Origin of the sequence: Dyella sp. C11, assembly GCF_003121485.1 — a bacterium.
Classification (GTDB): domain Bacteria; phylum Pseudomonadota; class Gammaproteobacteria; order Xanthomonadales; family Rhodanobacteraceae; genus Dyella.
Genome location: NZ_QAVX01000019.1, coordinates 1 through 54,873, shown reverse-complemented (window position 1 = coordinate 54,873; position 54,873 = coordinate 1). Strand labels below are relative to the sequence as shown.

At 64.3% G+C, this 54,873-nt stretch carries 58 protein-coding genes (1 of these 58 only partly in view); 27 read left to right on the top strand and 31 right to left on the bottom strand.

Features of this window, described 5'->3' with window-relative positions; genetic code table 11:
* Positions 1-226 carry the 5' portion of a DUF899 family protein gene (locus tag DK366_RS16480; protein WP_109126657.1) on the bottom strand. The gene continues 485 nt to the left of window position 1, outside the view, so 226 of the gene's 711 nt are visible here — the first part of the coding sequence; it begins with the start codon at positions 224-226; its stop codon lies beyond the left edge, outside the window.
* Positions 227-453: 227 nt separating this feature from the next.
* On the opposite strand from DK366_RS16480, the gene DK366_RS16475 reads away from it, so the two are divergent.
* Positions 454-906 carry a GyrI-like domain-containing protein gene (locus tag DK366_RS16475; protein ID WP_109126656.1) on the top strand — a complete coding sequence of 151 codons (453 nt, stop codon included), beginning with the start codon at positions 454-456 and terminating at the stop codon, positions 904-906.
* 1 nt (position 907) lies between these two features.
* Here DK366_RS16475 and DK366_RS16470 read toward each other — a convergent pair whose 3' ends face one another.
* The gene (locus DK366_RS16470) at positions 908-1,528 is read right to left on the bottom strand and encodes a hypothetical protein (protein WP_109126655.1); all 621 of its coding nucleotides are present in this window, start codon (positions 1,526-1,528) and stop codon (positions 908-910) included.
* Positions 1,529-1,711: 183 nt separating this feature from the next.
* Here DK366_RS16470 and DK366_RS16465 point away from each other — a divergent pair, with 183 nt between their 5' ends.
* Both DK366_RS16465 and DK366_RS16460 read left to right on the top strand, forming a co-directional pair.
* Positions 1,712-3,160 carry an alkaline phosphatase family protein gene (locus tag DK366_RS16465; RefSeq protein ID WP_109126654.1) on the top strand — a complete coding sequence of 483 codons (1,449 nt, stop codon included), beginning with the start codon at positions 1,712-1,714 and terminating at the stop codon, positions 3,158-3,160.
* 145 nt (positions 3,161-3,305) lie between these two features.
* Entirely contained in the window at positions 3,306-5,615 is a 2,310-nt protein-coding gene (locus DK366_RS16460) for a transferrin receptor-like dimerization domain-containing protein (RefSeq protein ID WP_109126653.1), read from the top strand.
* A 21-nt stretch (positions 5,616-5,636) separates the two neighbouring features.
* On the opposite strand, the gene DK366_RS16455 is transcribed toward DK366_RS16460, so the two are convergent.
* Together DK366_RS16455 and DK366_RS16450 are read right to left on the bottom strand one after the other, a co-directional pair.
* Positions 5,637-5,936, bottom strand: coding sequence for a GIY-YIG nuclease family protein (locus tag DK366_RS16455; protein WP_109126695.1), 300 nt, complete (start codon positions 5,934-5,936; stop codon positions 5,637-5,639).
* Positions 5,937-6,025: 89 nt separating this feature from the next.
* Positions 6,026-6,478, bottom strand: a complete 453-nt coding sequence (locus tag DK366_RS16450) for a hypothetical protein (RefSeq protein WP_109126694.1) — start codon at positions 6,476-6,478, stop codon at positions 6,026-6,028.
* 111 nt (positions 6,479-6,589) lie between these two features.
* Between DK366_RS16450 and DK366_RS16445 the strand changes: the two genes are divergently transcribed.
* Complete coding sequence (locus DK366_RS16445; RefSeq protein ID WP_157956594.1) at positions 6,590-7,240, top strand: 2'-5' RNA ligase family protein; 651 nt, start codon at positions 6,590-6,592, stop codon at positions 7,238-7,240.
* Between the two features lie 61 nt (positions 7,241-7,301).
* On the opposite strand, the gene DK366_RS16440 is transcribed toward DK366_RS16445, so the two are convergent.
* From DK366_RS16440 to DK366_RS16430, 3 genes are all read right to left on the bottom strand, one after another.
* Entirely contained in the window at positions 7,302-7,841 is a 540-nt protein-coding gene (locus tag DK366_RS16440; RefSeq protein WP_109126651.1) for a Spy/CpxP family protein refolding chaperone, read from the bottom strand.
* Between the two features lie 36 nt (positions 7,842-7,877).
* A complete protein-coding gene (locus tag DK366_RS16435) occupies positions 7,878-8,213 on the bottom strand; it encodes a hypothetical protein (protein WP_109126650.1) in 336 nt (111 codons plus the stop codon).
* 197 nt (positions 8,214-8,410) lie between these two features.
* Positions 8,411-8,812 carry a biopolymer transporter ExbD gene (locus tag DK366_RS16430; protein WP_109126649.1) on the bottom strand — a complete coding sequence of 134 codons (402 nt, stop codon included), beginning with the start codon at positions 8,810-8,812 and terminating at the stop codon, positions 8,411-8,413.
* Positions 8,813-9,022: 210 nt separating this feature from the next.
* Here DK366_RS16430 and DK366_RS16425 point away from each other — a divergent pair, with 210 nt between their 5' ends.
* From DK366_RS16425 to DK366_RS16415, 3 genes are all read left to right on the top strand, one after another.
* Positions 9,023-10,420, top strand: coding sequence for a M20/M25/M40 family metallo-hydrolase (locus DK366_RS16425; protein WP_109126648.1), 1,398 nt, complete (start codon positions 9,023-9,025; stop codon positions 10,418-10,420).
* A 91-nt stretch (positions 10,421-10,511) separates the two neighbouring features.
* The gene (locus DK366_RS16420; RefSeq protein ID WP_109126647.1) at positions 10,512-11,270 is read left to right on the top strand and encodes a class I SAM-dependent methyltransferase; all 759 of its coding nucleotides are present in this window, start codon (positions 10,512-10,514) and stop codon (positions 11,268-11,270) included.
* Between the two features lie 21 nt (positions 11,271-11,291).
* Positions 11,292-11,501, top strand: coding sequence for an oxidoreductase-like domain-containing protein (locus DK366_RS16415; protein ID WP_232821085.1), 210 nt, complete (start codon positions 11,292-11,294; stop codon positions 11,499-11,501).
* Between the two features lie 424 nt (positions 11,502-11,925).
* Here DK366_RS16415 and DK366_RS16410 read toward each other — a convergent pair whose 3' ends face one another.
* Complete coding sequence (locus DK366_RS16410; RefSeq protein WP_109126645.1) at positions 11,926-13,008, bottom strand: linear amide C-N hydrolase; 1,083 nt, start codon at positions 13,006-13,008, stop codon at positions 11,926-11,928.
* A 286-nt stretch (positions 13,009-13,294) separates the two neighbouring features.
* Between DK366_RS16410 and DK366_RS16405 the strand changes: the two genes are divergently transcribed.
* The 4 genes from DK366_RS16405 to DK366_RS16390 all read left to right on the top strand — a co-directional run bounded on the left by DK366_RS16405 (position 13,295) and on the right by DK366_RS16390 (position 17,006).
* Positions 13,295-14,023: a creatininase family protein gene (locus tag DK366_RS16405; protein WP_232821084.1), complete on the top strand. Its 729-nt coding sequence runs from the start codon at positions 13,295-13,297 to the stop codon at positions 14,021-14,023.
* Between the two features lie 33 nt (positions 14,024-14,056).
* Entirely contained in the window at positions 14,057-15,232 is a 1,176-nt protein-coding gene (locus DK366_RS16400; protein ID WP_109126643.1) for a hypothetical protein, read from the top strand.
* 2 nt (positions 15,233-15,234) lie between these two features.
* Positions 15,235-15,609: a nuclear transport factor 2 family protein gene (locus tag DK366_RS16395; RefSeq protein ID WP_109126642.1), complete on the top strand. Its 375-nt coding sequence runs from the start codon at positions 15,235-15,237 to the stop codon at positions 15,607-15,609.
* A gap of 398 nt (positions 15,610-16,007) precedes the next feature.
* On the top strand, positions 16,008-17,006 hold the full coding sequence (locus tag DK366_RS16390) for an LLM class flavin-dependent oxidoreductase (protein ID WP_109126641.1): 999 nt from the start codon (positions 16,008-16,010) through the stop codon (positions 17,004-17,006).
* A 12-nt stretch (positions 17,007-17,018) separates the two neighbouring features.
* On the opposite strand, the gene DK366_RS16385 is transcribed toward DK366_RS16390, so the two are convergent.
* From DK366_RS16385 to DK366_RS16345, 9 genes are all read right to left on the bottom strand, one after another.
* Positions 17,019-18,050, bottom strand: coding sequence for an HDOD domain-containing protein (locus DK366_RS16385; protein WP_109126640.1), 1,032 nt, complete (start codon positions 18,048-18,050; stop codon positions 17,019-17,021).
* 407 nt (positions 18,051-18,457) lie between these two features.
* Entirely contained in the window at positions 18,458-19,696 is a 1,239-nt protein-coding gene (locus tag DK366_RS16380) for a TIGR03862 family flavoprotein (RefSeq protein ID WP_109126639.1), read from the bottom strand.
* A 122-nt stretch (positions 19,697-19,818) separates the two neighbouring features.
* Positions 19,819-20,574: a slipin family protein gene (locus tag DK366_RS16375; RefSeq protein WP_109126638.1), complete on the bottom strand. Its 756-nt coding sequence runs from the start codon at positions 20,572-20,574 to the stop codon at positions 19,819-19,821.
* A gap of 21 nt (positions 20,575-20,595) precedes the next feature.
* Positions 20,596-21,957 carry a nodulation protein NfeD gene (locus DK366_RS16370; protein WP_343125629.1) on the bottom strand — a complete coding sequence of 454 codons (1,362 nt, stop codon included), beginning with the start codon at positions 21,955-21,957 and terminating at the stop codon, positions 20,596-20,598.
* A 93-nt stretch (positions 21,958-22,050) separates the two neighbouring features.
* Complete coding sequence (locus tag DK366_RS16365) at positions 22,051-22,560, bottom strand: hypothetical protein (protein ID WP_109126692.1); 510 nt, start codon at positions 22,558-22,560, stop codon at positions 22,051-22,053.
* 75 nt (positions 22,561-22,635) lie between these two features.
* Positions 22,636-22,905, bottom strand: coding sequence for a cell division topological specificity factor MinE (gene minE / locus DK366_RS16360; RefSeq protein ID WP_109126637.1), 270 nt, complete (start codon positions 22,903-22,905; stop codon positions 22,636-22,638).
* A gap of 5 nt (positions 22,906-22,910) precedes the next feature.
* Positions 22,911-23,726, bottom strand: a complete 816-nt coding sequence (gene minD / locus DK366_RS16355; RefSeq protein ID WP_109126636.1) for a septum site-determining protein MinD — start codon at positions 23,724-23,726, stop codon at positions 22,911-22,913.
* 42 nt (positions 23,727-23,768) lie between these two features.
* Complete coding sequence (minC, locus tag DK366_RS16350; RefSeq protein ID WP_109126635.1) at positions 23,769-24,548, bottom strand: septum site-determining protein MinC; 780 nt, start codon at positions 24,546-24,548, stop codon at positions 23,769-23,771.
* Entirely contained in the window at positions 24,545-25,165 is a 621-nt protein-coding gene (locus DK366_RS16345) for a GNAT family N-acetyltransferase (RefSeq protein ID WP_109126634.1), read from the bottom strand. The genes minC and DK366_RS16345 overlap by 4 nt, the downstream gene beginning before the upstream one ends.
* A 210-nt stretch (positions 25,166-25,375) precedes the next feature.
* On the opposite strand from DK366_RS16345, the gene DK366_RS16340 reads away from it, so the two are divergent.
* The 7 genes from DK366_RS16340 (at position 25,376) to DK366_RS16310 (ending at position 33,896) form a co-directional block, all read left to right on the top strand.
* Positions 25,376-26,605: a sensor histidine kinase gene (locus DK366_RS16340; protein WP_109126633.1), complete on the top strand. Its 1,230-nt coding sequence runs from the start codon at positions 25,376-25,378 to the stop codon at positions 26,603-26,605.
* 370 nt (positions 26,606-26,975) lie between these two features.
* The gene (locus DK366_RS16335) at positions 26,976-27,617 is read left to right on the top strand and encodes a response regulator transcription factor (protein WP_019464490.1); all 642 of its coding nucleotides are present in this window, start codon (positions 26,976-26,978) and stop codon (positions 27,615-27,617) included.
* Positions 27,618-27,842: 225 nt separating this feature from the next.
* Entirely contained in the window at positions 27,843-29,189 is a 1,347-nt protein-coding gene (locus tag DK366_RS16330) for a polyketide cyclase (protein ID WP_109126632.1), read from the top strand.
* Positions 29,190-29,359: 170 nt separating this feature from the next.
* Complete coding sequence (locus tag DK366_RS16325; protein WP_109126631.1) at positions 29,360-30,292, top strand: ABC transporter ATP-binding protein; 933 nt, start codon at positions 29,360-29,362, stop codon at positions 30,290-30,292.
* Positions 30,289-31,023, top strand: coding sequence for an ABC transporter permease subunit (locus tag DK366_RS16320; RefSeq protein ID WP_109126630.1), 735 nt, complete (start codon positions 30,289-30,291; stop codon positions 31,021-31,023). The genes DK366_RS16325 and DK366_RS16320 overlap by 4 nt, the downstream gene beginning before the upstream one ends.
* Positions 31,020-32,921, top strand: a complete 1,902-nt coding sequence (locus DK366_RS16315) for a Gldg family protein (protein WP_109126629.1) — start codon at positions 31,020-31,022, stop codon at positions 32,919-32,921. Before DK366_RS16320 ends, DK366_RS16315 begins: the two co-directional genes overlap by 4 nt.
* 90 nt (positions 32,922-33,011) lie before the next feature.
* A complete protein-coding gene (locus DK366_RS16310) occupies positions 33,012-33,896 on the top strand; it encodes a cytochrome c oxidase assembly protein (protein ID WP_109126628.1) in 885 nt (294 codons plus the stop codon).
* A gap of 12 nt (positions 33,897-33,908) precedes the next feature.
* On the opposite strand, the gene DK366_RS16305 is transcribed toward DK366_RS16310, so the two are convergent.
* Both DK366_RS16305 and DK366_RS16300 read right to left on the bottom strand, forming a co-directional pair.
* Positions 33,909-34,367, bottom strand: a complete 459-nt coding sequence (locus tag DK366_RS16305) for a copper chaperone PCu(A)C (protein ID WP_232821083.1) — start codon at positions 34,365-34,367, stop codon at positions 33,909-33,911.
* A complete protein-coding gene (locus DK366_RS16300; protein WP_198651604.1) occupies positions 34,364-35,002 on the bottom strand; it encodes an SCO family protein in 639 nt (212 codons plus the stop codon). Before DK366_RS16300 ends, DK366_RS16305 begins: the two co-directional genes overlap by 4 nt.
* Before the next feature lie 60 nt (positions 35,003-35,062).
* On the opposite strand from DK366_RS16300, the gene DK366_RS16295 reads away from it, so the two are divergent.
* Positions 35,063-35,446 (top strand): DUF423 domain-containing protein, encoded by a 384-nt coding sequence (locus DK366_RS16295; protein WP_109126626.1) that lies wholly within the window; start codon positions 35,063-35,065, stop codon positions 35,444-35,446.
* Positions 35,447-35,454: 8 nt separating this feature from the next.
* On the opposite strand, the gene DK366_RS16290 is transcribed toward DK366_RS16295, so the two are convergent.
* The 5 genes from DK366_RS16290 to DK366_RS16270 form a co-directional block, all read right to left on the bottom strand.
* Positions 35,455-35,919, bottom strand: a complete 465-nt coding sequence (locus DK366_RS16290; RefSeq protein WP_109126625.1) for a DUF1203 domain-containing protein — start codon at positions 35,917-35,919, stop codon at positions 35,455-35,457.
* A 91-nt stretch (positions 35,920-36,010) separates the two neighbouring features.
* Positions 36,011-36,214 (bottom strand): hypothetical protein, encoded by a 204-nt coding sequence (locus DK366_RS16285; protein ID WP_109126624.1) that lies wholly within the window; start codon positions 36,212-36,214, stop codon positions 36,011-36,013.
* A 100-nt stretch (positions 36,215-36,314) separates the two neighbouring features.
* The gene (locus tag DK366_RS16280) at positions 36,315-36,506 is read right to left on the bottom strand and encodes an Arc family DNA binding domain-containing protein (protein WP_109126623.1); all 192 of its coding nucleotides are present in this window, start codon (positions 36,504-36,506) and stop codon (positions 36,315-36,317) included.
* The gene (locus tag DK366_RS16275; RefSeq protein ID WP_109126622.1) at positions 36,496-37,371 is read right to left on the bottom strand and encodes an SPFH domain-containing protein; all 876 of its coding nucleotides are present in this window, start codon (positions 37,369-37,371) and stop codon (positions 36,496-36,498) included. Before DK366_RS16275 ends, DK366_RS16280 begins: the two co-directional genes overlap by 11 nt.
* Positions 37,372-37,435: 64 nt before the next feature.
* On the bottom strand, positions 37,436-38,935 hold the full coding sequence (locus DK366_RS16270) for a transglutaminase-like domain-containing protein (protein ID WP_157956593.1): 1,500 nt from the start codon (positions 38,933-38,935) through the stop codon (positions 37,436-37,438).
* A gap of 413 nt (positions 38,936-39,348) precedes the next feature.
* Here DK366_RS16270 and purT point away from each other — a divergent pair, with 413 nt between their 5' ends.
* From purT to adhP, 3 genes are all read left to right on the top strand, one after another.
* Positions 39,349-40,530: a formate-dependent phosphoribosylglycinamide formyltransferase gene (purT, locus tag DK366_RS16265; protein WP_109126620.1), complete on the top strand. Its 1,182-nt coding sequence runs from the start codon at positions 39,349-39,351 to the stop codon at positions 40,528-40,530.
* A gap of 153 nt (positions 40,531-40,683) precedes the next feature.
* The gene (locus DK366_RS16260) at positions 40,684-42,204 is read left to right on the top strand and encodes an FMN-binding glutamate synthase family protein (protein ID WP_109126619.1); all 1,521 of its coding nucleotides are present in this window, start codon (positions 40,684-40,686) and stop codon (positions 42,202-42,204) included.
* Between the two features lie 133 nt (positions 42,205-42,337).
* Positions 42,338-43,375 (top strand): alcohol dehydrogenase AdhP, encoded by a 1,038-nt coding sequence (gene adhP, locus DK366_RS16255; protein ID WP_109126618.1) that lies wholly within the window; start codon positions 42,338-42,340, stop codon positions 43,373-43,375.
* 13 nt (positions 43,376-43,388) lie between these two features.
* On the opposite strand, the gene DK366_RS16250 is transcribed toward adhP, so the two are convergent.
* The 4 genes from DK366_RS16250 to DK366_RS16235 form a co-directional block, all read right to left on the bottom strand.
* Positions 43,389-44,099 carry an arginyltransferase gene (locus tag DK366_RS16250; RefSeq protein ID WP_109126617.1) on the bottom strand — a complete coding sequence of 237 codons (711 nt, stop codon included), beginning with the start codon at positions 44,097-44,099 and terminating at the stop codon, positions 43,389-43,391.
* Between the two features lie 77 nt (positions 44,100-44,176).
* A complete protein-coding gene (locus DK366_RS16245) occupies positions 44,177-44,569 on the bottom strand; it encodes a DUF2007 domain-containing protein (protein WP_109126616.1) in 393 nt (130 codons plus the stop codon).
* 76 nt (positions 44,570-44,645) lie between these two features.
* Positions 44,646-45,509 (bottom strand): acyl-CoA thioesterase II, encoded by an 864-nt coding sequence (tesB, locus tag DK366_RS16240; RefSeq protein WP_109126615.1) that lies wholly within the window; start codon positions 45,507-45,509, stop codon positions 44,646-44,648.
* A 93-nt stretch (positions 45,510-45,602) separates the two neighbouring features.
* Complete coding sequence (locus DK366_RS16235) at positions 45,603-46,169, bottom strand: N-acetylmuramoyl-L-alanine amidase (RefSeq protein WP_109126614.1); 567 nt, start codon at positions 46,167-46,169, stop codon at positions 45,603-45,605.
* A 78-nt stretch (positions 46,170-46,247) separates the two neighbouring features.
* On the opposite strand from DK366_RS16235, the gene DK366_RS16230 reads away from it, so the two are divergent.
* From DK366_RS16230 to egtD, 5 genes are all read left to right on the top strand, one after another.
* Positions 46,248-46,769: an alpha/beta fold hydrolase gene (locus tag DK366_RS16230; RefSeq protein WP_109126613.1), complete on the top strand. Its 522-nt coding sequence runs from the start codon at positions 46,248-46,250 to the stop codon at positions 46,767-46,769.
* Positions 46,766-48,973, top strand: a complete 2,208-nt coding sequence (rlmKL, locus tag DK366_RS16225; RefSeq protein ID WP_109126612.1) for a bifunctional 23S rRNA (guanine(2069)-N(7))-methyltransferase RlmK/23S rRNA (guanine(2445)-N(2))-methyltransferase RlmL — start codon at positions 46,766-46,768, stop codon at positions 48,971-48,973. The genes DK366_RS16230 and rlmKL overlap by 4 nt, the downstream gene beginning before the upstream one ends.
* A 124-nt stretch (positions 48,974-49,097) precedes the next feature.
* Complete coding sequence (locus DK366_RS16220) at positions 49,098-49,439, top strand: hypothetical protein (protein ID WP_109126611.1); 342 nt, start codon at positions 49,098-49,100, stop codon at positions 49,437-49,439.
* 237 nt (positions 49,440-49,676) lie between these two features.
* Positions 49,677-50,930 carry an ergothioneine biosynthesis protein EgtB gene (gene egtB / locus DK366_RS16215; RefSeq protein ID WP_109126610.1) on the top strand — a complete coding sequence of 418 codons (1,254 nt, stop codon included), beginning with the start codon at positions 49,677-49,679 and terminating at the stop codon, positions 50,928-50,930.
* Positions 50,927-51,913 (top strand): L-histidine N(alpha)-methyltransferase, encoded by a 987-nt coding sequence (egtD, locus tag DK366_RS16210; RefSeq protein ID WP_109126609.1) that lies wholly within the window; start codon positions 50,927-50,929, stop codon positions 51,911-51,913. Before egtB ends, egtD begins: the two co-directional genes overlap by 4 nt.
* Positions 51,914-51,961: 48 nt before the next feature.
* Here the strand turns inward: egtD and DK366_RS16205 are convergent, their stop codons facing one another.
* The 3 genes from DK366_RS16205 to DK366_RS16195 are packed head-to-tail and all read right to left on the bottom strand — an operon-like array spanning position 51,962 to position 54,518.
* On the bottom strand, positions 51,962-53,116 hold the full coding sequence (locus tag DK366_RS16205) for a calcium:proton antiporter (RefSeq protein WP_109126608.1): 1,155 nt from the start codon (positions 53,114-53,116) through the stop codon (positions 51,962-51,964).
* 12 nt (positions 53,117-53,128) lie between these two features.
* Positions 53,129-53,551 (bottom strand): VOC family protein, encoded by a 423-nt coding sequence (locus DK366_RS16200; RefSeq protein ID WP_109126607.1) that lies wholly within the window; start codon positions 53,549-53,551, stop codon positions 53,129-53,131.
* A 49-nt stretch (positions 53,552-53,600) separates the two neighbouring features.
* On the bottom strand, positions 53,601-54,518 hold the full coding sequence (locus DK366_RS16195; RefSeq protein ID WP_109126606.1) for a LysR family transcriptional regulator: 918 nt from the start codon (positions 54,516-54,518) through the stop codon (positions 53,601-53,603).
* Positions 54,519-54,873: the final 355 nt, after the last annotated feature.

Here is a 54,873-nt window from a genome sequence, read left to right as displayed (position 1 = left end):
CGACCGCGCCGTGTTCGCCCTCGAAACGATAGTCGCCTTGCACTTCGGGCCCGGCGGGCAGGGCGCGGCGCTGTTCGGCCACGCGTTCGATATGCCGGCGCAGCTCGATTTCCTCGGCGAGCAGGGCGTTGCGGGCGCGCCGGTAGTCGTCGCTTTCCCGCGCGAATGTGACGCCGTTGCGCCTGACCAGTTCGGGCGCGGGAACGAGGGGAGGAGCCTGGCTCATGTCGGATGACCTCGGACGCTGTGGACGGGGACGCAACGCATGTTCGGCCGGACCGGGCGAATGCCGCGTCTATCTCAGCGACGAACGGGCGAGCGGGTTATCGACATCCCGCCCTGGCGCGAGACAGGATCCCCGGCGTGTTGCAAGTGGCCACTTTCACCCTGTTGTCACATCCGCCCATTGACGTAGGCTAGGGCCAGCCAAGCCAATGCGAGGACGTCGTCGTCATGGATCATCGGATCGTGTCGTTGCCTGCCTTTACGGTGGTCGGGATGGAGCACATCGCACGCACCCCGAACGACATCGGGCCGCTGTGGCGACGGTTCCTGCCCCGCGAACACGAGATTGGCCACCGCACCGAAACGGGCGTCTCCTACGGCGTATGTACGCCACAGCCAGACGGCATGCTGCGTTATGTGGCCGGCGTGGCGGTGGCGCACGATGCGGCCGTGCCCGAGGGCATGGTGAAGTTCCAGGTGCCCGCCCAGAAATATGGCGTGTTCACCCACCGCGACGTGGTCGCCCGCGTGGGTGAAACCTTCCGCACCATCCACACGCGCCTGCTGCCCAAGCTGGGGCTGCGTGCACAGGCGGGAGTGGAGTTCGAGCGTTACGACGAACGCTTCATCGGGCCAGACGATCCGACCTCGGAAACGGACATCTATATCCCGGTGGAATGAATCAGGCGGCCAGCTGGGCGCGCGGGAACGAGGCGAATGCCTGGTTGAGCGTGGCGCACATCTGCGAGGCCAGTTCGCCGTAGCTGCGCTCGCGCGGTACGCGGACGCGCTTGGGTGCTTCTTCCAGCAGATCGACGAAGCCGTGGGTGGTCGCATCCGCCGCATGGGCGAAGAGACAGGCGCGCGGCGAGTCGAGGAAGACGCGCATTTCCACGCGCACGTTCACCTCCGGCGCCGCGCCGTAGGCAGGCTGGATGAAGATGGACAGCGAGCGGTGGCCACGGCGGCGCAGCAGACGCAGGCAATCCTCCAGTTCGATGACCAGTTCGTGACCCTCCGGCAGGGTCAGGTCTCGCCACAGCACTGCTTCGATCTCGCCCACTGCCTTGCGCACTTCGTTCTCGATGCGCCCCAGGAAGCCCACGCGCAGTTCGTGTCGCGTGTAGTGGTTGGGCATGGTGGACACCTGCACGTCGCCCTTGCGCACCAGGGTGGAGTGGTTGATGCGCGTGAAGCTCAGGCCCGCCGCCTCGTAGCTTTGCGTGGCGTTAGCCCCGCTGATGCCGGCGAAAGCCGCCCAGGCGGCCTTGAGGTAAGCGATGTTCGGCGACGTTTGCAGCATGGTGTCCCGCCATGAAGGGGTGTGACGAAGGGTTTATCGGCGCTGGCCCGGGAAACTTCAGTCCGCCGTGGCCCGATGGCCGGGATGTGCGCCAGGTCACGCGGTCGACACGTGGCGATGATGGAATGCAGACATCCCACGCGGCGAAATGGCCGCATCCCTCGCGATGCCCAAGGCGGCGCCATGCCCACTTCGAAAGCGAACCGGTTGTCGGCGATCAATCACATCGTGGTGCTGATGCTGGAGAACCGTTCCTTCGACCACATGCTGGGTTTTCTCTACGCAGACACCGGCAACGTATCGCCCACAGGGCAGGCGTTCGAAGGGTTGACCGGCAAGGAGAGCAACCCCGGCGCCAACGGCGGCGCGGCCGTGACGGTGTTTGCCATCGAGCCGGGCACCACCAGCACTTATTTCATGCCCGGCGCCGATCCCGGCGAAGGCTACAGCGCCACGAATGCCCAACTGTTCGGCAGCACCACGGCGCCGGTGCCGCCGGTGGCCACCAATGCCGGCTTCGTCAGCGACTTCGACTACACGCTGGGATGGGAGACCAAGGAAAAACGTTCCGTCCTGGCCGGTACCACCGCCTCGGACATCATGGGCGTGCACACGCCTCAGACCTTGCCGGTGCTGTCGGCGCTCGCTCGCGGTTTTGCGGTGTGCGATCACTGGTTCGGATCGGTGCCCACCGAAACATTGCCCAATCGCGCGTTCACGCACGCAGCGACATCGCAAGGTCACATGGACGATGCGACCAAGTCGTTCACCGCGCCGACCATCTATGCGTCGCTCACCCAGAAAAAGGTGTCGTGGGCCGTCTACGGCTACAACGCTGATCCGCTGACGCGCATGACCTATTCGGATCTGGTAAGTGCGCCCGATGCCAACTTCGGACAGTTTGCAGACTTCCAGAAGGCTGCGGCGAACGGCACGCTCGCGGCGTACACGTTTCTGGAACCCAGCTGGGGTTCCAGCGGCAACAGCCAGCACCCGAACTACGATGTGTCGCTGGGCGAACAGCTGATCCATGATGTCTACACTGCCTTGCGCAGCAGCCCGCTGTGGAACGAAACGCTGCTGGTCGTGACCTACGACGAACACGGCGGCTGCTACGACCACGTGGCGCCGCCGACCAATGCGGTGCCGCCTGATACCACCGCCGGCGAGTACGGTTTCGACTTCAAGCGTTTCGGACCGCGTGTGCCCACGTTGCTGATCTCTCCGTTGATTGCGGCCGGCACGGTGTTTCGGGTGGCCGATGGCGGCATGCCGTTCGATCACACATCGATACTCAGCACCGTGGAAAAACGCTGGGACGTGCCGGCGCTCACCGCACGCGATGCCGCGGCCGTCGATGTCGGCGACGTGCTGACGCTGGCCACGCCGCGCACGGATGATCCGTTGGCGGGCGTGATTGCGCCGACCAGCAAGGGCAGGAATCCGGCGGCTGGCGAACCGTCACATCTGCAACTGGTTTACGCCGAGCTGGTATCGCGGCTGCCCGTGCCCGACGCGCAGGGCGGCACGTACCACGTCATGCCGTCCTTCCAGAGCGAAACGGACGTCCAGGACTACATCGATCAGCGACTGGCGGCCTGGAAGGCATCGCGGGCCACGTCCGCACCCTGAAGGCGGCCATGTGCCGCAAGCATGACCTTTGTCCTACGCGACAGCAGCAGGGCAGGCGGTATAAGTGTCACGACAGCATTGAAAAAGCCGACGCGAAGGGAGCGCGCGCCGGCATCCATTCGCTAACGCTGGGGAGAGACAAAGCATGACTCGTTTGACGATACGGCCGCTGCTGGCAGCGTGCCTGCTGGCCGGCATGGGCAGCGCACTGGCTGCGGATGAAACCACGCACGGCGACCAGGGCATGCGTGGCTTCACTGCCGACGGTGCTGCCGCACAGCAGAGCCTTGAGCAGCGTTTCGATGCCTTGCTCGATCCGGCTGACCAACGCGAATGGCTCAAGCAGATGTCGTCGGCGCCGAACCAAGTGGGCTCGCCGCATGACAAGGCCAACGCCGAGTTCATGCTGGCGAAGTTCAAGGAGTGGGGCTGGGACGCGCACATCGAAACCTTCAACGTGCTCTATCCCACGCCGAAGAAAGTGGCGCTGGAGCTGAAGGGCCCGCACCCGTACACCGCCAGGCTGCATGAGCCGGCCGTGCCGGGCGATGCCACTTCCAGCATCAAGGAGGGCGTGCTGCCTCCGTACAACGTCTACGGCGGCGATGGCGACGTAAGCGCGCCGCTGGTGTACGTGAACTACGGCATGCCGGACGACTACAAGGACCTCGCGCGTCGCGGCATCGACGTGCGCGGCAAGATCGTGATCACGCGCTACGGCGGCGGCTGGCGCGGCCTCAAGCCCAAGCTCGCGCAGCAGCACGGCGCGGTGGGTTGCCTGATCTATTCCGATCCGCGCGATGACGGCTACGCGGAAGGCGAAACCTATCCGCAGGGCGGCTGGCGCCCGGAAGACGGCGTGCAGCGCGGCTCCGTCGCCGACATGCAGCAGTACCCTGGTGATCCGCTCACACCCGGTTACGGTTCCACGGCCGATGCCAAGCGCCTGGACCTGAAGGACGCCAAGACCATCCTGAAGATCCCGGTACTGCCCATTTCCTACGCGGACGCCACGCCGCTGCTGAAATCGCTCACCGGACCGGTGGCACCAGGCAACTGGCGAGGCGGGCTGCCGATCACGTATCACATCGGCCCCAGCTCGGCGCCCGTGCACCTGACCGTGCTGTCCGACTGGACCCAGAAGCCGGTGTACGACGTCATCGCCACCATCAAGGGCTCCACCGAGCCGGATCGCTGGATCGTGCGGGGCAATCACCACGATGGCTGGGTGTTCGGCGCGTGGGACCCGCTTGCCGGCAATGTCGCGTTGCTCGCGGAAGCGAAAGCCATCGGCGCTCTCTACAAGCAGGGCTGGAAGCCGCAACGCACACTGGTTTACGCCAGCTGGGACGGCGAAGAGCCCGGCCTGCTCGGCTCCACCGAATGGGCCGAAACGCATGCGGACGAGTTGAAGCAGAAAGCGGTGCTTTACCTCAACTCCGATACCAACGGACGCGGCTTCCTCGAAGCCGGCGGCAGTCACTCGTATCAGCATCTGGTGAACCAGGTGGCGGGCGGCGTGACCGATCCGGAAACCAAGGGCAGCGTGCTGGAGCGCATGCGTGCGCACGTGATGGTGAGCGGCAGCGCGAAGGACGCCAAGGCCGAAGCCAAGGAATTCGCCAAGCTGGCATCGGCGGGCGGCGATGTGCCGATTACCGCGCTCGGCTCCGGTTCCGACTACAGCGCCTTCCTCGAACATCTGGGCGTTGCGTCGCTGGACATCGGCTTCAGCGGCGAGGACGACAACCCCGGTGTCTATCACTCCGCGTACGACTCGTTCGATCACTACGTGCGCTTCGGTGATCCGGACTTCCAGTACGGCGTTGCCTTGTCCAAGGTGGCGGGACACATCGTGCTGCGCACCGCTGATGCGAGCGTGCTGCCCGTGCGCTTCGGCGATTTCAGCGACACGCTGGATCGCTATGTCGACCAGCTACACAAGCTGGTGGAGGACACGCGCAAGGACACCGAGCAGCAACACCAGCTGCTCGACAAGCACGCCTACGCGCTGGTCTCCGACCCCACGCGCCCGGTGTTGCCGCCGGAACGCGATTCGGACGTGCCGGACATCAAGCTGGCACCGCTCGATGATGCTGCCAAAAAGCTGAAGAAAAGTGCGCAGGCGTTCGAGGCGGCCTACAGCCAGCGCGCCGCTGCCGGGTTCAACTTGTCTGCCACGCAACAGCAGCAGGTGAACGCGTTGATGGGGCAGATGGAGCAGTCGCTGACGAATGCCTCCGGCTTGCCGGGACGCCCCTGGTTCCAGCACATGATCTACGCCCCCGGCATGCTCACTGGCTACGGCGTGAAGACCGTGCCGGGCGTGCGCGAGGCCATCGAGGGACGGCGCTGGGACGAGGCCAACCAATTTGCCGAAGTAACCGCGAAGACGCTCGATGGCTATCGCGAGCAGCTGGACAAGATCACGGCGATGCTGAAGAAACCGTCCTGATCGAAAGCCGCAGGAACGCCGTCATGCCGGGGAGGCTGGCATGACGGCGTTTTCGTTGGTGGTATCGGCCGTCAGGTACGCCATCTTCCGATGCTTGGGCAGCTGCTTGATTTCCCATTCCGCCCGTGACGCCGCCGCGCGATTCTCATAGGCGCGTGAACCGAGCAACCGAAGCGGCGGATGCGACCGCGTGTAACGTGCGCCCTTGCCGCTGGCATGGGCCTGATAACGCGATGCAAGATCGTTGGTGATGCCGGCGTAATACGAGCCGTCACGGCATTCGATCAAATAGAGGCACCAGCCGGGTCGGTTGGCAGCCATGTCGGGGTTGTCGTCCATCATTCAGGCAGGCGTTGCGGCGTTGCCAGTGTGCCTCAAGCGACTGCGCAACTGTAGGATCGCAGCAGGACTCAGGCGAGCCTGTTGCGCGTGAACAGCGCGATGATCCAGCCGAACAGCAGCATGGCTGCCAGGTTGGCGATGAAACTGAAGGTGCTGAAGTGCGGCATCCGGTGATGGGCGGACAGCGGCACCACCACGTAGTTCATCACCGCGAAGATCACCACGCCGTATGCGACACCCCACACCGGCCACTGTCTTGTCGCCGCCACGCGGCGGCCCACGACAAGCACGAAGATCGCGGCGATGATCAGGGACATGGCCCATTGCAGTCCCAGGCCGAGCGCGGCCTCGTTCATGCCACCCGTCAAGGCCGCTTTACCCAGCAATCCGCCGGCGATGTACCTGAGGATGATGAGCGGGTTGTAGCCGCTGATGAGGGATGCGGCGCCAACGTCCAGCGTGCCGGCGACAAGGCCGCCCCAGAGAATGGCAGCGAGTACGGGATGACGCGAACGGGCCACGGCGTTCTCCTGGTATCTGGCGCATGCCACTTTAGTGGCGGGCAGCATGGCAGGCGACATGACTTTCCGCAGGGGCGGCACCGGGCTTCGTGCAGCCGCTACCATCGGCAGATGCTTTTTTCCGATGCCATGGCGGGCCCCGCCGAAACCCTGGTGGCCGAGCTGCGCGACTACCCCGAGTGGCGCAAGGGGCGTGCGCGTTACGGCGTGTGGGTGGCGCCCATCGACGATCCCGCCTTGCTCGACTATGTCGACACCGCCCGCCGACAATTGGCCGATCTGATCCATCCCAGTCCACGACGACAGCCGCATCTGACGGTATTCGTTTGCGGATTCCACGGCGCAGGGAATCGCAACGATGACTTTTCGCCGCAGCAGCTGGAGCATCAGTTGGCAACGCTGTTACGACATTCGAGTACTGCCTGCGATCTACCGTTGGCCGGTCTCGACAGCTTTGCGAGCGCCGCATTCATTCCCGTGGGTGATCCGCAAGGGCGACTGGCGGGGTGGCGTCAGACGCTTGGCGAGACGAGCAGGGAAGTACGACAAGGGCCTTACGTGCCGCACATCACGCTCGGGTTGTATCGGGTGCGCGTGAGTGCCGAGGTGGTGCGGGAGCGCCTTGCCGGTGTTCCACCTTCCACGCTCACGCTGCGGGTAAGCGAGCTGCACTACGTGACCTACGACGCCAGCGATCAGCTTGGGGCGCTCGACACCTTGCATTGCGTGCGGTTGAGCGGCGACATGCACGTCCGGGAATAAAAAAAGCGGCACGACTTGCGTCGTGCCGCGTTCGGTTCAAGCACTTTCGCTCAATGCACGCTCAATGCGTCGCCGACGATACGGCGGTCGACGAACTCTTGCCCTTGCGCGGCGCGCCCGGCGCCTTGCCGCGATACATCGCGTCGGCAATCTGCTTCTGGTCCGGCGACAACACGTCATACAGATCACTGAAGGACGATGACAGCTTCTTCATGTTGTCCGCGTGCGTTTCCGTGAGGTCGGCGTACGACTTCATCGCATCGGGCGCGCTCATGGTCGGCAGCTTCTGCGCGCGTTCGCGGAAGGCCTCATCGGCCTTGCGGGCGTTGTCGCGCATGGTCTGCGCAAACGCATCCCATTGCTTGGACTGCTGATCGGTGATCTTCAGCTGCGCGTGCAGGTCGGCGATGCGTTGCTCCACCGCATCCGCATGCTTCTGACCATGATCCTGCGCCGACTTCGGCGTGGTGGTGGGTGGCTTTTGTGCCGCTGCGGCAGGCGGCGCGGTTTCGGGCGTTCCCTGCTGCGCCATGGCCGGGCCGGCTGCCAGCGCGAACGCGATCAACGCCGGCAACGTGAGACTACGAAGCGTGGTTTTCATCGTCGGTATTCCCTTGGCAGAAAGTGGCGGCAGCGATCAGTAGCCGTTGTTGTAGTAAACGACGCCCGGCGGAGGCGGGGGCGGCGGCGACGTGTAGACCACCGTCGGCGGCGGCTGCGGTTGGCTGCTGGAAATGGCGACGCCTGCGGCAACGCCCAGCAATGCACCGGCCACGATGGCACCGCCATCGTCATGGTGATAGTGGTCGTCGTGGTGGTAGTCGTAGTGGTTGTAATGCGGCGGCGGGGGCGGGTGGCCGTGCGGATCATGGTGGTACTGAGCCAACGCCTGCATGGGCAGCGCCATCCACGCCACGGCAAACGCGGCGGCAGCGAGCTGGTGGCGTAGAGCGATGCGCGAATCGTGTTTCATCGACGTTCCTCCTGCAGTGCGGTGGGTCGCACGGGAGAAAGCGTAGGTCTGGCTATGTGCACGCCAGCACAATAATGCGCCGCATTTTCATGCGCCTTTCGGAACGGTTTGCCTATGTGGGGAACATGTGATGGCGACGTTTCCGCGATCTCCACGAAGGCGCCTGGGCACCTTCGTGGAGATGCACGGGCATGACGTCAACGTGACGCCATGAAGTCGATGTGCTGCAGCCCTTGTTCCTTCGCTTCGGCAATCACGCCCGCCACAGTCTGGTACGAAACGCCATCGGCAGGGTCGATCACCAGGTGCACCGGCTTGCCCTGGTGCCCCGCGATGGCGAGTTGGCTCGACAGCATGGCGGCATCGAGTGGCACATCGTTCCATACCATGGTCCCGTCGGGGCGAATGGACAATTGCACCGTGTCCGCCGGTGTCATGTGATTCGTGATACCGGGTTGCGGAAGGTCGAGCTTCAGTTTGTGGGTGAGCACCGGCGAGGTGATCATGGTGATCACGAGCAGCACCAGCAGGACGTCCACCAGCGGCGTCACGTTGATCTGGGCGAGGGGAGCTGCGGAAACACGTGCAGAGAAAGCCATGTTCTTCCTCCTTGCGGCGTGGTGTTGCTTCGATGTGGGCGCCGGGCCTGGGGATGCTTCCGGCGATGCCAGCTTGCTCCCGCAAGCGGCCATCGCGCAATCCTGCGCCGTGAGGCGGAATCGGCTGGATGTCGGCCGCAAGTCACGCTGTCCGGCGGACGGCCGAAAGGACATACTCACGGCACCTTTTCCGTTGTCGGTGACCTGTCCATGCTGAAGCCCTTGCTTGCCTCCCTGCTGACCTGCTCGGTCGCGCTTCCCGCCATGGCGGCCACGCCCGATGCCAACCAGGTCCAGGCACGGGACATCTTCAGCCACCTCATCGCGTTCAAGACGGAGATCGGGCAAGGGCAGGTACCAGTGATGGCGAACTACCTTGCCGACCAGTTCCGCGCGGCAGGCTTCCCGGATGCGGACATCCATATCATCCCGCATGGCGAAACCGCTGCCATGGTGGTGCGCTATCGCGGCAATGGCACGGGCGGCAAACCCATTGCGCTGATGGCGCACATGGACGTGGTCACGGCCAAGCCGGAAGACTGGCAGCGCGACCCGTTCAAGCTCATCGAGGAAGACGGCTACTTCTACGGACGCGGCACGGAAGACATCAAGAGCGGCGTCACCGTGCTTGCCGCCAACTTCATCCAGTTGAAGAAGGCCGGCTTCGTGCCTACGCGCGACCTCATCATCGTTTACACGGGCGACGAGGAAACCTCGCAGGACACCATGGACGACCTGGTGAAGAACCACCGCGATCTGGTCGATGCCGAGTTTGCGTTGAACACGGACGCCGGTGGCGGCGTGCTCGGCGAGGACGGCAAGCCGCTGGTGTTCGGGCTGCAGACGGCGGAAAAGGCCTATGCGGATTTCGAGTTGACGACACGCAACCCGGGCGGCCACAGCTCGGAGCCACGACAGGACAACGCCATCTATGAGCTGGCGGATGCGCTGAAGAAAGTCCAGGCGTACCAGTTTCCGGTGATGTGGAACGACACCACGCTGGCCCAGTTCAAGGCCGAAGGCGCCACGCGCGAGGGCAAGGTGGGGCAGGCCATGCGTGACTTTGCCAACAATCCGCACGATGCAGCCGCCATTGGCGTGCTTTCCACGGAATACGCCGAAGTGGGCAAGACGCGCACCACCTGCGTGGCCACCATGCTGCACGGTGGTCATGCCGACAATGCGCTTCCCCAGTCCGCCACCGCCAATATCAATTGCCGCATTTTCCCTGGCGTCGCGATCGACACCGTGCGCAAGACGTTGCAGGACGTCGTTGGCTCGAAGGTGGATGTAACCCTGGTGGGCAAGGCCATCGCCAGCGATCCGTCGCCGCTGCGCCCCGACGTGGTGGCCGCGGTCACCAAGGCCGTTCACGCTATTCGTCCGGGCGTGAACGTTACGCCGGAGCAGGAGTCGGGCGCGACGGATGGCATCTATTTCCGCGCTGCCGGCATTCCCACCTATGGCGTCAACGGCATGTTCATGAAGGACAGCGATTCGTTCGCCCATGGCCTCAACGAACGCGTGCCGGTGAAGGGCTTCTATGACGACGTCACCTATTGGCACGTGCTGCTGACCACGCTGGCCGGCCCGGGTAAAAGCAAATAACGCGACGGGGGACCGTGCCGAAACGCATGGCTGCGGTTTATTCTGTGGGGGCGCAGAATTGGCGCCCCACACCCATCACACGGAGTACGTCATGCGTCCGACCGTTCTTGCAGTGCTGGTAGCCCTTGCTTTCCCTGTCACCGCTGCACTGGCGGCTTCGACAGAAGTTCCTTCCTACGTCACCGCCGCCGTCAACGATCCCGCCCGCAAGGACGACACGGCGAACGACGATCGCCGCAAGATTGCCGACCTCATGACGTTCGCGCAGGTGAAACCGGGCCAGTCCGTGGTGGACCTGATCCCGGGCAGCGGTTATTTCACCCGCGTGTTCAGTGTCATCGTGGGCCCCAAGGGCAAGGTATTCGCCGTGTGGCCGAACGAATACGGCAAGGAAGCGCAGTCGGACGTGCAGGCGACGAAGGCGCTGGTGGCCAATCCGCATTACGCCAATGTCGGCGTATTGATCGAGCCGGCCAATGAGTTCAAGACGCCGGAAAAGGTGGACCTGGTCTTCACCTCGCAGAACTATCACGACTATCCGGACAAGTTCATGGGTGGCGTGGACCCGGTGACGTTCGACAAGCAGGTGTTCGATTCGCTCAAGCCCGGCGGCCTGTTCGTGGTGGTCGATCACGTGGCCGAAGCGGGCTCGGGCATGCGCGATACCGACACGTTGCATCGCATCGATCCGGCCATCGTGAAGAAGCAGGTGGAGTCGGTCGGTTTTGTGTTCGACGGGGAAAGCGATGTGCTGCGCAATCCGAAAGACCCCCACAACATCAAGGTATTCGACAAGTCGATCCGTGGTCACACCGACCAGTTCGTCTATCGATTCCGCAAGCCCGGTTGATTTCCCAGTGGTGCACTCCGTTTGACCGACTCAACGCAAAACACCGTGGAGGGCGCACCCGCGCCCTCCAACGATCCACCACCCACGCCACCGCAGCGCCCTGACGACGAAGACTGCTGCGGCCAGGGCTGTGTGCCCTGCATCTTCGATTTCTACGATGAAGCGATGGGCAAGTATCGCGAAGAGCTGGCGGCGTGGAAGGCGCGCCACCCTGAGGCGTCAGCCAGCTAGCATCCCGGCGACTTTCGCCGCAGGAAAGTTGCTTCACCACGACTAAATCCTTTGTAGGAGCGCACTTGTGCGCGACCGCAGCATGCAGGGGCGCGTCGGCTTTGGGATATGCAAAAGCGCGCACCACCATTTGACTGAAGCAGCGACACGGCGTTGCTGTCGCGCACAAGTGCGCTCCTACAAGGAGCACGCTACCGCTCGGTTTACGACGCCGGCGCAGGCATGAATTTGAATGAAGGCGTTCCGAGGCGTCATCCAGCTAATAGCGCGTCATTTTCCTTGTGGGAGCGCACCCTGTGCGCGACTGCGAAAGGCCACGTGAAGAACGGTGGCAAACACCTTCCACTGCGTATGGCGTGATAGGTGCCAGTCGCGCACAGGGTGCGCTCCCACAAAGTGCATCGGCATTCGTAAGGGTTTTGTTTTACGGCGCTGGCGCCGGCATGAACTTGAATGACGGCGTTTCCACGAATTGTCCCGATACTTCACCCGAATACACACGGCCGCCCGCCATGGTGAGTTTTTTCACCGGGGCGCCAGGTTTCAGGTCGAGCTTGTGCAGGTCTACCCAGAACGTGTTTGGCGTGGTGGCCGAATCGAAGTAATAGGTGAGGTTCTTCTGGTCCGCCACGGTGTGCCAGATCGTTGACGACAGGTTGGGTTGATCCGGCGTGGAAATGCCTACCGGCACGCTTACCGCGCGCTGCACGCTCAACACTTCGGCCACGGCCTGGAATTGATAGTCCTGGTTGGGCACGCCCTTGATGTAGTTCGGATCGGGTTTCTTGGGCACGGCGTCGAGCAGGAACGACGCGCGCGCGAAGCGATCCGCCGCACGGTTGGTGCCGGGCAGGAATTTCAATCCGCCGATGCTTTCCCAGTATTCGTACAGCGCAAGCTGCTTGTCGTAGATGGGCGAGTTCGTCATCACCTTGTACTGGCGACCGTGATGGATCACGAGCTTGCCATCGATGTATTCGAAGATCGCCGAGTCGCCTGTGGCGTCGGATATCGACATGTGGATGGTGAGCGGTTTTCCGTTGGGTAGCGGTGGAGCGATGATCTGGAATGGCTCCTTCGCCAATGCTCTCACCGCTTCATCCACGTTCGGGAAGTTGTCGAGGATGTACTGGCCCCACAGACTGATCGCCATGTGCGGGCGCTTGGGATTGGGCTTGCCGAAGTCGGTCTCGGCCAGGTAAAGCGCATTCATCACCAGGCCTTTCTCGTTGATGCCATCGACGCTGCCGATGTCATAGCCGGCGATGATCACGCTGCCGTAGCGCGACGTCCATTTCGGTGAATTGGGCCCTGCATTGCCGTCGTGATGGATGCCGGCGGGGAAGATCCACATGTTCGAACCCATGTCTTCCGACCAATCCATGTTGCGGCCGGTGATGACGGTGTTGTCCTCGCCGACATAGAGCGTGCGCGTGCACGCGTAGGAGGAGAGCGTGGCAACGGAGGAGGAAAGGGCGACACCGAGGGCAAAGAGATGGCGACGCATGGCGGGCTCTCTGGCATCAGCAGGGCAATTCCCCTGGCGCGGAACAAACCACGGGGCGGATGAAAAGCCTGTATAGCCCTTGAAACCCAGCGGCGACGCGCCCTCCGGACGATGGAAAGTGACTGTGGCACGCCATGGCGTGAAGGGTGCGCTCCCCCCATCGTGGCTTTACACTTGGCGCCTGGTTTTTCAGGACGATCCAATGCCTTACCCGTCGTTGCGTGCCCTTGTTTGCGGGCTGTTGCTACTGAGCGCTTCAGGCGCCTTCGCCCAGACACCCCGCACGGTGCAACTTCAGGACCTCACGTGGACCGAGATCCGCGATCAGGTCCAGGCCGGCAAGACCACCATCATCATTCCCATCGGCGGCACGGAACAAAGTGGTCCGGGCATTGCCGTGGGCAAGCACAACGCACGTGCGGCGTTTCTTTCGCAGAAGATCGCCGAACGCCTGGGCAATGCACTGGTTGCGCCGGTGGTGGCCTACGTGCCGGAAGGCAACACGGCGCCGCCCAGTTCGCACATGCGCTTTCCCGGCACCATCACCATTTCCGATGCGGCCTTCGAGGCCATGCTGGAATCGGCCGCGCAGAGCTTTGCCGTGCACGGCTTTCGCAATGTGGTCTTTCTTGGCGATCACGGCGGCTATCTGAAAGACCTGGACCGCGTCGCCGCGAAATTGAACAAGGCTTGGGGCGGCAAGGCCCGCGCCATCGTGCCGCCGGAGTACTACGCCACCTCGTCCGAAGGCTTCGACCAGATCCTTCGCCAGCACGGCATCAAGGACGACGAGATCGGCACGCATGCCGGGCTCGCCGATACCTCGCTGCAGCTCGCCGTCGACCCGCAGATGGTGCGCCTGGATCGCCTGCAGCACGGCCCCAGGCTGGGCGCGGCCGACGGCGTGTATGGCGGTGATCCGAAACGTTCCTCGGCTGATCTCGGTCAGCTGGGCGTGGATGCTATTGTGTTAAATACCGTCAATGCCTTGCGTCGCGACACGCAGGCGCACTGACTTTCCCCGAATCACTCAAACAAGTTGTGACCCATGGCCATCGCTAAATCCCTGCGTTCCTCCCGCCTGTTCCGTCTCGCACCGCTCGCGTTCGCCGCAGCGTGCCTGGGCGGCACTGCACTGGCGGCTTCGTCCGTGACCACCGTGCCTGGCATGCCGCCGGTGATCAATCCGGCCAACATGTACACCGAGTCGGGCGCCGGCCACCTGAGTCCGGCAGTGAAGAACGACCTCGAGCGCATCTATGTGCCGAACCTGCGTTCCAACGACGTCTACGTGATCGACCCGACCACCTACAAGGTTGTGGACAAGTTCAAGGTGGGCGAGGGTCCGCAGCACGTCGTGCCGTCGTGGGACATGCGCACGCTGTGGGCGACCAACAACGCCGAGCGCAAGAAGACCGGCAGCCTGACCCCGATCGATCCGCGCACGGGCAAGCCCGGCACGGCCATTCCGGTGGATGATCCGTACAACATGTACTTCACGCCGGACGGCAAGGAAGCCATCGTGGTGGCCGAGGCGTTTGCGCGCCTGGACTTCCGCGATGCGCACACCATGGCCGAGCACTCCAGCATCAGCGCGCCGGAGTGCAAGGGCATCAACCACGCCGAGTTCTCCATCGACGGCAAGTTCGCCATCTTCACCTGTGAATTCACCGGCAAGCTGGTGAAGATCGACATGGTCAACCGCAAGGTGATGGGCTACCTGGACCTGTCCAAGAAGGGCATGCCGCAGGACATCCGTTCCTCTCCGGATGGCAAGACCTTCTACGTGGCCGACATGATGGCCGACGGCGTGTACCTGATCGACAGCGAGAACTTCAAGCAGATCGGTTTCATCAAGACGGGCGTGGGCACGCATGGCCTGTACCCCAGCCGTGATGGCAGCAAGCTGTATGTCGCCAACCGCGGTTCGAACAAGGTGCATGGTCCGCGCGGCGGCAAGGGCAGCGTGTCGGTGATCGATTTCGCCACGCAGAAAGTGGTGGCGAACTGGCCGATTCCCGGTGGTGGCAGCCCGGACATGGGCAACGTGAGCGCGGACGGCAAGGTGTTGTGGCTGTCGGGTCGTTTCGATGACGAGGTCTATGCCATCGACACCAGCACCGGCCAGGTGCGCAAGATCAAGGTTGGCCAGGAGCCGCACGGCCTCGCGGTGTGGCCGCAGCCGGGCCGCTACTCACTGGGCCACACGGGCATCATGCGCTGAGCATGAGTGTTCCTTGCGGAACGGACGATCCAGCTGCCGTGGTTCAACGGCAGCAGGAGGCGTACAACCGCAAGGACGTGGACGCGTGGCTGGCCACGTACGCTCCGGACGCCGAGCAGCATGTGCTGCACGGCGAACGGCTGGCTCGCGGGCAGGATGAGTTGCGTCAGCGCATCCTGGTCCGCTTTGCCGAACCGGATCTCCATGCCCGCCTTGTCAGCCGCACGGTGATGGGTGCGTTGGTCGTCGATCTGGAAGAGATCACGCGGAATTTCCCCGAAGGCCGGGGAACGGTAGAGATGCTCTGCATTTACGAGGTGGCGCAAGGCCGCATCGTGAGAGCGTCGTTCGCCACCGGCCAAATAGTCAGCGGCTGACTTTTTTCGTAACTTTGTTGCGTTATTTTCTGCATTCCTCGACGCCACCACCGCTGGCGGCATGGGGCGTCTGGCGGCTTGAAAGTCAGTCTTGTGCAAGCTTTGGCTTGTCACGGTTCCGTAGTCGCCTTTCCTGAACGCTACTGTTAAATTGTGACGTAGAGCACAATTTAATTGATGGCTTACGGAGCAGGGAATGAAGGGGAATCAGTGGCTCGGGCGGCTCATGTGCCGCGTTTTCAAGCACCGATGGGTTCGACCGGAGCCGGGACGCCGTGAATGCGGCCGCTGCGGCCGCGTCGAAGAACGCACCTGGCGTTACGGCTGATTCCTCGCTTCACACTCTGGCATTTGCGGGCCTCGGCCCCACATCGGGGCTTCCTGCATGAGGAAGCCCCATGATTCCGTTCTCCGTCCTCGATCTCGCGCCGGTTGCTGAAGGCAGCACGACCTCACAGGCGTTCGCCAACTCCCTGGACTTGGCGCGCCGCGCGGAAACGCTTGGCTACACGCGGTACTGGCTGGCCGAGCACCACAACATGCCGGGCATTGCGAGCGCGGCAACGGCGGTTTTGATTGGATATATCGCCGGTGGCACGTCCACCATTCGCGTCGGTGCCGGCGGCATCATGCTGCCCAACCATGCACCGCTGCAGGTGGCCGAACAGTTCGGCACGCTGGCGTCGCTGTATCCGGGGCGCATCGACCTGGGCCTGGGGCGTGCACCGGGTACGGACCAGCCGACGGCGACAGCCTTGCGCCGCTACTTCGACAGCGCCGATGCCTTCCCGCGAGACGTTTCGGAACTGCTGGGTTACTTCGAGCCGGCGACTCCCTCGCAGCCCGTGCGCGCGGTTCCCGGCGCCGGCATAGACGTGCCGGTATGGCTGCTGGGCTCGAGCCTGTTCAGCGCCCAACTGGCGGCAGCCCTGGGATTGCCGTTCGCTTTCGCCTCGCATTTCGCGCCGGACTATATGGATCAGGCGCTCGCGATCTATCGCCGCGACTTCAAGCCGTCCAAGCGTCTGTCAGGGCCTCACGCCATGCTCGGTATCAACGTCGTGGGTGCCGCGAGCGACGCCGAGGCGAAGCGCCTGTTCACCACGCAGCAGCAGAGATTCGTGAATCTGCGTCGCGGTCGTCCGGGCCTGATTCCGCCGCCCATCGACAACATCGAGAACTTCTGGTCGCCCACCGAGAAGTTTGGCGTGGAGCGTGCACTGGCCTGCGCCGTGGTAGGCAGCCCGGAGACGGTGAAGGAGGGCATCGAGGCGTTCGTGGCCCGTCACCGCCCCGACGAGCTGATGGTGACTGCCAACGTGTTCGACCATGAAGCGCGTTGTCGTTCGTTTGCCATTGCCGCGGAGGCGCGGGAACGCATCATCGCCGGTGAGTAATGCCCCGCCTGATCAGGCGAAGCTTTGCCGCAGATCCTGCTGGCAGCGCGCCAGCAATTGGGGCGGAAACGTCGCGATGGGATCGCTTCCGTAACCGGGATCGCTATCGCCATCGAGCAGGCCCTGTTCGGACAGCAGCTGACACATGGCCAATCGCTGGGCGACGTGAAGTACGCGGCTCATGGGTTGCGTCAGCGCCGCCTGGCCGTGCTGGGCGTGCTCGACCAGGGCCTCCTGCACGGCGGCAGGCAGATCCCAGTGCTGTCCGGCCTGCACGGTGAGCTGGGCGGCAATCTGCACGCAGCCCTCGACGAAGGCGGCGGAGCTGGCCGGTAGTTCGTTGTTCTGCAGCTCCTTGTCCAGTAGTCGTGCCACGGCGCCGAGGCCGCTGTAGCCGACGAGGGCGATCAGGTAGGCCTCGAACGCATCGCATTGCCCCTTGCTGAGATACACCGCGGCATGCCCGCAACGCTCGGCGTGGTCCCATAGGCGCTGGCCCACGATCTGCCCGTTGGCGCCGGCGCTGGCCATCAGGATGGGCTTCATCACGTAGGAGGTCACCACGTGACGCAGGCCGATCTGGCCCAGCAGTACCACGGCGTGCTGCAGGCTGCCGATGGGATGCGCCGTGCGATAGGTGACGCTGCCGGTGACACGCATCACTTCGCCCACCAGCACTGGATCGCGCTTGATCAGGTCCGCCAGCTGGGCGCCGCTGAGCTGATCGTTCTTCATCGCGCGCATCAGCTGCGGCAGCACGGTGGGCATGCGAGGCAGGCTGCGTACGTCGAAGCGACCGTTGTCGCACTGGTCCCGCAGGCGCTGCAGAATGGCCTGCTCGCGGACCTTGTTGGGTGCGTCGCCCGCACTGACGGGCTGGTTGAGGATGAAGCGGAAAAAGCGCTCGGCGATCACGTCGACCGACACCGTGTCGTGGGCGGCGGCGTCGACGGGAAGCTCCGGTTCGGGCGCAGCCGAGCGCGGCGCGGAAGATGGTTCCACCGCACGCTCACGTCCGAATACTCGCCACCAATTCCCCATCATCGTGCTGCCAGCTCCCTCGTGTGGCCCCCGCTACGCCGGGTGTATCGGCCGCTGGCGGAAAAAATGTAGAGCGGCGCCGCCGCATTGCGACGCCTTGGGATGCCCTGAACAAGTCTGCGCACCCGCCACCGGCACTGTCTGCTCGCAGATCACAGGGGAGTCGGCGAAGGCAGACTGGCCGTCTGTCGAGCCGACTCCCCGAAGAGCTGCGGGCGGACAGTGCCGGCCATTGCAGCAAGCTTTGGTGATTGGTGATGCCTGGAAGGCCCGCTGCCTGCGCCGCACGGCTTAGCAAGACGGCCAGTCTTCCTGGCGCCATGCAACGCAGGCAGCGGGCCTTCCAGACATCATGGCGGTTGCGCAAACTTGTTCAGGGCATCCCTTGCTCAGTTATCGGCAGCAGAGGGTTATTGCTTGATCCAGCGCGCTGCGCCCAACCCGGCGCGACGTCCGCTGGCAAAACACGCGGTGAGCAGATAGCCGCCGGTGGGAGCTTCCCAGTCCAGCATTTCGCCGGCACAGAACACGCCGGGCAGGACGGTGAGCATCAATTGCGCATCGAGGCTTTCCAGCCTTACGCCGCCGCCACTGCTGATGGCTTCCTCGATGGGACGCGCGCGCACCAGATGCAAAGGCAGGCGCTTGATGGTGCGTGCGAGCGTTTCCGTGTCATGGAAGGCATCGCGATCCAATACTTCATGCAGCAGGGCCGCCTTCACACCGGAAAGCCCGGTCTGGCGTCGCAGGTGATCGCTCATCGAACGGCTGCCGCGTGGCTTGGCCAGATCCTTGCGCAGCCGATCGAGCGTGCGGTCGGGCGACAGGTCCAACTCGATGACGGTGGAACCATGCGCAGCAATGGCGTCACGCAGCACGGCGGAATACGCGTAAATCAGGCTGCCTTCGATGCCGGTGGCGGTGATGACGCATTCGCCCTGGCGCGCATGCTCATGGCCATCCTTGTCGTGCAGATGGATGACCACGGGTTTCAACGGTGAACCGGCAAAACGGCCGGCAAGGTGTTCGCTCCAGCCAATGTCGAAACCGCAATTGGAGGGAACGAGTGGCGCCACATCGACACCGCGGTCCAGCAGCATGGACTGCCACGCGCCATCCGAACCCAGTTCCGGCCAGCTGCCGCCACCCATGGCGAGCACCACGGCATCGGCATGCACAAGATGCTCGCCATCAGGCGTGGCGAAGCGCAGGGCGCCATCGTCGGACCAGCCAAGCCAGCGATGCTGCACGTGGAAGTGCACGCCACTCTCGCGAAGGCGACGCACCCAGCCGCGCAGCAAGGGCGCTGCCTTGAGATCGCTGGGAAATACGCGGCCGGAGCTGCCGACGAACGTTTCCACACCAAGGCCACGTGCCCATTCGCGCAACGCGTCGGCATCGAAATCGTCCAGCCATTCGCCGACTTCCCGCGCGCGCGCGCCGTAGCGCTGCACGAAATCGGCCTTGGCTTCGCCGTGCGTCAGGTTCATGCCGCCTTTGCCGGCAATGAGGAACTTGCGCCCCACGGAACCCTTGGCGTCGAACACGTGAACGGACACACCCGCGGCATGCGCTGCTTCGGCCGCCATGAGTCCGGCGGGGCCGCCGCCGATCACGGCGAGGCTGACATGGGTGGGCGTGCTGGACATGGCGGCGCCATTGGCGAAAGGCGGGCCATTGTACAGGGCAGCCGTTCGCCCTCCTGACGCTCACTGCCGTGGTGATGAGAGAGCCGCATGGCTGGGCATCCGTGGGGCGATGCCACTTCACCTCAGTCGTCCGATTTTCTCTCCAGCAACGGCTTCAGCAGATCCAGCGGCAACGGAAACATGATGGTCGATGTCTTGCCGCTGTTGGCCATGTCGGACATGGTCTGCATGTAGCGCAGCTGCAGCGCCTGCGGCTGTTGCGCGAGCAGGCCGGCGGCGTCGCGCAGCTTCTCGGCGGCCTGCAGCTCGCCGTCGGCATGGATCACCTTGGCCCGGCGTTCGCGTTCCGCTTCGGCCTGGCGGGCAATGGCGCGCACCATGGTTTCGTTGAGATCAACGTCCTTGATCTCGACGTTGCTGACCTTGATGCCCCAGGGATCGGTGGCCTCGTCCAGGATCTGTTGCAGGCTGTGATTGATCGAATCGCGCTGCGAAAGAATGTCGTCCAGCTCGTGTTGGCCGAGCACCGAGCGCAGCCGCGTCTGCGCCAGCTGGCTGGTGGCCTGGAAGAAATCGGCCACCTGCAGGATCGCCTTGTCCGGTTCGACCACGCGGAAGTACACCACCGCGTTGACGCGCACCGAGACGTTGTCGCGCGAGATCACATCCTGTGGCGGTACATCCATCACCGTCACACGCAAATCCACGCGGATCATGCGCTGCACGACGGGTACCAGCACCACCAGGCCCGGCCCTTTCGTGCCCGTGTAACGACCCAGCGTCAGCACCACGCCACGCTGGTATTCGGGCAGCACCTTGATGGACAGGAACAACAGTGCCAACGCCCAGATGACGATTACGCCCACGAAACCGAACATGGATGGCCTCCGTCGCCAGACTCAGGCACGCGTTACACGCAGCAACAAGCCGTCGCGTCCCACGACCCGCACGCGCGTGCCCGCGGGCAGGCCAGCTTCGCAATGCACACGCCAACGCTCGCCACCGATCCGTGCCCAACCTTCGCCGCCGGCGTCGATGGGCTGGGTGAGTTCGCCGGTGACCAGGAGCATTTGCACATCCCCGTTGAAGGTGCGTGCATGGCGCGAACGCGCGACGAGCCGCAGCAGAAGCACCAGCGCGACGACGCCACATAGCGCCACGCCCGCGATCACGCCCAGGTTCACCGCATAGCCGGGAACGCCGGCGTCGAACAACATCACCGACCCGATCACGAACGCCAGGACACCGCCAATGCCAATAGCGCCCACGGTGGGCATCAAGGCCTCGGCGAGTATCAGCGCCACGCCCAGCAGCATCAGTGCAAGGCCCGCGTAGTTCACCGGCAGCAACTGCAATGCATACAGACCGACAAGCAGGCAGATGGCCCCGGCGACGCCGGGGAGCAGCGCGCCGGGATGAAACGCTTCAAGCACCAGGCCGTACATGCCAGCGAGCAGCAGCAGATAAGCCACCGTCGGATGCGTCACGAGTCCCAGCAATTGCGTGCGCCAGTTCGGGGCGTAGTCGCGTACCGGCAGGCCGCCGAGATGGAGGGTGACATCGTGGCCATCCACGTGGACACGCCTGCTTTCCAGGCTGGCCAGCAGGGCGGGAAGGCTGGCGGCTGTCAGGTCCACCACGTGCTTTTGCGCGGCTTCGTCGGCCGTCAGCGTTGCCGCGCCGCGTACGGATTGGCCTGCCCAGTCGGCGTTGCGATCATTGAGCTGGGCGAGCGAGCGGATCGATGCCTCGGCATCGTTGAGCACCTTGGTCGATTCGGCGTCGTCGGGGGTGGATGGCCTGGCGGCCGAATCTGCCGACGCGGGCTCGGGCATCGTGCCGCCACCGTCCAGCGACACCGGCGTGGCGGCGCCCAGGTGGGTGGCTGGCGCCATCGCGGCTACGGGGCAGGCATAGAGAATGTATGTGCCGGCCGATGCGGCTCGCGCGCCCGCTGGCGCCACGTAACCGATCACGGGTTCGTGCGAGGCGAGAATGCTGGCAACGATCTGACGCATCGACTCGGACAGCCCGCCAGGCGTGTCCATTTCCAGCACGACGGCCTTGGCACCGTCACGCGTTGCACGTTGCAATGCGTTGTCCACGTATTCCGCGGCGGCCGGGCCTATCGGGCCGGTAAGGTCGATGCGGGCGACAAAAGCACCAGGCTGTGGTGGCGTGGCGGCACCATGCGCGGCTGCAGTGATGGCCAGCATCGCAGCGCAGAGCGCACTGGTCGCGGTCTTCAGCCTGGGCGTCACGAACGGTCTCCCGATGGACGCAATCACACTGCGCCCGGGAGTGTTGTGGCGATGTGAGGCAAGAGCGAGGTTTTGCTTTGCCGCGTGGGCCGCTTAGCGGAAGACGGGGTGTCCGTCAGGTGACAGCAAGTGATGCTCGACCAGCCATTGGCGGGCGTTGGCGGCGTCTTCGCCGAACCATGCCTGCGCCGAACCGAGCCGGAAGGTGTAACCCCAGGCATCCATGTCCGCCATCAGGCGCTCGCGTCCCACGCCGGGCAGTTCGTCGGCAAGCACGATCTGCAGGTAGCAGGTGGCATCTTCTTCGTCGATCGAATCGGTGGCGTCGGTGTGCACCGCTTCGCGGCGGTCCGGCGGCAGCACGATCAGGTGTCCAGCTTCGTGCAATAGCGAGTGCACCGGCGTGTCGTCGCGTGCATACACGGTGGTGCCGATGATGCCGGCTTCCTCGTCGCCCCAGAAGCTGCCGGGAATGGGCGTACCCGGCTCGATGCGTTCCAGCGCCAGTCCATAGCGGGCAAGCAGCGTCGAGGGCGCCTCGAAGCCGATCTCGGCCAGGCGCATCACGCTTGCTTCGTTGACGTGGGAAGAGGGGAGTGACATGACGTGAAAATCGCCGCCGGGCAGCGGCGATATGCAGATGCAGGCGTGTGGCGCGACTTGGCCGCGCCACACCGATCAACCGGTCTTTGCTCCGGCGGTTTCCGGCAGGGCCACGGAAAGCTCGAGGATTTCGTGGCCGCTGTCGCGCTCAACGTTGATGTTGATGGCTTCGAGATCGACGTTGACGTATTTCTTGATCACTTCCAGCAGTTCATTGCGCAGCAACGGCAGGTAGTCAGGTGCGCCCCGGCTGGAGCGCTCCTGGGCCACGATGATGCGAAGACGCTCCTTGGCGACGGTGGCGGTGGGCTCCGGCTTGCGCTTCAGGAAATCAAGAATACCCATCGCGATCAGCCTCCGAATACGCGCTGGAAAAAGCCCTTCTTGGGCGCGTCGAGGAAGCGCATCACGCGCTCCTCGCCGAGGATGCGGGCCACGGTGTCGCCGTAGGCCTGACCGGCCAGCGAGTTGTCATCCAGGATGACGGGCACGCCGGCATTGGACGCGGCCAGCACGTTTTCCGATTCCGGAATCACGCCCACCACGTTGATGCCGAGGATTTCTTCCACGTCCTTCACGCTCAGCATTTCACCCACGGCCACGCGGGCCGGGTTGTAGCGCGTCAGCAGCAGGTGCTGCTTGATGGCGCCATCGCCGCGCTCGGCGCGACGCGTCTTGCTGGCGAGCAGGCCCAGGATGCGGTCCGAGTCGCGCACCGAGGACACTTCCGGGTTCACCACCACCACGGCGTGGTCGGCGAAATACATCGCCAGGTGCGCACCCTTTTCGATGCCGGCCGGCGAGTCGCAGATGACGTAGTCGAAGCCGTCGTTGCTCAGGTCGTCGAGTACCTTCTCCACGCCTTCCTGAGTCAGCGCGTCCTTGTCGCGCGTCTGGCTGGCGGCGAGCACGTAGAGGTTCTCGTAGCGCTTGTCCTTGATCAGCGCCTGCTTGAGCGTGGCTTCGCCGTGCACGACGTTGACGAAGTCGTACACCACGCGACGCTCGCAGCCCATGATCAGGTCGAGGTTGCGCAGGCCGACGTCGAAATCGATCACCGCGACCTTCTTGCCGGTCATGGCAAGGCCCGTGGCAAGCGAGGCGCTGGTCGTGGTCTTGCCCACGCCACCCTTGCCCGAGGTGACAACGATAATCTCAGCAGTCAAGGCTCATCTCCGCGTGATTCTTTGTAATAGTCATGGCTGTCGTCAAAGCTTGGCGATCAGCAATTTTTCCCCTTCGAGCCAGCATCGCACAGACTGGCCTTCCAGGTCCTTTGGAATTTGTTCGAACACGCGGTAGTGGCCGGCAATGGCCACCAGCTCCGCGCGGAAGTCCGAAATGTATATGCGCGCTTTCTCATCGCCCTGTGCGCCTGCCATCGCACGGCCACGCAGACTGCCGTAGATGTGGATGCTGCCGTCGGCGATGACTTCCGCGGCATTGGCGATGGTGCCAGTGACGACGAGATCGCGATCACGCGCGTAGACCTGCTGGCCCGAACGCACCGTGCCATCGACGTGTTGTGCGCCGAGTCCGGGTGCGGCGGGTGCTTCCTCGCGTACGGGTTCGGCGCGACGCGCCGGTTCCGCAGCGGGCGCCGGTGCGGGCGCAGGAGCGGGCGGTGCAATGCTGCCGCCATCGGCCGGCTCGTAGGCGGCACGGAACTTGGCGATCAGCGGCAGGCCCATGCGCTGCGACAGTGCATCGACTTCGCTGGTGCCGTAGGCCAGGCCCACGGGCAACATGCCGGCGCTGCGGATGGCTTCGAGCAGCGCATCGACTGTCCCGTCGTCGGGCAGGGTGAGCAGGTGGCTGAGGTCCAGCACCACGGCGGCGCGGGAGAACAATTGAGGCGCGGTGCGTACGCGGCGTTCCAGCTCTTCGCAGAGGGCCGCGGCGTCGACGCGCTTGATGCGCACGTTGGCTATGCCGACCTGGCCGAAGCGCAGGTCACAGGCGTCTTGAGTATCCATTCTTGCATTCACGGGCGCCGCTCTCCCGCGAGGCGGCGCTGGGGGGTGTCAGGGGATGATGGACGCAGGCGCTCGGCCAGCCACGGCACATCGGGCAGGCCGTCGTGGTCCAGATAGGTTTCGCGCACGAAAGCGTAGCTCGGCAGGTCCTTGGCGAGAAGGCTCACCTGGGGACCTTCGTCGCCCATGCGCTGCTGGCCCACTTCCTGGAAGCCATAGGTGCCGTGGAACAGCACCACCACGTCGTCGCGCGGCTCCAGGAACACTTCGCACGTCAGCAGCGGCACGCGCACTTCCGCGTAGCTGGTGACATCGCAATAGAAGATGCGTCCCAGGCCGTGACGGCGATAGGCATTGGCGATGACGATGCGGTCGATGTAGGCGAACTGCGGATAGTGCGCGGAAAACCAGTGGTAATTCGGACTGTCGTAATTGCGTCCTTCGCGCAGGGCAATAAGGAACCCTGCGAGATGGCCGTCGATTTCGGCCACGCGGAAGTAATCCGCATGTTCGTAGAAGTAGCGCAGCTGGGCTGCGTCAAGGGCGAGGATGGTGCGGCCGGCGGCGTTGTTGAGCGCCAGTACGGCATCCAGGTCGTGCTCTCGCACGTCGCGGATGGCAAGGGCCATTCGTTGCTCCGCTTTGTGTGGTTCGAGGACAAGACCGACGATTCGGCCCCGCGTGACGGCGCGCATTATGACATGCACCCGGCGGCCGCACATATCACGGCGCACCATGTAAAACCTTCGTAAAGCGGCAGCGGTCGTGCCTTATGGCAGGGGTGAGGGAGTGACTTCTCACGCATTGCACCAAGCCTGCCGCTAGCTAATGATGCGCGCATGGCCTGGTCAAACATTAACCACATCCGGCTGCTGCGGTACGCCGGTCTGTTCACGTACCTGTGTATTGCGCTGCCCCTGCTCTCCGGTCCCGGCGGGCTGGCGGAAGTCAGTGCGTGGTGGAGCAACCCGAACATCACGGGATGGATTCTGTCGTACCTGGTCTTCGGGGTGACCTACCTTCTGCTGACGCGCCGCTCGGCGATGACACGCCAGACCGGTTATCCGTCGATCGTCCAGCTCATCAGCCTCGCGGTGCTGACCGGGTCGGCGGTGGCGATGGGCTGGTTCAGCCAGAGCGGCCTCTCGGCCATGCTGATGCTGGTGATCGCCGTGGTGCTGCCGTGGCAGCTGCCGGTAGGGGCGGGACTGGCGTGGATGCTGCTGCAGAACCTGATGCTCATCCCCATCATTGCCAGCTACATGGGCTGGACCATCATCACGGCCTTCCTCCAGGTGGTGATGTACCTGGGCATTTCGGCGCTGGTCTTCTTCACCTCGATGATTGCCAGCCTGCAGGCGGAAGAGCGCGAGGCGCAGCGCCGGCTCAATTCCGAATTGCGCGCCACGCGTGCCTTGCTGGCCGAATCCACGCGCATTGCCGAGCGCATGCGCATTGCCCGCGACCTGCATGACCTGGTCGGTCATCACCTCACCGCGCTCAGCCTCAATCTTGAAGTGGCGAGCCACCTGGTGAATGCGCAGGCGGCCGAGCACGTGAACAAGGCGCAGGTCACGGCCAAGCATCTGCTTTCGGACGTGCGCGAAGTGGTGAGCGAGCTGCGGCAGGACGATGCCATCGACCTTACCGTGGCCTTGCGCAGCCTGGTCGAAGGCGTGCCGGGGCTTGGCGTGCATATGGAAACGCCGCCACGTTTCAGCGTGGAAGATCCCCGCCGCGCGCAGGTGCTGCTGCGTTGTGCGCAGGAAATCATCACCAATACCGCGCGTCACGCCGGTGCCCGGAACCTGTGGCTGCGCTTCAACTACATCAACACCAACCTGCTGGAGCTGTATGCGCGCGACGACGGCCGCGGCGCGACGAATTTCCGGCCGGGCAACGGTTTGTCGGGCATGCGCGAACGCCTGGTGGAATTCGATGGCAGCGTTACCGTGGACCCTACGCTGCACCAGGGGTTTGCGCTTACCGTGCGCCTGCCGCTGGGCGAGGTCCAGGAGCTTGCGCACACACCGTCACGATTCGAGCCTCCCGCGCTGGGCATGCTGTAGCCTTGTCGCGAGACCGTGTAAAAATGTGCCGCTTGGGAGCCTGATCATGGGTTGCGCATGGCTCGCGCTGGAAGCTGTTTGTTCGTCAGACAAGGAAGAACGAGGGAATGTATGTCGATACACGACCGAGTGATGACGCGGTATGGCGGACAAACAGATCCGGCCCGAAGGGTTGTTCGCCAGCGCCCGCTAGGAAGCGACGCACGGCTTGGCCTGACGGCCAGTCAGGCGCTGCGCCATGCGCCACTCCCTAGCGGGCGCTGGCGAACAACGCGAGCCATGCGCAACCCATGATCAGGCTCGAGCAGCATCGTTCTCTCCGTTGGCCGCGGGCATCGCACGCTGGCCACCAACGTTTCGAGGATCCGCGATGATTTCCGTCTGTCTCGTTGACGACCAGAACCTGGTGCGCCAGGGCGTCCGTTCACTGCTGGATCTGGCGGAGGACATCCGCGTGGTGGCCGAATGCGCCGACGGCGCCCAGGCCGTCCAGGACATCCCGCGGGTGAAGCCCGACGTGGTGCTGCTGGATCTGCGCATGCCCAACATGAGCGGCCTGGAAGTGTTGCAGGCGCTGTCTGCCCGCAACGAGCTGCCGCCGACCATCATCCTCACCACTTTCGACGACGACCAGCTCGTGCTGCAGGGCCTGAAGGCCGGCGCGCGCGGCTACCTGCTCAAGGATGTCTCGCTGGAGCAGCTGGTGGAGGCCGTTCGCACGGTGGCTGCCGGTGGCTCCCTGGTGGCGCCCATGGTCACCCAGCGCCTGCTGGCCGGCGTGGGCCGCATGCAGAACCAGTTCACCAGCCTGGAACAGCCCGACCCGCTGACCGAGCGCGAGACGGAGATCCTGCGCCTGCTGTCCGGCGGCTACAGCAACAAGGAGATCGCCAACTCCCTGAAGGTGGCCGAGGGGACGGTGAAGAACCACGTTTCCAACATCCTCTCCAAACTGGGCGTCCGCGACCGCACCCGGGCCGTGCTCAAGGCACTGGAGCTGGGCATCGTTTGATCGCCCGCGAGGCCTTGCGGGACGCCATTCGCGGGCGTCTGGAAGGCCAATGGCGAGAATCCTTACAGCCGGATGGCGTTCAGGCGCGCGAGCAAGTAGTATCGGTGGCTTCGGCGCTGGCCGACCCCCGTTCATGCAGTGATTCTTCGGGAATCTCCCGTGGCGGGCCGGTCTCCGGCGACTGCCCTTGTGCCGTATACAGAGAGACGTGCGGAGAATCCCGGAATGATGCGTGTTCTTGAATTTATTGTGGCCCTGATCATCGTCATTGTGGCGGCGGTGATTGTGGGTGTTGTGATGCCGAGCAGCGGCCATATCGAAAGGCAGCTGGTGATCGGCAAGGACATGCGTCAGGTCTATGACGTGCTGAACAACTTCCGCCGCTTCCCGGAGTATTCCGAGCAGCGCGACGCCGATCGCAACATCAAGTTCGATTTCTCGGGCAAGGCCTATGGCCCGGGCGCCGAAATCAGCTGGGCCAGCGATGACGGCAAGGTCGGCACCGGCAAGTACACCATTGCTTCGGCCGATCCGAGCTTCGACAAGGTCGACGCCACCGCCAAGAAGGCGACCGTGGTGTGGAACGTCGACAACGACTGGCGCGGCAACGACAAGCACTTCACGATCGACCTGGAGCGCAACGGCAGCCGCGGTCAGCTGACCAAGGTGACCTGGTCGTATGACGTGGACTACGGCTTCAACCTGATCAACCGCTACTCCAGCCTGTACATTCACGGCGACCCGGACGTGTTCGTCCAGTCCACCCTGAACAACCTGCAGAACGTGCTGGCCTCGGTCCAGAACGTGGACTACACCAAGCTGATCCCGTACATCGAGCAGACCCAGGCGACGCCGGTTCTCGTGGTGTCCTCGTCGATCGAGCGCAAGGGTGGCCTGGAAGCACTGGACGACGCCACCAACAAGGCCATCGGCCAGATCCAGGCGGCTGCCAAGAAGCTGGGCGTGACCACCACCGGTCCGCGCATCATCTACACCACCAACTGGGGCGACCAGACCTACTCCTTCGACGTGGCGATGCCGATCAGCGCAACCAGCCTGAACGTCGGTGGCCAGTCGGTTGAACTGACCCCGGCCAAGTCGCCCGACCTGAACGCCGCTGCCGCCAGCACCGCCGCTGACGCTGCGACCACCGGTGGCGACAACACCCCGGGTGGCCATGACCGCTTTGGCCGTCTGATCGACGACAACGATGTGCGCGCTTTCCTTGCCTTCGGTGGCCCGGCCCTCAAGGCCGTGTGGAACGGCACCGCCGCCGGCGTGCCGCAGACCCGCGCCCTGATGAAGGCCTACGCCCAGCCCCACGGCTACAAGTTCGACGAAGTGGTGAACCGCTTCTACGACATCGAAGCCAAGCCGGAAGTGAAGCAGGGCGACGAAGTGAAGCAGTACGCCGAATACGACGTGTACCTGCCGCTGAGCTGGGCTCCGGACCAGACTCCGGAACAGGCTGCCGGCATCAAGCCGCCGTCGCTCGACGACAACAGCGGTGACCAGGCTCCGGCCTCGTCGGGCACCGCTGCCGCTCCGGCCGCTGCCGCCAGCGCCCAGTAAGTCGCCACTACGGCAAACATCGAAAAGGCCCTTCCTCGGAAGGGCCTTTTCATTTTCGGGCCTTGCCTGGCCCGGCACCGGCGAACTTTCAGTTACAGTGCGGGTCGACATGGCGGGTGGGGCCCGCGACGCGCGCGCAGCAACTGCACGCCACATGATTTGCACAGGACATGATCGAAACCGAACAGCTCACTCGTCGCTATGGCGCCCTGACGGCAGTGGACTCGTTGAGTTTCCGCGCCGAACCCGGGCAGGTGCTGGGCCTGTTAGGCCCCAATGGCGCAGGCAAGACCACCGCCATGCGCATGATCGCCGGCTTCCTGGCGCCGAGCTCCGGCACGGCGCGCGTCTGTGGCTATGACGTGCTCAAGGAGCCGCTTAAGGCCAAGCGTGCCCTGGGTTATCTGCCCGAAGGCGCGCCCAGCTACGGCGAACTGACGGTGCGCGAGTTTCTTTCCTTCATCATCCGCATGCGTGGACTCCAGCGCGACGAAGGCGCACGGCGCTTCGAGCGTGTGGTGGGCGGCCTGCAGCTGGAAGGCGTGCTGGATCAGTGCATCGACACCTTGTCGAAGGGTTTGCGCCGTCGCGTGGGTCTCGCCCAGGCCATCGTGCACAACCCGCAGGTGTTGATGCTCGACGAGCCGACCGACGGTCTCGATCCGAACCAGAAGCACACGGTGCGCCAGCTGATCGACCAGATGGCGCGCGACCGTACCATCCTCATTTCCACGCATCTCCTCGAAGAGGTGCACGCGTTGTGCAACCGGGTGGTGATCATCGCCAACGGACGCCTGATGGTGGATGCCACGCCGGCGGAGCTGGAATCGCGATCGCGCTATCACGGCGCCGTTTCCTTCAGTGCGCCGGGCAGCGGCGTGTCGCAGGAAATGCTGGGGCGTTTGCCGCAGGTGCAGTCCATCGAGGTCGACCCGATGGATGGACGCATCACCGTGTTCCCGCGGACGGGCGAACGCATTCTCGAGCCGGTGGAAGACCTGCTGCGCCAGCAGGGCCTGGAGGTGTCGGAGATTCAACTGGAACGCGGGCGCCTGGACGAAGTCTTCCGGCAGATCACCACCGGCGCGGAGAGCAAGGGATGAGCCCCATTGCAGCGGTGATGCGCCGCGAGTTGCGCAGTTATTTCGTGACGCCCGTGGCGTACGTGTTCCTGGTGATCTTCCTGGTGCTGTCGGGCATCCTGACGTTCTACGCGGGCGATTTCTACGAACGCAACCAGGCCGACCTGCAGCCCTTCTTTGTCATGCACCCATGGCTCTACCTGGTGCTGGTACCCGCGGTATCGATGCGCATGTGGGCGGAAGAGGCCAAGGGCGGCACGCTGGAATTGCTGATGAGCCTGCCGTTGTCGCTGGCCCAGGCCATGCTCGGCAAGTTTCTCGCCGCGTGGCTGTTTATCGGGTTGGCGCTGGTGCTGACCTTTCCGATCTGGATCACGGTGAACTACCTCGGCTCACCGGACAACGGCGTCATCCTGGCCGGGTATATCGGCAGCTGGCTGATGGCCGGTGCGTTCCTTGCCATCGGTGCATGCCTGTCGGCGGTGACGCAGAGCCAGGTCGTCGCGTTCGTGCTTACGCTGGTGGTGTGTTTCCTGCTGATCCTGGTGGGGCAGCCGCAGGTGATGGAGTTTTTCCAGGGTGCGTTGCCGCGCAAGATGGTGAATGGCCTGGCGCACCTGAGCATGGTGAGGCACTTCGAGGCGATCTCGCGCGGCGTGCTCGACCTGCGTGATTTCCTGTATTTCATCCTGAGCATGGCGACCTGGCTGACTGCCGGTGTGCTGACGCTCGACCTGAAGCGGACGCCATGAGCATGAAGCGCATCCACTTCAGGCGCCGCACGGTGCTGCTTGCTGCACTGGCCTTGCTGGCGGTGTTGTTCGTCGTGATCGTGCTGGCCAGCAGCCGCTGGCGCATGGGCCGCATCGATCTGACCTCCGATCAGCTATACACGCTGACGCCAGGCACGGTGCACATCGTGGAAGGGCTGCATGCCCCGCTGCGGCTCACGCTCTATTTTTCCAGCCACGCCACGCGCGACCTGCCGCAGCTGCGCAGCTACGAACAGCGCGTTGCGGAAATGCTGCAGGAAATGGTGGCGCGTGCGCACGGGCGCCTGCGCTTGCAGATTGTCGATCCCGTGCCGTATTCGGATGACGAGACCAGCGCCGAAGGTTACGGGCTGTCGCCCATCAACGGCGGCACCAACGGCGAACGTGTGTTCTTTGGATTGGTGGGCAGCACGCTCCCGTCCAATGTCGATGCGGACAGCGACGGCGAAGAACACCTGCCGAAGAACGTGCAGGCGATTCCGCTGTTCGACCCCTCGCGCGAAACGTTTCTCGAATACGACATTGCCAAGCTGCTCTACGAGCTGGACCAGCCCTCGAAACCGCATATCGGCGTGATCAGCAGCCTGCCGGTGCAGGGCAATCCGGTCATCGGCGAAGAGCCGTGGACGGTGATGCGCCAGTTGGCGCAGCAGTTCGATGTGCGCACGCTGGACCCGTCCAGGCTCACGCGCATCGACGGCGACATCAAGGCACTGCTGGTCATCCATCCCAAGCATCTGCCGGCCGATGCGCTGTACGCCATCGATCAGTACGTGCTGGGCGGCGGTCACCTGGTGGTGTTCGTGGACCCCGTGGCGGAGATGGACAACACGCCGTTCATCGACAGCAACGGCGTCACCGACGACCACAACTCGAACCTCCCGCGCCTGTTCCAGGCGTGGGGCGTGCAATACGACCCGCAGAAGGTGGTGCTGGATCGCTCCCGAGCGTTGCGCATCGAGCTGGCCGACAACAGCTCCAGCAGCCATCCGGCCATGCTTGGCCTGGGGCAGCAGGAGCTGAACCACGACGACGTCACCACGGCGAGCCTGCAGCGCGTCAACGTCTCCAGCGTGGGTTACTTTGACCTGGCGCCCGGCACTGCGTCGCGCCTGCAACCGCTGATGCAGTCGACCACCGACGCCGAAGTGGTTTCCAGCCAGCGTGTGCGCGAGTCGCTCAACAATCCGGCTGAATTGCTGGACAACTACAAGCCGGACAACACGCACTACGTGATCGCTGCGCGCGTGCGCGGGCAGTTCCCCAGCGCATTCCCGGAACGCTCCAACGAGAAGGGTTACGTGGGGCAGGCCACGGGCAACGCCGAAGTGATCCTGGTTGGCGATACCGATTTGCTGAGCGATCGCCTATGGGTGTCCTATGCGCAGAGCCTGCTGGGCCAGCCGCAGCTCAGCGCCATCGCCAACAACGGTGATTTGATCACCAATATCGCCGACAACCTGAGTGGGTCGTCCGCGCTGCTTTCCATTCACGGTCGCGTGAGTTCGCAACGTCCGTTCACGCGCGTGCTGGCGCTGCAAAGCGCGGCGGACCAGAAATTCCTGGCCAAGAAGCAGGAGCTCCAGCGCGAGCTGGCGGTGACGCGCACGCGCCTGAGTGAGCTGCAGCCCGCGAAGACAGCGAGCCATGGCGATAGCGCATCGCCTGAGCAGCGGGCCGAGATCGAACAGTTCCTGCAACGCCAGCTGGCGATCAACAAGGAGCTGCGTGACGTGCAGCACCAGTTCAATGCGGAGATCGATGCGCTGGGGCTGCGCCTGAAGTTCATCAATATCGTGCTGATTCCCGTGCTGGTTGTGATGGTGGGCCTGCTCTACGGCTGGCGTCGCTCTCATCGCAACCGGCGGCGCCTATGAGTGGCGGCGATGTGTCGCGGGTGGCTGCCGTGGATGCGGTCGCCGCGCGTATGATGGGCGGTCGCCGCTGATCCGGGCCGGGTTTGTTCGATGATGGCAAGCGTGCTCAAGTGGATCGTGCCCTGGGAGTTCTCCTGGGTGTTCCTGCTCCTCTTCGTCGTGTGCAGCGCGCTCTATGTGCGTGGCAGCCGGCGTTTGCGCGTGAGCATGGGGCGGCGACTGTCGTTCTGGATCGGCATGGTGCTGATCTACGTGTCACTGCACACGTACCTGGATTATTTCTTCGAGCATGAGTTCTTCATGCATCGCATCCAGCAGATCGTGCTGCACCATCTTGCGCCGCTGCTGATCATTGCCTCGTATCCGGGAACCGTGTTGCACAAGGGTTTGCCGTTTGCCTGGCGCTTGCGCGTGTTGCGGCCTGTTCGCCGGTCGTGGCCGTGGCGCGTGGCGAGTGCGGTGTGGTGCAACCCGGCGGTGGCCACGGTGCTGTTCGTGGCGTTCATCCTGATCTGGCTGGTGCCTTCGATGCAGACGCTGGCCATGCTGGACTGGCGCGTCTATCGCTTCATGAACTGGTCGATGCTGGCCAGCGGCTTCACCTATTGGTGGCTGGTGCTCGACCATCGCCCGCGTCCGCCAGGCCGGATGACACCAGGCGTGCGCGTGCTTTCGCCGGGTATCACCATGACACCCCAGATTCTCGCGGGCGCCATCGTGACATTCTCCAAGGCGGATCTTTATCCGATCTTCGAAATCTGCGGTCGCGCCTTTACTTTCAACGTGCTCACGGCGCAGCTGGTGGGCGGCGTCATCATGTGGGTACCGGCAGCGTTGATCGAATCCGTGGGCGCGTTGCTGGCCATGCGCCAGTGGCTGCGTCTTTCACGTAACGGGCGCATTCGACGCAAGCCCTGGCCATCGCGGCGCACCGCCGCCGCGGCACGCCGACAAGAAGAACTTCGCCAGGCTTGATGGGGTGCGCGCTTAACCGCCTGCGCCCGCCGCGTTGGCCGGCTGGGCGGTGAAGTCGGCATCGAGCGTGCTGCCATCGTCGAACGTAAAGCTGACCTTGATCTTGTCGCCCACCTTCACCGGTGCCGTCGGGCTCATCAGCATGAGGTGATAGCCGCCGGGCGACAGTGCCACCTTGGCATGGGCGGGGATGGCGAGGCTGTCAACCATGGACATGCGGCTGACGCCCCCTGCATTGCTGCTCTCGTGCAGCATCGCGCTGCCGTAGCGAGCGGACTGCACGGCTCTCACGTTGATCGGCTGATCGCTGATGTTCTCCAGCACGACATAGCCGCCGGCCGGCAGATCGCCGGGCAGCACGCGAATCCACGCGTCGCGGGCCTGCACATGGGCGGCCTCGGTGGCGTGCGCCGTCAAGCTGGCCATGCCGGCGAGAAACAAGGGCAGGGCGCGTACGAGGCGAAAATTCACGATGGATGTCCCAGGCTCAGCAGGAGGTGCAGGTCGTGAACCATGTCGTCCTGCGATTGGTTTGGCGTGGCGAGCAGTCGGGCCTTGCCGTTGCCGTCGAAAACGTAGATGGCCGAGCTGTGGCTCACTTCGTACTGGCCATCGGCACGATCGGGCTCGCGGGTAAAGGCGGAGCGATAGCGCTTGCTGAGCGTTTCGATGTCGCGTGGCGAACCCGTCAGGCCCACCGCACGCGGATCGAACGCGTTGACGTAGGCATGCATGATGTCCGGCGTGTCGCGGGCTGGATCGACGCTGACAAACAAAATGCGCGCGCCATCGGCCAGCGGCCCCAAACGCTGCATGACCACGTGAAGCTGGGCCAGCGTGAGCGGGCAGACATCGGGGCAATGCGTATAGCCGAAATAAAGCAGCACGACCTTGCCGCGATAGTCTTGCCCCGTGACGGACTTGCCGTGGTCGTCCACCAGATGGAAGTCCAGGTCCGGCATGTGACCCGAGATGTCGTTGAGATGCCAGTCAAGCCCATCGTCGCGATGACAGCCGCCGAGCAGCCCTGCGCCCAGCGCCAGCATCAGCAGCATCAGCCAGTGACGGGTGCGACAACGCTTCGTGCGAGAATCGGTGGGAATCATCGCGCCAGCATACGACACTGACTGCCGGGCCGGAGCACGGCGAGCCGAGGAACGATCCGCATGCGACAACCTGCCTTGACGACTGGCGTGCTTGTGGGCCTGGCCGGCGCGAGTGCCGTCGTGCTGGGTGCCTTCGGCGCGCATGCCTTGCGCGATGTGCTGGACTCGCGCGGTACGGAGTTATGGCACACGGCGGTGAGTTACCACTTCTGGCACGCCATCGCGCTGGTGTTGGCGGTGATGCAAGCCGACGGTCGCTCACGGCGCGTGGCCGTGACAGCCTTCGCCATCGGCATCGTGGTTTTCAGCGGCAGCCTCTATGCGCTGGCCCTGGGCGCACCTCGCTGGTTCGGCGCAATCACGCCGCTGGGCGGCGTGGCGTTCATCGTGGGATGGATCGCGCTGGGCATCGCGTTGACGAGGCGGAGCGTGCGCGAATCCTGACCGCCGTTTCAGGCACGGTCGATGCGCGCAACGTAGCAGCCGTATTTCGCCGAGTGCACGTGCACGTAGGCAATGTCAGCGTTGCCAAACATGCGCTGGATCATCGTTTCCATGGCAGTGCCTGGCACCACATCGGCATCGCGAATCATGCCCCGGCTGTCGAAACCGCGCAGCGACAACAGGCGGCGACGCAGCTGATCGGGCACTTCGTCGACGCGATCGTATTGTTCCTCGCCTTCGCGGATGTAGATCGCGTGCGTGGCGCGATACGGCGAATTCGCGGGCTGATGCTCGTAGTTGAGCAGGATCAGCGTCTGGCCTTCCTCGGCATCGGTCAGGCTGATACGGCAGGGATAGCTGTGCGGGCTGTCGGCCACCACGCGCATGGCACGGCGTTCCAAAAGATCCTGGTCGGACATTGAAAACAGGCCGGCGAACGGCTCGGCTGGCAGGCCAGAGATGCGGAAATGCATGGCTAAGACTCCGTCTGACGGGAATGTCTTCAGCTTGCCGTCGCACTCCTGCGCCTGCCATCCGGTTCTTGCGCTGCGATGGTCTGCGCGCTCAATCCACGCGGAATACGGACACCGATTCGCATTCGGGGCAGCGATAGCTCTGCAGTTCCGTGTTCTTTTCTTCCGACCACTTCAGTGCCTCGGCCGGCAATGAATCGTCGCGTTCCATCTCGATACTGGAGCCGGTGCGTGTGCATGCATCGCAGAGCACGGGGCCATCGGGTAGCAGGCGGTAGGTTTCGGTCTTGGCCATGGTGGTTCTCCAGTGCGTGGCATATCGCAGGAGAGCAAACGTAGCGCCGGGATCGTGCAGGTCGCGTCGAAGTGGAATCAAGGGTTCACGCGTCTGGGCGTCAGTCCGTTTCGTCGTCCTGTACGGGCTCCGAGGCGTCGCGCTTCAACCGGCCTTGCCTGCGTAACGCTTCACGCAGCACGAATTCGATCTGCGCGTTGACGCTGCGCAGATCGTCGTCGGCCCAGCGCTGCATGGCTTCGAGCACGGCAGCGCTGATGCGTAACGGGTAGGCTTTTTTCTCAGCCGCCATAGAGCGTGCCGGTGTTCACCACCGGTTGCGTGGCACGGTCGCCGCACAGCACCACCAGCAGGTTGCTGACCATGGCGGCGCGGCGCTCTTCGTCCAGTTCCACCACGCCTTGCGCCTTGAGCTTGTCCAGCGCCATGGCAACCATGCCGACGGCACCTTCCACGATGCGCTCGCGCGCGGCGACGATGGCGTTGGCCTGCTGTCGTTGCAGCATGGCCTGGGCAATTTCCTGGGCGTAGGCGAGGTGGCTGATGCGTGCCTCGACCACGCGAACGCCGGCCTTGTCCAGGCGCGCCTGGATTTCGTCGCGCAGGTGGTTGTTGATCACTTCGCCGTGGCTGCGCAGCGCGGGCTTGCCGTCGTCGTGCGAGTCATAGGGGTAGTTCTGGGCCATCTGGCGCAGTGCCGATTCGCTCTGGATGGTGACGAAGTTTTCGTAGTCGTCCACGCAGAACACGGCTTCGGCGGTGTCGATGACCTGCCACACCACGACGGCGGCGATTTCGATGGGATTGCCATCGCTGTCGTTGACCTTGAGCTTGCCGCTTTCGAAGTTGCGCACGCGCAGCGAGACACGGCGGCGGGTGCAGAACGGGTTGGTCCAGCGCAAGCCTTCCTCGCGCACGGTGCCGTGATACTTGCCAAACAGCTGCAACACCTGGCCTTCGTTCGGGGCCACCTGGAAGAAGCCCTTGGACATGAAGACGGTGACCAGGTGCACGAAGATGCCCAGGGCCACGGCGACCAGCACCGGCGCCTGATGGGTCAGGCCGTAGCCCTCCAGGCCGAAACCGATCAAACCGAGTACGAAGACGAGGACAACGGTGGGAATGCCTGCGGCCGAAAAGCCTTGCTGCTCGTTCATGGTGGTTCCTCCCTGGGTATGAAAATTAGATATCACTTTGATATCTAATTTCAAGGGGAGGGTGTCACCAGTCACGCGCGGCCACGGCGCCGCCCATCACCGTCGGCGCCAGTTCGGGGGCTGTGCCGACCTGGGCGATGCGCATCTGGCCAAACAGGTTGGACATGTTGAAGAAGTGCCAGGGGTCGCCGTCGCCGCTGTCCAGCGCGATGTGCGTGCTGTCGAAATGCCCCAGGGCGGCATCGAAGCTCTGCCAGCGGCCGTCGACCCACGCCTGCACCCACGCGTGTGGCACGAACACGCGTGTGCTGCCGGCGTAACGGTCGGCATAGACCAGGCCAGTGACCATCCTGGCGGGAATGTGCTCCGCGCGCGCCAGTGCCGTGAGCAGCACCGCGTATTCCTTGCAGTCGCCGCTGCGCAGCTTCACCACTTCGAGGGCGGAGGCGTAACCGATGTCGCGCCCGTTCGGCGGGATGTACTCACTGACGAAGTCGCGCAGCTGCACCATTTTCTGCCGGTCGCCTTCGGCGCCGGTGATGGCCTGGTCCGCCAGCGCGCGGATGTCCGGCGCGTCGGATTGCACCCACGCGTTCGCTTCCGTGTCCTGTGGCCTTGGGGGAGGCTGGCCGCCTGCCACGGCATTGCCCACATCCACCTGCCAGTCGCCGTGCTCCAGCCGGGTAACACGTTGTTCGTCGGTGGTGATCGCGGGTTGCGCGTCGCCATCGTTCACGTGGATGACGTAACGCAGGTCGTTCCTGCGCATGGCCGCGGAGAGCGCCTGCGGCGCGTCGATCATGGCGGCACGCAGCATGTCGATGTCCTGCGTGGGCGCCATCGCGCAGGCCTGGCTGCACGCCACCATGTCCAGTTCATGGCCCAGCATTTCCAGTGAGCCTTTCCGGGTTTCGCCACGCTCGTTGATCCACAGGTCCATGCGCTGCACACCGCGCGGTGTCTGCAGGACTTCGCGCTGGTGGTTCAAGGATTCCGTGCCTTCCGGCAGTACGACGCGCTCATCACCGAGCACGTCGATATCCACCGCCGCCACGTCCTGGCTGGTCGTATCGAACAGGTTGATGAGGTAGTGCCCCGCATGGCCGGAAGCACGGGCCATAGCCTGCCGCTGTCCATCGCTCAGCAGGGCACCGGCGGGCCACTCCAGCGCCGTGCGACTGGCGACGCCGGCCACGGTGGTGGTGACCAGGTAGGTGCCATCGGCCTGGCGCTGGCCATCCACGATGCTGTCCGAGGCGGAGAGCGTGCTTCGCGAATAGAACCCGAGCGGCTGGCCGTCCAGCGTCTCCACGCTGCGTGTGAGCACGGCCATGGGGATGGTCTTGCCGCTGCGGTTGAGTTCGAGCTGCAGATCCTGCGTGGTGGTGACCTGCGCGCCGTCGACCTGGCGATCGATCCGCAGGTGGCCAATCTTGCGGCCAGCCAGCGTCACCGCCATCCACGTCGTGTCCGTTACGGGCGCAGCACCCGGTTCCCGGGCGAGCACGCCGGGAGCCGGGCTCAGTGCGAGCGCCATCGCCAGCGCTGCAGGCCACTTGCGCATAGTCGCTCCGTGGGGACGGTGACAAGTCACAGTCAATGCCGGTCGCTGTCGTTCGTCAATGGAATTTGCGTGATGACGAAGTGACATCTGGCGTAGTTCGACTAGGGTCTGTTAACGCTACTCGCGTAGCTCGCGTTGTTTGTCTGTGGCTGTCCAGTGGCGGTGCGTGGCGCCGGCCTGGCTGGTGGCCAGGTCAAGACGCGCGCTGCCGCTGGGCGGCCACAGACAAACAACCCTTCGGGCCGGGTCTTTTGGCCCGCCATACCGCGTCATCACTTAGTCGTGTACGGACGTACACTCCCTCGTTCTTCCTTGTCTGACGGGCAAAAAGATCCCGGCGCGGGCCACGCGAGTAGCGCTAACAGACCCTATCACCCGCTTACAATGTCGCTTTGCCATCTCCGGAGACACCGATGAAGCCCTTTGGCACGCCTTATTCCAACCACGCGCTGCGCGTCTTGCTGCTGGGCTCGGGCGAACTGGGCAAGGAAGTGGCGATCGAGCTGCAGCGCTACGCGGTGGAGGTGATTGCGGTGGACCGGTACGCGAACGCGCCCGCCATGCAGGTGGCGCATCGCAGCCACGTGATCGACATGCTCGACGGCGCTGCGCTGCGCGCGCTGATCGAGCAGGAGAAGCCGGACCTCGTGGTGCCGGAGATCGAAGCCATCCACACGCCGACGCTGATCGAACTGGAGAAGGGTGGCCTGCGCGTCATTCCGACCGCGCGTGCCGCGTGGCTGACGATGGATCGCGAGGGCATTCGCCGCCTCGCCGCCGAGGAATTGAAACTGCCGACGTCGCGCTACCGTTTCTGCGAGACCGAGGCCGAGTACAAGGATGCCGTCGCCGCCATTGGCCTGCCGTTCGTCATCAAGCCGGTGATGAGTTCATCCGGCAAGGGTCAAAGCGTGGTGCGCACCGACGCCGATCTGCAGCCCGCGTGGGACTACGCCCAGTCGGGCGGTCGCGCTGGCAAGGGCCGCGTCATCGTTGAAGGCTTTGTCGATTTCGACTACGAAATCACCTTGCTCACCGTGCGTCACCGTGACGGTGTCAGCTTCTGCGCACCCATTGGGCATCGCCAGGAAGACGGCGACTATCGGGAATCCTGGCAGCCGCAGCCGATGAGCGAGTTGGCCCTGAAGGAGGCCGAGCGGCAGGCGGAAGCCATCACCGGCGCGCTGGGTGGCTGGGGCGTGTTCGGCGTCGAGTTCTTCGTGAAGGGCGACAGCGTGATCTTCTCGGAAGTGAGTCCGCGTCCGCACGACACCGGCCTGGTCACGCTCATTTCGCAAGACCTTTCGGAGTTCGCATTGCACGCGCGAGCCATCCTTGGCCTGCCGATTCCCGCCATTCGCCAGCTTGGGCCGTCGGCCTCTTGCGCGGTGCTGGTGGAAGGCGAAGGCGATGCGCCGCGTTATCACGGTATTGCCGACGCGCTGAAGGAGTCGGACACCCAGCTGCGTATCTTCGGCAAGCCCACGGTGAAGGGTCGTCGCCGCATGGCGGTGACGCTGGCGCGAGATGAAAGCGTGGAAGCGGCGAAAGCCAAGGCCATTCGCGCCGCCAGTGCATTGCGCATCGAGCTTTGATTCTGGTTTCCTCTCCCCGCCGGAGAGGATGATGGAGCGGTTCGCGAAAGGCACTCGACGGAGCACGCGTCGATGATGTGTTCGTGAGGGATCGCCACCGTTTGCCTCCGGCGTCTGGAGGCAAACGCACTGCAGTGACAACGGGAGGAAGTGATGGAATCGTCGGGATTCGCGCATTGGCTGGTCGTGGTTATCGAGACGTTTGCGGCGCTGTTTCTCCTGTTCCTGGCGTTGCTGGTGGTGGTGATCGGCGTGGTCTGGCTGGTGGATCGCAACCAGACCAGCAATTCGGTACTGCGCAACTTCCCGGTCATCGGGCACTTCCGCTACTGGTTCCTGCATCTGGGTGAGTTCTTCCGCCAGTACCTGTATTCCAGCGACCGCGAAGAACTGCCTTTCAATCGTGCGCAGCGCATGTGGGTGTATCGCGCGGCCAAGAACGTGGACAACACCAACGCGTTCGGTTCCACGCGCGATCTGCGTGGCGAGGGCGTGCCGTTCTTCGTCAATGCGCCGTTCCCCGCGCTGGGCGAGAAGCACGTGGAGCCACTGCCGGTAACGCTGGGGCCTTACGCACGCGAGCCATATCAGCACGCGGCGTTCTTCAACATCTCGGCGATGAGTTTTGGTGCGCTGTCCGCACCGGCCGTTCGCGCGCTGTCGCACGGTGCGAAGAAGGCGGGCATCTGGATGGATACCGGCGAGGGTGGTCTGGCGCCGTATCACCTGGAAGGCGGCTGCGACATCATCTTCGAGATCGGCACCGCCAAGTACGGCGTGCGCACGCCCGATGGCAAGCTCGATGACAACAAGCTGCAGGCCATCTGCGCGCATCCGCAGGTGAAGATGGTGAGCATCAAGCTGGGACAGGGTGCCAAACCCGGCATGGGTGGCTTGTTGCCCGCGGCGAAAGTCACGCCGGAAATTGCCGCGATTCGCGGCATTCCCGTGGGCCAGGATTCGCAGAGTCCCAATCGTCATCTCGACATCGGCAACGTGCAGGAGCTGATGGACTCCATCCATCACATCCGCGAACTCACCGGCAAGCCCACCGGTTTCAAGGCCGTGTTCGGCGGCATGGACTGGATCGCCGACCTGTGCGCCGAAGTGCACAAGCGTGGCATTGAAAGCGCACCGGATTTCATCATCGTGGATGGTTCGGAAGGCGGCACCGGCGCCGCACCGCAGACCTTGATGGAGGGTGTGGGTCTGCCTTTGCACGAGGCGTTGCCCGCGCTGGTGGACATGCTCGTGGTGAAGGGCCTGCGGGAACGCATCAAGGTGATCTGCTCGGGCAAGTGCATTGCGGCGTACGACGTGGCATGGGCACTCTCGATGGGCGCCGACTTCGTCAATTCCGCGCGCGGTTTCATGCTGGCGCTGGGTTGCATCCAGTCGTTGCAATGCAATCGCAACACGTGTCCTACCGGCATCACCACGCAGAACCCCAAACTGCAGCGCGGATTGGTCGTCGCCGACAAGAGCGAGCGCGTTGCCAACTACGCGACCAACGTGATGCACGAGGTCGGCATCATCGCGCACAGCTGTGGTGTGGATGAGCCGCGACAGCTCAACCGCAATCACTGCCGTGTGGTCGGCGACGATGGCATTTCGGTGCCACTGGTGAAGCTCTATCCCTATCCGGTGGTGCCGCACGCGGCCAAGCACGCGTAACGGTTTGGTGCATTGATCCTGGTCACCCGCCCATCACGCGATGGGCGGCATCTTTGGTGGCTCATCCCCGACGTGCGCCTGCGCCGCATGATGTGGCGCGAGTGGCGTGCGTCCCGCTACCGGAGATCGCCTCATGGCCCCCAGGACGATGAAAGCCGCTGTTGCGCACCGCTTCGGCGAACCGCTGCGCATCGAGGAAGTCCCGGTACCCGTGCCCTCGCGCGGCGAGGTATTGGTAAAGATCGTCTGTACCGGCGTGTGCCATACCGACGTGCATGCCGTGGATGGCGACTGGCCGGCGAAACCCAATCCACCGTTCATTCCCGGCCATGAAGGCGTTGGTGTCGTCGCCGCACTGGGCGAGGGCGTTGAAAACCTCAAGGTGGGTGATCCCGTGGGCATTGCATGGCTGCACGACGCCTGCGGCCATTGCGAGTACTGCATCACCGGTTGGGAAACCCTGTGCGAAACGCAACACGACAGCGGCTACAGCGTGGACGGCACGTTCGCCGAATACGCCATTGGCAACGCTGCCTACGTGGCTCGCCTGCCGGACGGCGCGGACTTCGCGCAGATGGCGCCCATCCTTTGCGCGGGCGCGACAACCTACAAAGGCATCCGCGAAACCGAAGCACGTCCCGGTGAATGGCTAGCCGTGTCTGGCATTGGTGGCCTGGGCCATTTAGCCATCCAATACGCCACCGCGATGGGCTTGCAGGTGGTGGCGGTGGATGTGGCAGACGACAAGCTCGCATTGGCTCGCGAACTCGGTGCAGTGGCTGCGATTGATGCACGCAGCGCCAACGCCGTGGAAGAAGTGCTCGATGTCACCGGCGGCGGCGCGCACGGCGTGCTAGTCACTGCGGTATCGCCACCGGCGTTCTCGCAGGCCCTGGGCTTCACGCGCCGCCGCGGCACGATGAGCCTGGTGGGATTGCCGCCCGGCGATTTCGCCACGCCGATCTTCGACGTCGTGCTCAAGCGCCTCACCATCCGCGGTTCCATCGTGGGCACGCGCAAGGATCTGGCCGAAGCCGTGGCGTTCGCCGCCGAAGGCAAGATCGTGCCCACCATCGAGCGGCGCAAGCTGGAGGACGTCAACGACGTGCTTCAGGGATTACGCGAGGGGCATATCCAGGGGCGCGTGGTGCTGGACATCGGCCAACCCTGAGCGCGAGTTTGCTTCAGGGGTCCTGCATGTCCGTCCAGCCTTCGCTGGTGCGGACCTGCATGGGACGGAACTTGCGCTTGTAATCCATCTTCGGATGGCCGGCGATCCAGAAGCCGAGATAGATCCACGGCAGGCCGCGCCGTTTGGCCAGCTCCACCTGCTGAAGAATGGCGTATGTGCCCAGGCCGCGCGCGGTTTCGTCGGGATCGTAGAACGTATAGACGGCTGAAAGGCCTTGCTGGCAGACATCCGTCACGGCCACGCCGAGCAGTCGCGCGCCCTGACGAAATTCCAGGAACATCGTGGGACTCCACGGCGCGGTCAGGAACCGGCGGAAGTCGCTGGCATCCGCTTCGTCCATGCCGCCGCCGGGATGGCGCTGGCGCAGGTAGCGCTCGTACAGCGCGTGGCGTTCGGCGTTGTAGCCGGCCATGGACTCCACGACCTGCAGGTCCTCATTGCGCTTCAGGCATCGGCGCTGGCTGCGGTCGGGGCTGAAGCGTTCCACGTCGATGCGACAGGGTGTGCACGCCCGGCAGCTGGTGCAATACGGGTAGTAGAGGTGCCCGCCGGCGCGTCGGAAGCCGCGTTCCAGCGCCGGGCCATAGAGCTGGTCCAGCTGTGGGGCCGCCGGATCGATCACCAGGTTCTGTGCCGTGCGCTCGCCAAAATAGCCGCAGGCGTGCGGCAGGGTTTGGAAGAGGCGGACACGATCGGAGCGCATGACCCGATTCTATGTCTGGTTTGGCTCACATTGTCAGTAGGGAAAAGCTGATATGGCGCCTGGCCGACCCGGCCGGTTCAGATGACACCCATGTACCGGAGCATCAGAACCACGAAAGCGCCGGCCACGGCCAGCATCACGATGCGGCGCATGCGGGTCGCCACGCTCTGGCGCTTCATCTCCGGGGTGGGGTTGCGTGCCAGGGCCAGCTCCTCGCCATGGCGTACCACCGGCTCAATGCCCAGCTCCTTCAGCAGGGCGCGGGCGCGGGTGTAGTCGTCGGCGCGGGTCACCCAGACCTGGGCCCAGTTATCGCGATTGTCCTGGCGCTGGGAGTAGCTGAAGCGCTGGTAGGTTTGCCGCTTGTAGTTGGAGCGGTTCTCGATCGTGCAGTCGATGCCGCGCTCGGTCAGCAGGGCGGCCACGCGGTCGATGTTTTCCTGGCGGGGCGAGGTGTAGAGCTGACGCATGGGGAAACCTTGGATTCACGCCGGGGCGGGCAGGCCGGGAACGGCCTGCGTCATGGTACTACGCGGGTCCGGCGACTCAGCCGCGCAGGCGGATCAGGCCTTCCTGAGCGGTGGAAGCCACCAGGCGACCGTCGCGGGTGAAGATCTGGCCACGGGCAAAGCCGCGCGAGCCCTGGGCGGTAGGGCTGTCGAAGGAGTACAGCAGCCATTCGTCGGCGCGGAACGGGCGGTGGAACCACAGCGCGTGGTCCAGGCTCGCCATCTGCACGTTGTGCGTGTAGTACGAGATGCCGTGCGGCAGCGTGGCCGTGCCGATCAGGTTGAAGTCCGAGGCGTAGGCCAGCAGGGCGCGGTGGAGGTCCGGCGAATCGCCCACCGGTGCGCTCAGGCGGAACCAGATGTGCTGGATCGGCGGGCGCTTCACCGGATGCAGGCGGTCCTGCGGCCAGACGTGGCGGAATTCGAACGGCGAATCCACGCCCAGCCAGCGCTGGAGCTTCTCCGGCAGCTTGGCCAGCTGTTCGGGCGGCATCGGCTGCATCGGCTCGATGTCCTCGGGCATGGGTACTTCGGGCATCGACGACTGGGGCTCGAAACCCGGCTCCGGCACCTGGAAGGAAATGGACCCGTTGAGGATCGGCTGGCCGTGCTGGATGGCCACCACGCGACGCGAGGAGAACGTGCCGCCGTCGCGCGTGCGCTCCACGCTGTAGACGATGGGCGCGTTGATGTCGCCGGCACGCAGGAAATAGGCGTGCAGCGAATGCGCTTCGCGGCCGGTCTCCACGGTGCGCTGGGCGGCCGACAAGGCCTGGCCCAGCACTTGGCCGCCGAACACGAAATGCGTACCGATGTCCCGGCTCTGGCCGCGGAACAGGTTGTCCTCGAGACGCTCGAGTTCGAGCAGGTCGACGAGTTCGCGGACGTGGGTTTCCCTCATGGAAAAAGCTCGGCGGATTGGGATGGCCGGCAATTATAGCGATTGTGGACGCCCGTCTTCGGGGGCGACCAACGGACCCGGCTTGTGGTTGCATCAGCCGCCCGCAGGCGTCCATCGCCCCAGGCCGCTACCTTCGATGACTTCGGGCCATGGGAACAGCGGACCGGGATCGAGCTTGCGCGGTACATCGAGCGACGGATCGTCGGTGGCGGGCAATCGGGCCGTGGCCAGGTCTTCGTGGCCCGCAAGGCGGTGCAGGTTGGGGTACTGCCGCTTTAATTCGGCCAGCAGGGCAAGCAGGGCGTCGATCTGGGCGCGGGTATACGGTTCGGTCATGGCCTGGCGTCGCGAATCCCACCAGTCCGGGTAGCGCCCCAGGTTCACCAGCTCGATGCCGATGGAATGGGGGTTATGCCCCCGCACGTGGTTGGCCACCCGCGTGCCCGGCACGTATTGGTGAACGCTGCCGTCGCGGTCGATGTAGAAATGCCCGCTGGCACCCGCGCCGCTCTCGTAAAGCACCCGTTCGCCGTATTCCCGCGCCATGGCGAGGTCGGGCAGTTCGGTGCAGTGGATCACCACCATTTCCACGGCGCCGGCAGGGCGCTCGGGCAGCAGGGAAACGTAGGGAAGGGGCTGATCGACGATGGTCAATGACATGCCGGGAGTCTAACGACCGTCGATTGAGACGTCGCCTGTTACGATGCGCGGCCTGAAAATGTCGTAGCGGAGTCCGCAATGGGCGGCCAGATCATTCTTTCGCATGGCTCGGACTCCGGTCCGGATGCCACCAAGGTCAGCGTCCTGGCCGCTTTCGCCGAGTCCCTGGGCTGGAAAACCCAGCGCCCCGACTACCGTGCGGACGACGCGCCGGGTTACGCCGGTTCGGTGGATCCGCGCCTGCAACGCCTGGTGGCGGCCATCGACGCGCTGGACGCGCCGCCGGTGCTGGTGGGGTCGAGCATGGGCGCGTTCGTGTCCGGGCTGGCCTCGCTGCAGCGGCCGGTGGCTGGTTTGTTCCTGCTGGCCACGCCCAGCGAGATTCCCGGTTATCGCCAGGCTTTTGACGTCGCCGAGGGCGTGCCCTCCGTGCTCTATCACGGCTGGCGCGATGACGTTTGCCCGCCGGGAGGCGTAGTCGCCTTCGCAGGCCGTCGTCGCCTGCCACTGATCGTGGTCGATGACGACCATCGCCTGGGAGACAGCGTGGACCGCATCGTCGAGCAGTTCGGCCTGTTCCTCACCGGGCTGGCCGCATGAGCGCCTTCTTCGCCACCTGCCCGAAGGGCCTGGAATACCTGCTGCGCGACGAGCTGGTTGCGCTGGGCGCCGCCGACGTGCGCGAGGCGCTTGCCGGCGTGCATTTCTCCGGCACGCTGGAAACCGCCTATCGGGCCTGTCTGTGGTCCCGCCTGGCCAGTCGCGTGCTTCTGCCGCTGGCCGAGTTCGACGCATCGACTGACGACGCGCTCTATGCCGGCGTGCAGGCCATCGACTGGTCCCAGCACCTCGGCCCGCGCGCCACGCTGGCGGTGGACGCCAACTCGGCGCAGAGCAAGCTGACCCACAGCCAGTTCATTGCGCAGCGCGTGAAGGACGCCGTGGTGGACCAGTTCCGCCAGCGCGACGGTTCGCGCCCCGACGTGGATACCGACGAGCCGGACGTGCGCATCAACCTGCGTTTGCGCCGCGATCGCGCCACGCTGTCCATCGACCTGGCCGGTGCGCCACTTCACCGACGTGGCTGGCGCGAACTGCAAGGCGAAGCGCCGCTGAAGGAAAACCTGGCGGCGGCCATGTTGATCCGTGCCCGCTGGCCGGAGGTCTATGCCGAAGGCGGCGCGCTGCTCGATCCCATGTGCGGTTCCGGCACGCTGTTGATCGAAGGTGCGTGGATGGCCGCCGGTGTGGCGCCGGGCCTGCATCGCGACTACTACGGCTTCCTGGGTTGGGCGCAGCACGACATCGCGGTGTGGCGCAGCCTGCTGGACGAAGCGCGCCAGCGTGCGGAAACCGGCCTGCGAGCACTGCGCGCCTGCTTCTTCGGCAGCGATGCCGACCCGCGCATGGTGCAGACCGCCAAGCGCAATGCGCAGGAGGCGGGCGTGTCCGGCTTCATGACGCTGGACAAGCATGACGTGACACATGTGTCGCCGCCGCCTGGCTACACGCGTGGCCTGGTCATCACCAATCCGCCTTATGGCGAGCGCCTGGGCGACCGAGCCGAGATGCCACGCCTGTACCGCTCGCTGGGTGAAACCTTCCGCGAGCGCTTCGCCGGCTGGCGTGCCGCCGTGCTGGCGGGCGACGTGGAACTGGGCCAGGCGATTCCGTTGCGGGCGGAGAAGAAATACGCCCTCTACAACGGCGCACTGGAAACCGTGCTGCTGATCTTCGAACTGCACGCACGCAGCGAGGCGCCGCGGGAAGCGAAACCGCTGTCGGAAGGTGCGCAGATGTTGCGCAACCGACTGGAAAAGAATCTGCGTCACCTGCGCAAGCGCCTGGAACGCGAAGGCATCCACTGCTGGCGCGCGTACGACCAGGATCTGCCCGAATACGCCGCCGCCGTCGATGTCTATGGTGGCGACAAGGGCCAGCCCTGGCTGCACATCCAGGAGTACCGCGCACCCGCCGAGATTCCCGTGGAAACGGCCCGCCAGCGCCTGCGCGAAATCGTTCGCGTGGCGGGCGAGGTGCTGGGCGTACCGCGTGATCGCATCGCGCTGAAAACCCGTGAGCGGGGCAAGGGTGGTTCCAAGTACGGCCAGTTCGACCAGCGAGGCGAGTTCATCGAGGTCGCCGAAGGCGGCCTGCAATTCCTGGTGAACCTGACCGATTACCTGGACACCGGCCTGTTCATCGACCACCGCCTGGTGCGCGCCAAGCTGCGCGAACTGGCGTCGGGCAAGCGCTTCCTCAACCTGTTCGCCTATACGGCCACGGCCAGCGTCTATGCCGCCGACGGTGGTGCACGCGACACCACCAGCGTCGATCTGTCGGCCACCTATCTGGACTGGGCGTCACGCAACCTGGCACTGAACGGATTCACCGGCGGCAAGCATCGCCTGATGCAGTCCGACGCGCTGACCTTCCTGCGCCAGGAGCGCGAGCGTTACGGCGTGATCTATGTGGACCCACCGACGTTCTCCAACTCCAAGCGAGCGGAGGATTTCGACGTCCAGCGCGATCACGTCGCGCTGCTGCAGGCCTGTGGGGAGCGGCTCACCAGCGACGGCGTCATCGTGTTTTCCAACAACTTCCGGCGCTTCAAACTGAACACCGAGGCACTGGCCGAACAGTTCAGGATCGAGGACTGGAGTGCGCCCAGTATCCCGTTCGATTTCACCCGTCGCTCGGACATTCACGGCTGCTGGCTGCTGCGCCTGCATCCCAAGGAATCGACCGGCGATTCGCCCTGGGGCGACAGTGTGAACCACGTCAGGAACCAGCGCCGCCGTTAAGCATTTTCACGGTTTCTACTCAGTCCGGATTCAGCGCAAAAGTCACAGCATTGATCCCGGCAAAGAGCGATAGGGGAAGAAGCATTCCCTGTCGGAATCAAGCCTCCCTTGGGAGACAAACCTTATGAACAAGAAGATTTCCACCATCAAGCGTGTTGCATTGGCCACGGCCATGCTGGTCGGCTGCGCCGCCGTTGCCCCGGCGTTCGCAGGCCATGTCAGCTTGAACGTGGGTATCGGTCTGCCGGCCGTGGGCGTGGGTTACTACGCACCGGCTCCGGTGGTTTACGCACCGCCCCCGCCGGTCGTCTACGCGCCGGCTCCGGCGCCCGTCTACTACGGTGCTCCGGCACCGGTGGTGTACGGCCCGGCCGTGGGTGCAGCCGTCGTGGTCGGCGGCCACCCGGGCTACTACCACCGTGGCGGCTACTACTATCGCGGCGGTTACCGTTACTACGGTCACTAAGCGACGTCGCACGTCGACATGAAGAAGCCCGGCCTTTGTGCCGGGCTTCTTTTTTTGTGATGCGCTGCGTCGTGAATGGGGGCGGGTGCTGTCAAGTTTTCGCCATCCCCACATCACACGGACTGAACGCTTCCTCCGGCATGGTGCCGGCATGTCAAAACGCCCCTCCCTCAGAACGAGTCTTGCCGGTCCATATCGCAAGGACGGCACCCGCGTATCTGGACGCCGGGGGCAGCGATGACCCTGGCGCAGTCGGCCACCCAAGCCGAGGCGCTGATGCTGCGATACCGGAGAATCCGCTCCCGCAGCAATGCCCTGTGCGCGTCGCTCACCCCCGAAGACATGATGGTGCAATCGATGCCGGACGCCAGTCCGACAAAGTGGCATCTTGCGCACACCACCTGGTTCTTCGAGCGCTTCGTGCTGGAGCGCAATCCGGACTATCGCTCGTCGCATCCGGAATGGAATTACCTGTTCAACTCTTACTACCAGACGGTCGGGCCGATGCATGCACGCCCGCGTCGTGGCCTGCTTTCGCGTCCGGGCGTCGCGCAGATACGCGACTACCGCGAACGGGTGGACGAGGCGCTGTGCGAGTGGCTGGCGCGGGGCGTGGATGCCACGACGGTCGACGTCATCGAGCTGGGCCTTGAGCACGAACAGCAGCATCAGGAGCTGCTGGTCACCGACATCAAGCACGCCTTCTTCAGCAATCCGCTGCTGCCCGCGTACACGGCGCCGCTGGTGACGTCGTCGGCGACGTCGTCCGTGCCGCTGGAGTTCATTCCGGGCCGCGAGGGCGTTGTGGAGATGGGGCATCAAGGCCCCGGTTTTGCGTTCGACAACGAGTTGCCTCGCCATCGCGCGTTGCTGCAGCCGCATGCGCTGGCCAATCGCCCGGTGACCAACGCGGAATACGCCGAATTCATTCGCGACGGCGGCTACGACGAGCCGTCGCTGTGGCTGTCCGAAGGTTGGGACACCATCAAGCGCGAGCAGTGGCAGCGCCCGTTCTATTGGCAGGAAGACATGTCCAGCGAATTCACCCTGGCGGGCGTGCAACCCATCGATCCGGACGCGCCGGTCAGCCACGTCAGCTATTTCGAAGCCGACGCCTATGCCCGCTGGGCGGGTGCGCGGTTGCCCACCGAAGCCGAATGGGAGAACGCCGCCGCCTCGTTGCCGGTACAAGGCAATTTGCTGGACGCGTTGACCTTCCATCCTCAAGCCGCCACGGCAGGCGAGGGGTTGCTGCAAATGTTTGGTGATGTGTGGGAATGGACCGCATCGCCGTACGTCAGCTATCCCGGTTTCAAGCCGCTTGCCGGCGCACTGGGCGAATACAACGGCAAGTTCATGAATGGGCAATGGGTGTTGCGCGGTGGCTCGTGTGCCACGCCGCGCGAGCACCTGCGTGCCAGTTACCGGAATTTTTTTCCTCCCCATGCGCGCTGGCAGTTCATGGGGATTCGCCTGGGGCAGGATCGATGAGTGTGCAAGCCTGTGAAATTCGCGACGACGACCGTCGCCCACCCGTCGACGACCTGGTCGGCATTGTTCAACGTGGCCTGCGTGCCAAGCCCAAGCGCCTGCCGTCGTGGTTGTTCTACGACGAGCGCGGCTCGCAGTTGTTCGAGGATATCTGTGAACAACCCGAGTACTACCTGACGCGCAGCGAGATCGCGCTGATGGATGTCCATTCGGGCGAAATCGCCGATGTGCTTGGCGCGGACGTGCGCCTGGTCGAATACGGCAGTGGCAACGCCATCAAGACCCGCATGCTGCTGGAACACCTGCACGCGCCGGTGTCCTACGTGCCGGTGGAGATTTCCCCTGAGCCGCTGCGCAACAGCACGCAGGCGTTGAATACGCGCTTCCCCAATGTGCCGGTGCAGGCGCTGCATGCCGACTTCACGCGTCCGTTGCGCTTGCCGATTCCACCGCGCGCACCGCGCCGCACGGTGATCTATTTCCCGGGTTCCACCATCGGTAATTTCGAAGCGCGGGAAGCCGCCGAACTGCTGCGCAAGATGCGCGGCGAAATGGGCGACAACGGCGGCATCCTGATTGGCGCGGACCTGAAGAAAGACACGGCGACCATCGAGGCGGCGTACAACGACAAGGCCGGTGTCACCGCCGAGTTCACGCTCAACATGCTGGTACGCCTGAATCGTGAAATCGGCAGCGACTTCGACCTGTCGGGCTTCCGCCATCGTGCGCACTACAACGCGATGATCGGACGTATCGAAACCTTCATCGTCAGCACGCGCGATCAAAAGGTTCGTGTGGGCAAGCAGCAGGTGAGTTTCGCTGCGGAAGAGGCGATGCAGGTGGAATACAGCTGCAAGTATTCGCCCGAGGATTTCGCTGCGCTTGCCGGCAAGGCCGGGCTGTCCATCGCCCACGAGTGGACCGATCCGCAGGGCATGTTCGCCGTGTATTACCTTGTGCGCGCTGGCGCGAAGTCAGCATGAGCATTTGCCGGACGTGCCCAAGGCAGGCACGCCCGGCTGCCAGTGGCGCTAAGGGCTGAAGACCAGCACCAGAAACACGGCAAACATCGACAGGTGCACCGCGCCTTCAAGCATGGTGGTGCGCCAGCCGGAAAACGTCAGCGTGCTCAGCACCAGGGTCGAGGAGAGCAGCACGATGCTCGCCGATGGCAGGCCCAGCACCACGGGTTTGCCCGTGAACAGGCCAATCGCCAGCACCGCAGGTACGGTAAGGCCCACCGTGGATGCCGCGCCGCCCAGGCACAGGTTGATGGCGCGCGTGAGCTCGTCGCGACGAATCGCGATAAGTGCCGAAATGCCTTCGGGCGTGAACACCAGCATGGCGATGATGATGCCGCCCAGCGCATGCGGCGCGCCGGTGGCGGCAATGCCGTAATCAAGCACCTTGGCCAGGCTCTTGGACAGGATCACGATCGGCAGGATGTTGACCAGCAACAACACCAGGTGGATAGCCATTTCGCCCTTGCGCGGACGCGGCGGCGGTGGCGGCACCTCTTCCGGCACGTTGGCGTCGGTATCCGAACGTGGCGCGATGAAGTAGCCCTTGTGGCGACCTGTCTGCAGCCACAGGAACAAGCCGTACAGCCCGATGGTAAGAATGGAGAAGCACACCGCCTGCACGGGTGTGAGCGTGCCGTCGTGCGTCGATGCGGTGAAATTGGGCAGCACCAGGGCGATGGTCGCCAGCGGGATGATCACGGCGAGGAACGCCGAGGCACCGTGCAGGTTGTACGCCTGCTCGTGATGTCGTATGCCGCCTATCAGCAACCCCAATCCCACCACGCCGTTGAGCACGATCATCAACACCGCGAACATCGTGTCGCGCGCCAGCGTGGCGGTATCGCCGGCACCCAGCATCACGGCGGAAATCAGCACCACCTCGATCAGCACGATGGACAGGGTGAGCACCAAGGTGCCCACCGGTTCACCCAGCAGGTGCGCCAGCTCCTCCGCCTCGTGCACCACGCCGAACGAACCCCACACGATGACGAAGAACAGCCACGCGAACAGCGAGAGGCCGATTTCGTGGCGGCTCAGATGCTGCATCCAGTCCGAGCCGAAAATAAGGAACAACGCCACGGTGAGCCAAGCGGCTGCCGGCCGGATCAGCATCTTGGCGTTGAATACGGGCAGCCCAGCAGGGCGAGGCGAGTCGAGGGTCATGGTTGCTCCGGCTCAAGGTGTATCGGTGATCAGCGTGCCGCCCCAAAGACCGGGATCGACGTCGGCAATCGATTGCGAGAATTTCCAGCGATGGCCGCCAGGATCTTCCAGAGCATACTGGCGTTCGCCGTAAGGGTAGTCAGTAGGCGGTTGCAATATCTGTGCGCCTGCGGCTTTGGCTTGCGCGTGATGCTGGTCGACATCGGCAACGTGGACCATCACCGCGTGTGTCGTATCGCCAGGCGCGTCGTCGCTCAGGCGCTCCGTGACGACGATGGACGCGCCATCAAAGGTGAGCTGCACGCGGTGGTCACCTATACGCAACCGCTCGCGAAAGCCCAGCGCGCGGCACAGCCATTCGGATGCCACGATGACGTCGTCATAGGCCAGCTCGGGAATGATGACGCCGGGTGGCATGGATCGATTGGTAATCATGCAGGCGCTCCTGTCGAGCCCGTTTCTTCGGCAATGCCGCGCATCGCGCTCAGGTGTTGATCTCCACGCCGCGTACCAGCCGCTTCGCCAGGCGTGGCTGTTTCAGTTGTTCCAGCCACCACGACTGGGCGCGACCTTCCTGGTCGCCGCGCCATGCCACATAGAGCGTATTGGGTTCACGCGGATCGGCCATGCGTTTCTCGACGAGTTCGCCGCGCTTGAGCAGGCCGGCCACGCGATGACGCGGCAACCAGCCGACGCCCAGGGCTTCGCGTTGCGCGAGGATCTTCGCCGCCATGCTGGGCACGGCCAGCGTGGCCTGCCCACCCACCAGGCCGTAAGCGCGGCCGGCGGAACTGCGTGAGGAATCGGCAACGACCACGCTGCGATGACGCGCCACCACTTCGCGCTCCAGCGGCTCCGCTGCCTTGGCCAGCGGATGGCGAGGCGACACGGCGAACACCCACTCCATCACGCCCAGCTCGAACCAGCGGAGCTTCGGAATGGCGGGTGGCTCGTTGGTGGCACCGATGATGAGGTCGGCTCGCCCTTCGCGCAGCGCCTCCCATGTGCCTCCAAGCACTTCGTGCGTCATGCGCAGCGCAACGCCTGACTGCAGGGCATCGAAGGAACGGATCACCGGGGCGAACAACTCGAATTCGAGGATTTCGTCGGTGACGATCCACAGCCGATCTTCCCAGCCGCTGGCGATTTGCCTGACGCGACGGCTGAGGCGGGAGACGTCCTGCATCAATCGCGCGGCTTCATTGGCGAGCAACTGGCCGGCAGGGGTCAGCTGCAAACGGTAACGGCGGCGGTCGAAGAGCAGGGCGTCGAAGCGTGTCTCGAGCTGGCGCGCGGCGTGCGAAATGGTGGAGGGTGCTTTGCCGAGCCGCGCGGCGGCGCGCGACAGGCTGCCGCTTTCGCGGATGGCCTCCAGCAGTGCCAGTTCATCCTCTGACAACATGTTCGGGCCTTTCGAACGAGTGTGGGGAGGATGGTACGCCAAGGGTGTGGCGGTGCGCGTCTATTTTTCCCTCTCCCTTTTGGGGAGAGGGTTGGGGGGAGGGGTGGGCGCTCGCGATAAGGTCTCTATCCCTCACCGTCATTCCCGCGAAGGCGGGAGGAGCCTTTCAACGGCCGAAGGGCCGGTCATCCAGTGACTTTGCTTTTGGCTCCGTCGCTCAGTTGAAGCGTCGCCGCGACCTGGCTCGCCTGCCGCGGGCTTCCGACGATCTGCCGATCGCCGGGTCACTTTCTCTTGCTTGCCCAAGAGAAAGTAACCAAAGAGAAGGGCACCCCGGATGACGCGCCTTCCGTCC

Excerpts from the sequence above, each read along its gene's own strand:
- DK366_RS16475 (WP_109126656.1), top strand. The coding sequence starts at position 454 with ATGGATCATCGGATCGTGTCGTTGCCTGCCTTTACGGTGGTCGGGATG.
- DK366_RS16470 (WP_109126655.1), bottom strand. The coding sequence starts at position 1,528 with ATGCTGCAAACGTCGCCGAACATCGCTTACCTCAAGGCCGCCTGGGCG.
- DK366_RS16465 (WP_109126654.1), top strand. The coding sequence starts at position 1,712 with ATGCCCACTTCGAAAGCGAACCGGTTGTCGGCGATCAATCACATCGTG.
- DK366_RS16460 (WP_109126653.1), top strand. The coding sequence starts at position 3,306 with ATGACTCGTTTGACGATACGGCCGCTGCTGGCAGCGTGCCTGCTGGCC.
- DK366_RS16455 (WP_109126695.1), bottom strand. The coding sequence starts at position 5,936 with ATGGCTGCCAACCGACCCGGCTGGTGCCTCTATTTGATCGAATGCCGT.
- DK366_RS16445 (WP_157956594.1), top strand. The coding sequence starts at position 6,590 with ATGCTTTTTTCCGATGCCATGGCGGGCCCCGCCGAAACCCTGGTGGCC.
- DK366_RS16440 (WP_109126651.1), bottom strand. The coding sequence starts at position 7,841 with ATGAAAACCACGCTTCGTAGTCTCACGTTGCCGGCGTTGATCGCGTTC.
- DK366_RS16435 (WP_109126650.1), bottom strand. The coding sequence starts at position 8,213 with ATGAAACACGATTCGCGCATCGCTCTACGCCACCAGCTCGCTGCCGCC.
- DK366_RS16430 (WP_109126649.1), bottom strand. The coding sequence starts at position 8,812 with ATGGCTTTCTCTGCACGTGTTTCCGCAGCTCCCCTCGCCCAGATCAAC.
- DK366_RS16425 (WP_109126648.1), top strand. The coding sequence starts at position 9,023 with ATGCTGAAGCCCTTGCTTGCCTCCCTGCTGACCTGCTCGGTCGCGCTT.
- DK366_RS16420 (WP_109126647.1), top strand. The coding sequence starts at position 10,512 with ATGCGTCCGACCGTTCTTGCAGTGCTGGTAGCCCTTGCTTTCCCTGTC.
- DK366_RS16410 (WP_109126645.1), bottom strand. The coding sequence starts at position 13,008 with ATGCGTCGCCATCTCTTTGCCCTCGGTGTCGCCCTTTCCTCCTCCGTT.
- DK366_RS16400 (WP_109126643.1), top strand. The coding sequence starts at position 14,057 with ATGGCCATCGCTAAATCCCTGCGTTCCTCCCGCCTGTTCCGTCTCGCA.
- DK366_RS16395 (WP_109126642.1), top strand. The coding sequence starts at position 15,235 with ATGAGTGTTCCTTGCGGAACGGACGATCCAGCTGCCGTGGTTCAACGG.
- DK366_RS16390 (WP_109126641.1), top strand. The coding sequence starts at position 16,008 with ATGATTCCGTTCTCCGTCCTCGATCTCGCGCCGGTTGCTGAAGGCAGC.
- DK366_RS16385 (WP_109126640.1), bottom strand. The coding sequence starts at position 18,050 with ATGATGGGGAATTGGTGGCGAGTATTCGGACGTGAGCGTGCGGTGGAA.
- DK366_RS16380 (WP_109126639.1), bottom strand. The coding sequence starts at position 19,696 with ATGTCCAGCACGCCCACCCATGTCAGCCTCGCCGTGATCGGCGGCGGC.
- DK366_RS16375 (WP_109126638.1), bottom strand. The coding sequence starts at position 20,574 with ATGTTCGGTTTCGTGGGCGTAATCGTCATCTGGGCGTTGGCACTGTTG.
- DK366_RS16365 (WP_109126692.1), bottom strand. The coding sequence starts at position 22,560 with ATGTCACTCCCCTCTTCCCACGTCAACGAAGCAAGCGTGATGCGCCTG.
- minE (WP_109126637.1), bottom strand. The coding sequence starts at position 22,905 with ATGGGTATTCTTGATTTCCTGAAGCGCAAGCCGGAGCCCACCGCCACC.
- DK366_RS16345 (WP_109126634.1), bottom strand. The coding sequence starts at position 25,165 with ATGGCCCTTGCCATCCGCGACGTGCGAGAGCACGACCTGGATGCCGTA.
- DK366_RS16340 (WP_109126633.1), top strand. The coding sequence starts at position 25,376 with ATGGCCTGGTCAAACATTAACCACATCCGGCTGCTGCGGTACGCCGGT.
- DK366_RS16335 (WP_019464490.1), top strand. The coding sequence starts at position 26,976 with ATGATTTCCGTCTGTCTCGTTGACGACCAGAACCTGGTGCGCCAGGGC.
- DK366_RS16330 (WP_109126632.1), top strand. The coding sequence starts at position 27,843 with ATGATGCGTGTTCTTGAATTTATTGTGGCCCTGATCATCGTCATTGTG.
- DK366_RS16325 (WP_109126631.1), top strand. The coding sequence starts at position 29,360 with ATGATCGAAACCGAACAGCTCACTCGTCGCTATGGCGCCCTGACGGCA.
- DK366_RS16320 (WP_109126630.1), top strand. The coding sequence starts at position 30,289 with ATGAGCCCCATTGCAGCGGTGATGCGCCGCGAGTTGCGCAGTTATTTC.
- DK366_RS16315 (WP_109126629.1), top strand. The coding sequence starts at position 31,020 with ATGAGCATGAAGCGCATCCACTTCAGGCGCCGCACGGTGCTGCTTGCT.
- DK366_RS16310 (WP_109126628.1), top strand. The coding sequence starts at position 33,012 with ATGATGGCAAGCGTGCTCAAGTGGATCGTGCCCTGGGAGTTCTCCTGG.
- DK366_RS16300 (WP_198651604.1), bottom strand. The coding sequence starts at position 35,002 with ATGATTCCCACCGATTCTCGCACGAAGCGTTGTCGCACCCGTCACTGG.
- DK366_RS16295 (WP_109126626.1), top strand. The coding sequence starts at position 35,063 with ATGCGACAACCTGCCTTGACGACTGGCGTGCTTGTGGGCCTGGCCGGC.
- DK366_RS16290 (WP_109126625.1), bottom strand. The coding sequence starts at position 35,919 with ATGCATTTCCGCATCTCTGGCCTGCCAGCCGAGCCGTTCGCCGGCCTG.
- DK366_RS16285 (WP_109126624.1), bottom strand. The coding sequence starts at position 36,214 with ATGGCCAAGACCGAAACCTACCGCCTGCTACCCGATGGCCCCGTGCTC.
- DK366_RS16280 (WP_109126623.1), bottom strand. The coding sequence starts at position 36,506 with ATGGCGGCTGAGAAAAAAGCCTACCCGTTACGCATCAGCGCTGCCGTG.
- DK366_RS16275 (WP_109126622.1), bottom strand. The coding sequence starts at position 37,371 with ATGAACGAGCAGCAAGGCTTTTCGGCCGCAGGCATTCCCACCGTTGTC.
- DK366_RS16270 (WP_157956593.1), bottom strand. The coding sequence starts at position 38,935 with ATGCGCAAGTGGCCTGCAGCGCTGGCGATGGCGCTCGCACTGAGCCCG.
- purT (WP_109126620.1), top strand. The coding sequence starts at position 39,349 with ATGAAGCCCTTTGGCACGCCTTATTCCAACCACGCGCTGCGCGTCTTG.
- DK366_RS16260 (WP_109126619.1), top strand. The coding sequence starts at position 40,684 with ATGGAATCGTCGGGATTCGCGCATTGGCTGGTCGTGGTTATCGAGACG.
- adhP (WP_109126618.1), top strand. The coding sequence starts at position 42,338 with ATGGCCCCCAGGACGATGAAAGCCGCTGTTGCGCACCGCTTCGGCGAA.
- DK366_RS16250 (WP_109126617.1), bottom strand. The coding sequence starts at position 44,099 with ATGCGCTCCGATCGTGTCCGCCTCTTCCAAACCCTGCCGCACGCCTGC.
- DK366_RS16245 (WP_109126616.1), bottom strand. The coding sequence starts at position 44,569 with ATGCGTCAGCTCTACACCTCGCCCCGCCAGGAAAACATCGACCGCGTG.
- tesB (WP_109126615.1), bottom strand. The coding sequence starts at position 45,509 with ATGAGGGAAACCCACGTCCGCGAACTCGTCGACCTGCTCGAACTCGAG.
- DK366_RS16235 (WP_109126614.1), bottom strand. The coding sequence starts at position 46,169 with ATGTCATTGACCATCGTCGATCAGCCCCTTCCCTACGTTTCCCTGCTG.
- DK366_RS16230 (WP_109126613.1), top strand. The coding sequence starts at position 46,248 with ATGGGCGGCCAGATCATTCTTTCGCATGGCTCGGACTCCGGTCCGGAT.
- rlmKL (WP_109126612.1), top strand. The coding sequence starts at position 46,766 with ATGAGCGCCTTCTTCGCCACCTGCCCGAAGGGCCTGGAATACCTGCTG.
- DK366_RS16220 (WP_109126611.1), top strand. The coding sequence starts at position 49,098 with ATGAACAAGAAGATTTCCACCATCAAGCGTGTTGCATTGGCCACGGCC.
- egtB (WP_109126610.1), top strand. The coding sequence starts at position 49,677 with ATGACCCTGGCGCAGTCGGCCACCCAAGCCGAGGCGCTGATGCTGCGA.
- egtD (WP_109126609.1), top strand. The coding sequence starts at position 50,927 with ATGAGTGTGCAAGCCTGTGAAATTCGCGACGACGACCGTCGCCCACCC.
- DK366_RS16205 (WP_109126608.1), bottom strand. The coding sequence starts at position 53,116 with ATGACCCTCGACTCGCCTCGCCCTGCTGGGCTGCCCGTATTCAACGCC.
- DK366_RS16200 (WP_109126607.1), bottom strand. The coding sequence starts at position 53,551 with ATGATTACCAATCGATCCATGCCACCCGGCGTCATCATTCCCGAGCTG.
- DK366_RS16195 (WP_109126606.1), bottom strand. The coding sequence starts at position 54,518 with ATGTTGTCAGAGGATGAACTGGCACTGCTGGAGGCCATCCGCGAAAGC.